Origin of the sequence: Megasphaera sp. MJR8396C, assembly GCF_001546855.1 — a bacterium.
Taxonomy (GTDB): domain Bacteria; phylum Bacillota; class Negativicutes; order Veillonellales; family Megasphaeraceae; genus Megasphaera.
Map to the genome: position 1 here is coordinate 1 of NZ_KQ958161.1, position 49,628 is coordinate 49,628.

The following is a 49,628-nucleotide window of genomic DNA, read 5'->3' on the forward strand; positions in this document are numbered from 1 at the left end:
TATCTTACCAAACTCCGAGGAGCTTGTCAACACAAAACAGAAATTTTAACTGATTTATTTATAAAAAGATGTCCCCTCCAAATAGAAGGGGACATATAATAGTTTATGTATAGAAATGCTGTTGCTGCCCCTATTTGCTTCCTCTAATAGTTAAAATACAAAATTCATTTTTATAGCTCCTTGCAAAACCAACACAATCAATCTCCCGCATCTCATTCAAACGCTAGAAATACATAACGGCTTTTCATCGGCCCTGAACAGTTCAGCAAAGGCTTTTATAAACAACTCCAACAAGGAATATACAATACGCAGACGGAGAGTTAACCACTCACCTTTGCCAATTTTTATCACTCCCAGAAAGAAATATCTCACGATGAGAAAAAAAGTGTTGACAACAGGGTATCACATGACTATAATATAAGAGTACTTGCCACTATAGCTCAGCTGGCAGAGCATCTCATTCGTAATGAGAGGGTCGTAGGTTCGAATCCTATTAGTGGCTCCAAATTTTAATTAGAATCCTGTTATTTCAATAGCGGGATTCTTTTTTTATGCAAAAATCAGAGATAATTATCCCTTATCTGTCCTAAAATAACGTTTGCATGTCTTTCTCCATCGCCTTGCCGCGATTGCTTGTTGCCCCTACCTACCAATCGCGTGAGGTAATAGTGGATCGTCTGCATGTTGCTTCTTTATTATCACGAAAAAAAAGCCCTGAATGGGCTTTTTTACATCAAAATATTCAACACCTTAGTAAGTCCTATGGCTTGCTTTTTATTGACTAGATCTCCATTCCGGGGTAGGTTTCATCGTAGTACATATCCCAGGCATTGTCGTAAGGGCGTATCCTCCGGGCATCTTGCCGGATGTCTTCGAGGTTATATGGTCTTCCTGATTTCCTGGCCTGCTGCCACGAAATCTGATTCACGACCATCTCCTGTAGTGCATCGTCGGGGACATCCTTATAGGTTATAACGACGTTCTGGACCCGGTTCATGCCCTCCGGTGATACCTGGGGAAATAGACAGCCCTTATAGACGACTCGCATGCCCTGGAGGCAGTCTAAGGTCAGTTTTTGAATCTCTTCTTCGGTTCTGGTAGGGAGCGCTGGAAAGACTGGTCCGTTATTCCCGGCAAGGATTTCCGTCTGATACAGAGGGCACCCCATTACCGCCAATTCTTCCCGCTGAGCCAAATATAAGAAAGCATCTCGTCGCTGCGGAACTTCAGCAAGGCTAATATCCGTCTCCTGCAGATACCGACCGATTAAATACCGTTCAATAGCTTTAATGTCATCCATGGTCTTCTCCTTTCAGTGATTCAAGGTAACGCTCTGATTTTCCACAGAGCCAGTTTCTACGCTTTTCCCAGAGACAGCGCAGAGATATGTTGTTCCATCGATGACCGTAAAAAAACAGTGCTGATCTTCTCCAAAATTATATCATTTCTATTATCGTTCAGCAGTATCTTACCATATTCCCATTTAAAACACAAAAAAACTAAAATTTTCCTTTCTACCCGAAAGAAGATGACAAGGAAGGGACTTGCCCGCAGTTCATGAAAGAAAAAGCGCAGCAGTGACCCCTGCTGCGCTTTAAATTTATTTTGTCGATTCGGCTTAATCCAATGGTGTTAAGCCTTAGTCAATTCGTATCTGGCAATTTCACTGCTTTCGCGATTAGCGGCAATAATGATGTCTTTATTGTCATAGACATAGTGGAGAAGGTTAGCAGCACCCCGGCCACGATCTAATTCTTGGGCCTTATATTCCCCATCTTCATAGGTGATCGCCAATAACTGCCGGTCGCCGTTACGATATCCGAGAACCCAGGTATTCTTGCCGCACAATTCTCCGCCCCACAAGGCATGGAGGAAGGGCAGTTTTTCCGGATAGGTATAAACCAGTTCATATTTTCCATTTTCTTTGCGATAGATGCGGACTTCATTTCCATGGAACGGCGTAAATGTACATAATTCTTCGACACCGTCTCCGTCGAGATCCACCATCAAGCCGTCGCTGGCGGCATCCGTAGTCAAGGTTTCGCACTGCCATTCTTTATCGGTATCCGTCGGAGGATAAACATGGAAAACACCATTGTCGCAAGAAACAATGCTGCTCATATTTCCCTGGTCATCGGTATAACGACAATATCCGTGATTTTTCAAAAGGCCTTCTTTGATCGGCGTGAACTGGAGCTGGTTATCATCATTATACGAGGATAAGTCTTCCGGTAATTCTGCCACTAATATCTTGCCGGGGAACCGCCAGTCACCGGTGTGCTGATGATCCGATTTTAAGGTGCAGGCAATGATATATTTTTTTCCATGAGCTTGTAAAATATCAAAGCGGTGAACAAAAGGCATGTCACAAAGGGTGCGAACTTCCCACTGGTTCAACGCCTTCGGAGTCACAATGACCAGAGAGGATTCTTTGGAATTATCCGGAGAATAAAACTTGCGTGTCGCCAGGAATTGTCCATCGGTCCCCGGGACCTGAACCATGGTCATCGCTCCGCCAGGGCCTTCCCAGATCGTTTCTTCAATCGTTTTACCATCAAGCGAGATCAAATAGCACGGAGCCGATTGTTCTGCTGCACATAAAAAGTGATCTTTTCCCTTATAATGCAGCATAGCCAGGGAGTAACAATATTCTAATTCACCAACGACGGTTTTCTTCACATCTAACATACTGAATTCCTTCTTTCCAAATTTTACTTTACATTATTATTCTGTACTGCATCGAGGTACTTCCGTAAGAACGAGTTTGCAAAAGCAAGGTCCTCTTTCCACTGCGTCCCGCCAATATACCAAAATTCGCCTACATAGCGGCGAACGCCAAGTTTCCAAGCCTTATCGACAACGGCAGCAAAATCTACATGACCCGTTCCAAAAGGAATTTCCCGATATTTACCGGGAACGGTTTCCTTCAGATGAACGGCTACGATATGTGCCCGTCCCGTTTCCATATCATCCACGACGCTTTTTCCATATAATAAAGAGGCATTGGTTAAGTTCCCCGAATCGGGATATACCCCTAAATATGGCGACTGGACAATATTTACATACTTCATGGCTTTTTCAACGGTATCCATAAACGGCGTTTCCATCGTTTCAAAACCAAGTTGGACGCCGCTCCGTTCTGCCAAGTGAACTGCGGTGATTAAATTCTTTTCAAAATCAGCCCGCGTTTTATCCGTGCCTTCATCGTAATAGACATCATAACCTGCCAACTGAATCGTTCTAACTCCCAACTCAGCAGCCAAAGCTGCAGCTTTTTCCATGATATCTAAACTGCGACGTTGTTTCTCAGGATTCGGGTCTCCCAAGGGATATTTTCGGTGACCACTTAAGCAAATAGATCCGACGGGAATACCGGTCTTTTTGATTGCCATCCGAATTTCTTCTTTTTCAGACTCACTCATCGTTAAACGGGCCAGTTTTTCATCGGTTTCATCAATACTCATTTCAATATAGTCGAACCCGGCCGCTTTGGCCGCTTCCAACTTTTCCATCCAAGATAACTCTTTGGGCATAGCCTTTTCATAAAGGCCTAAGTTATAGCTATTCATCTATCTACTCCTACCTGTAAATACTTATGAGATTAAGCGAATCTAACGCTCCCATAATCCATATAAATCGCAAAAATAATGCGGCCCATAAAGGACTCTATGATCAGAATCTCTATGAGCCGCCATTTTATATCGACTTACTCCTGGGCGTTTACATCACGTCAACGGCTGCATCATAAAGCTTTCATTGAACTGGAATGCAATAAAAATTTAGCCTTTCTTAGCTTGGCCGTAATAGGCATTGGGACCGTGTTTGCGCAAGAAATGTTTATCCAGCAGCGCCTGCGGCATCGCTTGAACGCCAGGCATCAAAAGTTCCGTATGGAAGGCCATCATTGCCACTTCTTCAAGGACAACGGCATTGTGAACCGCATTCAAAGGATCTTTGCCCCAGCAAAACGGCCCATGATTTTTAACCAGTACAGCTGGAATATGATTAGGGTCAAGGTTTGCCTGTTCAAATCGTTCTACGGCAACGACGCCCGTATTGTACTCATAATCGGATTGGATTTCTTCAACAGTCATATCGCGCGTGCAGGGAATTTCTCCATAGAAGTAGTCTCCCTGCGTCGTTCCATACGCCCGAACTCCCCGCCCAGCTTGGGCAAAAATAGTCGCCCAACGAGAATGGGTATGTACCACACCGCCAATATCCGGGAATTTTTGATAAAAAATCCGATGCGTTTCCGTATCCGATGACGGATTCAGGTCGCCTTCTACTTTATTTCCCTCCAAATCAACGACTACCATGTCGGACGGTTTCATCACCTCATAATCAACACCTGATGGTTTGATAACGAAGAGCCCTTTTTCTCGGTCGATACCGGAAACATTCCCCCAGGTAAAGGTTACCAGATTATGTTTAGGCAGAAGCATATTGGCTTCATACACCTTTTCTTTTAATTCTTCTAACATGTTCTATATCCTCCCAAAGTACTTACCAAGGCATATCCTCTTCGTCAGGAAAATTATCTGACAACAGTTCAATCGGCATCATTAAGTGCTTCATCATAAGATGGTATGCCTCGGTCGTTTCTCTATTCTTTAATAGATTTACATACGATACGTGTTCCTGAACCGTTTCTTCTAATCGACCAGGGATTTCGATCGCCGATTTCGTCGTCAAGTGAATGAGATACATAAGACGCTGAAAAATTTGATCAAACTCATGATTTCGTGCCGATTTTACAATTGCCAAGTGAAATTGGTGGTCGTAATTAATAAACCGCTTCATATCCTTCGCATCAATCGCATCCTGCATGGAGTCCAAGGCGTCGTTGATATCCAAAAAGAAGCGGCGGCGCTTTTCATCGGTTTGAATGCCTAACCGATAGGTACAAAAGCCTTCAATGGCACACCTCGTTTCAATCGTTTCTCGGACATCAAGCCTGGTAAGCTGACGCAGTGTAAAGCCACGGCTCGGTGCAATCGTGATATAGCCATCCTGACTCAAGCAGTGAAGCGCTTGACGAATCGGAGTTCTGGAGATATTAAGTTCTTGAGCAAGCTTTGTTTCAGAGTAGTAGACCCCAACCTCCATATCATCATTCAAGATTTTTCGCTTTATATATTCATATGCTCGCGATTGTAACATGCCCGGCGAATTGCCGAGAGACGAAACTGCCATAATCACCCATCCTATCTATGCCAGATCGAAGACAGACTATCCTCCAACTGACAATATAACTGATATTTCCTATTATAAATCTCTTTCATATTCTCCCGCGGTTCAACTGAAGCGGAGACCGAAACAACTTTCTGCACGGCATCGGTCAAGTCGCTGTAAATGCCAGCTGCAACGCCGGCTGCCATAGCGGCGCCTAAGGCCCCTGATTCTTTTCCCTTGACGGATTCTACCGGTAACTGCAAGGCGTCGGCAAAAAGCTGCGTCCAAACCGCAGAATTGGTAACACCGCCGGAAAGGCGAATCTTTTTAGGCAACGAACGATGCATGAGTAATTTTTCAACATGCCGCCGATGAGAGAAAACCACACCTTCGTATACAGCAGCTACTAAATCTTTCTTAGTCGTCGATTCCGAAAGACCAAAAAAGACACCGCTAGCCCCGCCCTCGGTAGATGAACCATTTAAAAAGGGGAGATACACAACATTATTTACTTGCGGATCCGTGCCGGCGACCCACTCATTAGTAAGATCATAGATACTGGTGCCTTCATTTCTCGCTTTAGCTTTCTCTTCCAGCATTTGCGAGCGAATAAACCATTCCAGGTTCCCAGCAGAAGTCGGGCTGCTCTCTTCGATCAAATAACGCCCGGGTTCGCAGAAGAAAGAGTTCCGCGTCGTAGCTTCGCCGCGAACAGGCGTATCCGAAATATATTCATTGATACTCCAAGTGCCGGCAATGAGGCAAAGGTTATCCGGATCAGAAAGACCGCTGGCAATGCCACAAGAATCGATATCAAACATCCCTGCCGCTACCGGAGTTCCTTCAAGAAGCCCTGTAGCTGCAGCCCCCTTCGCAGTCACCCTTCCGGCTAATTCGGAGCTGTAGAGAAGGGGCGGCAAGCAGCCACTCATTTCGGGAATTCCGAATAAAGCCAGCAGCTCCTCCGTATATCCCTTTTTTTCAAAATCGACAAAGCCACTGCCGGAAGCGACCGTGTACTCGCTATAAGGCTGATCCGTCAAACAAAAGCGAATGTAGTCGTTGACGGAAAAGACGTACCCGATTTGTTGATATAGATCAGGATCATATTCTTTAAGCCAGGCTAATAAGGCGACAGGTTGGCAGGCACTCACGGGCTGATACGTATATTTTCTAGCCTTCTCAGCCACACCGTTTCGTTCCCAATGACTTACAAGGTCTGTCGCCCGGCAGTCGGTAGATAAAATACCTCTGCCTAACGGATTTCCCATTTTATCTACCAGATACAAGCCTTTTCCATGACCGGAAACAGATACGGCTGCAATCTCGCTTGGCGAAATTCCGCTGGCTTCAATAGCACTTTTTACAACAGCCGCATTAGCTTCCCAAAGTTCTGAAAGATCGCGTTCGCGAAATCCCGAATCCGGCGTGAAAAGGGAAACGGAAGCACTCTTCGATGCAATTTGCACCCCATCTTCACGGAAAATAGCTGCTTTGGAAAAAGTGCCTCCATTATCAATTCCCATCAAATAACGCACAAAGATTCCTCCTCTTAGGCATCATAGGAGATCCCGGCTAAGTCGAAGGTCCGCATCAAGAAGGTGCGAATTAACCGTTCCTTAGCCCAAAGATCGTCTGCTAAATGTGACCGTACTTCAAGAGCACAAGTCATGCGGGGCACACCGTCTATGGGATCAAAAGAAGCGGCTTCACGCAGCATCTCTGCACCCACTTCCGGCGTAAGGTATCCCCAAGTCTTAAAGTCCGGAGCTTGGCCGACATCCATATGGAAATCGCCGCGGTAGGGGTGCCCTTCTTCAGTTACACAATTGCAAATGTGGAATTGTGCCAAGAACGGGGCAGAAAGCCGCAAGGATTCGAGCAAATCAGCGCCGCCTAATTTTTCATGGGCGCTGTCCCAATGAATATAGAAATTAGATGCATCTTTTTTCAAAGCAGCAAACCATTCAACGACTTCTTTAATCGGACCTAACAGTTGTTTTTTATGAACAAACCGATCAAGGGGTTCAATTATAAGATACAAATTTTCATACTGACGTGCAAATTCGGAAATCTCAAGGCAAGAGTCCATTAATGCTTTTTTTGCATCAGCTCTGAGCGATGCATCGACATCCGGACCGGACTGAAGGCCGACACGATGGGCTCCAAATTCAGCCGCACCAGCGACCAATTCTTTCGCCATTTCAACCGCTTTTCTTCGTTCACTTACATCTAAGCTCGAAAGGGAAAGTCCAGCATCGGCAATGACCGGAGAGCACCAGGCGGTAACTTGCCAATTACGATTTTCAGCAATGCGGCGAACGGCTTTACGGCAAGCGTTATCGCGGATATAGCCCAATTCAACGGCTTTATAAAAAGGAATTTCCGATGCTTTTTCCAACATCTTTACTGCAAAAGGTTCATTGCCAACGACAGGCATAAAGTTTTCTAAAAAGTGCATGGACGGTACAATTTCTCTCATGACACGTTCCTCCTTATATCTTCAAAAGATGAATTCATAAATTTACTGTATATCAGAAAAGCCACAGTCCCTCTTCTATTTTTCGAAAGGAATGTGGCTTTTCTATACTTTCTACTATTCGTTTAACCGAAGGCTTGCCGCCATCCCATTAATTTTCAAATGTAATCTTGGAAAAGGTCAGCATGGAAGTCCGGCTCTAGTGCGTTGCAGGTGCCGTCTGTTCAGTCTTAACTTCTTCATCGATGCTGGAAGGCAGGCTGATCGTCAAAGCAGCACCAACAACCAACAGGACGACAAGACCGTAAATGCCGACATCATAATTGTACATTTGGATTAACAAGCCGACCAAATAGGGGCCTGCAAAACCACCTAAGTTGCCGATACCATTGATGACGCCACGAGCACCACCGGCAACTTCAGGGCTGAAGAGGCGAGGGGGAATCGTCCAAAATACCCCAGCTGCAGCCTGAAGGAAGAAGCCGCATCCGACGAGGAATGCATAGGATACCCAAATCATGCTCGACAGTTTAACGGAGAGCAAGAGGCAGAGGGCAAAGCCGATCAAGGGAATAACGATAAACGGTTTTCTACGGCCGGTTTTATCAGAAACCTGGGCAACGAAAAGCATGCCGATCGCACAACCGACATAGGGAAGTGCCGAGAGCCATCCGATCTGGTTCATACCGGAATGGGTCAAGTTTTTCAAAAGGCTCGGCAGCCAAAGGCCAAAACCATAGATGCCGCACTGGTAGCAGAAATTCAAAACGATCAATTTGATCATCGTGCCATTACGCAATACTTCTTTTAAAGAAGCGATTTGTTTCGGGCCCTGACTAAGGCTTTCTTTTTCTTCTTCAAGTTTGCCCGTAATATAATCGCGTTCGCGTTTATCGAGCCATTTAGCCGTTTCCGGACGGTCACTGACGAGAAGAAGCCAGGGGATAAGAACCAATAAGGAGACAACGCCTTCTAAAATGAACAGCCATTTCCAGTTGGACATGGAAATGATGTACCCCGAAAGCGGACCGGTGATAATAGCAGCTACCGGAACAAAGAGGATAACGATGGCATTGGCGCGGCCACGTTCTTCATTCGGGAACCACATGCTGACCATGGTCAAAACGACGGGAAGCATGCCGCCTTCAGCAACACCTAATAAGAATCTTAAAATCAATACGTGAGTTACATCCGTTGCAAAGCCAGTCAAAATTGAAATAATTGCCCAAAAAACAATCGTCCAGCTTATAAATTTCTTACCGCTTCGTTTGGCAGCGAACTCCCCGCCAGGAACCTGTAAGAAAAGATAGCCGATAAAGAAAATACCTGCTGCGAGCCCAGCCACACTAGCTGTCATACCCAGTTCATCAGACATGCCGCCAGCCATAGCAAAGCCAATATTAACACGGTCCATATAGGAAATAATGCATACAATCATAATCGGGGGCAGAATTCTCAGCCAACGCCCCATAGGGATTTTTTGTGCAAGTTCACTCATTGTGTATCAACCTCTCTTATCTTCCATCGCCTCTTACAGTAAGGCCAGGCTAACTTTTACAACTACTTTTCGAACGACCATCGATTCACCCGAGATGCAGGCCGGACGATGAACATCTTCAGGGAAGAAAATGCTGAAAGTTCCCGGACGGGCTTCAATAAAGCCTTCATCTTTTACTTCTTTGTAGAAAATTAAATCCCGTTCGTCGATACGTTCGGCGACTTCATAGTTGCCGGTGTCGGGAGTAAAACCAAGGCGTTCTTTACCGGAGGCTAAGAACTGAACATCGATGAATTTTTCATGCACTTCAGGGCGTTGTTTTTCAACGGGCTGCGTTTCTGCGTCAAAGACCTGAGCGTAAATGTCTTTGCCTTCAATTTCATACACGCCCGGTTCCATCGTGGTGAAATCATGGCTCTTTAAATATTCAAGAGCCTTTTCAATAGCACTCGGGAACACAATACTTCTGTTGTTTGCATAAAGAGACGAAACGATCATAATAATACCCCTCCAATTAATTATTAAAATATATTTTTTGATTCATTATATTAATTGCGACCTTCCATCGCATGAACCATTTCTACTAAAAACGTGTGTGTCGGAACAGCAACATTATATTTCTTAGCTGCTCTCACGACGGAACCACTAATCGTATCGACTTCCGTACGACGTCCATTTTTCAAATCAGCATAAATCGATGTTTCCCCTTCAGGATTGGCTTCTGACGTCTTGTGAATTCGTTCAAGCATTTCTTTTTCGTCGAAAGAAAGCCCCATAGCATGAGCGACTTCCATGGCTTCGGAAACCAATTGTTTAGTCATATTCCAAGCATGTTCGTTGCCGGCAATAAAGCCCATTTTTACGCCTAAGATACCGGTTACAGCACTCAAGGAAATATTGGTGAAGAGCTTGTCCCAAATCAACTGCTGAATATTGTCATGAATGAGAGCTTTAAATCCCGCTTCATCCAAAGTAGCTTTCAAACGGTTAAGGAAGCCTTCCGTGTCGTCTGTCAGCATACCGATATTCGTTTTTCCGACGCCGCCGTGGCGGATCTTTCCGGCGCCTAAGATGGCTCCGTTATCTTCAGTTGTGCCAATGACGATATGGGAAAGAGGGCAAAATTCTTTTAAAATATCTTCATGTCCCGATCCGTTTTGTAAGGTCATGACATAGGTATTCGGACCAATCAGTGCTTTATTTTCTTCTAAAGCAGCTTTCGACCAAAGGGCTTTTACAAACAGAATGATCAGATCCATTTCTCCGAGCCCTTCCGACGAAGTACCGGCCTTAGGATGAAATACATGATCTTCTCCATTTTCCACTAAGGTGATGCCGTCCTGATTAATCGTATTCACAACATTTTCAATTTTATCAATCATGAAAACGTCATTCTTTTGAGATAATCTGCCGCCATAAATACTTCCCATGGCACCTGCACCAATAACTGCAATTTTCATAAAAAAGAACCTCCCTGTTCTATTCTTGCTATGCGGTTTACATTTGTGTGTTTCCTTTGACATTAGTATACCGGGATTCCGGTATACTGTCAAACAAAATCATACCAGGTATGCAAAAGTGGAATCTTTATTTTCAGACCTTGCTTAAATCGAATTCATTCTTCAAAGACTTGACAAAGCCTTTTGAATGGGTCCGCCTCCCTACTCGACAAAATATACTGCCCTTGAAAAGCCAGCCACCGTTTCGTAAAGTATCATCGCACCAGAAGCGGCCTTCGTCGTCGGCATGATGAGCATACAAAACAGAGCAGACGCAACCGCCTGCTCTGTTTTGATCGTCGAAAAGATTACGATGCTTACCGCAATCTCTGCAATTATGAAGTTATATCCGGCAAGAATACCAAGAGGTGATATGTGATCTGCTGGCTCACACCCGCCAAATATCGCCGGCTCCGCTAGGGATTAAAATGTTCTAAGATAGTCTCTAATCGCTCAACATTTGCTATTTTTCCGGCAGCCCTGTTTAAATGACAGCAAACCTGCAGATTCTTTTGGATAAATTCCCCCTCCGTCATTTGGGCTTTAAAGTAGGTCTGATACATATAGGAAACGTTGCACACCTTCGGCCTCATATCATAGATAGTGCAGCGATTCGTCCTTTTATCGAGATATCGACAGACGCCATCCGTATCAACCTTGGTAGCTAATTGAGGGACCTCTCCGGCATGACGGCAGCATTCGCCGCACTGAATACAAGGAAAGGTCATCATTATAGCAGCTGCCTTACTTCCGTCAGTCGTTCTTTCGTCCCGTTGATAATCTGCCGCGCGCGTTTGCTAACAGCCCCGTCTTTGGTAATGATAGCCGTGCCAATAATCGGTGCAATGATTTGGAAAATGGCCATACCTGCGGCAACGGTGTGTTTGGCATTTGTCGAGTACGCCCTATAATCCGTTCCGTAATCCCGAATTACTTGTTGCAGCTCTTCCGTCAAAGAAGCTAAGAGGGGTCTCAACTTCCGAAGCGTTTTCGCATACTCCTGGGCAACGTCACGGATATGATAGCAGGTATCTCTCACCGTCGCCAAAGATTCGGCGATTTCTCGGGCCTTGGCCAAATTGCTTCGCGCATTATCTAAGTTAGCCGATGCCTTAGCACTCAAGGTAAAGCCCAAAACCGCTAAGGCCGGTCCCGCCACCAGGCCGCCTAAGACCATGGTACCACCGGCAACGCCAAGTCCGCCTGCCGCCAGGGAGCCCCCGCCTAAGAAGGCCAGTGTCGCATTGGTCGCAGCGGCTCCGCTTAAACTGGCAATGGCCGTACCCGTCGACGCCGCGCCAAAAGTCATGGCACCGCCATAGGCACCAAAGGCAGTTACGGCACCGGCAGCCGATCCTTTAAAGGCCCCTGAGGCCATGGAGAAGGAAAGGGTCTCCAATTCCTTCATTTTCAAATATTCCTCTTTATTCCATTTCAGCTGACCGCCAAAGTCTTTGGAAAAGGAAGCTTCCAGATGATGAATCTGGTTAAAGGAGTTCATAAACTGGGAGATTTCGTTCTGCAGTGTATCTATTCGAAGCTGTCCTAAGTTTTTGACGGCTTCATTTGCCGCTTGACGTGCCTTATTGGCATTCGATTTGGCGTTATCGTAAATATGCTTGGCTTTCTCGTTTACATCCTTTGCCTCGTCGTTTTTTTGTTTGGCACCAACAGCCTTGGCAACACCGGTAACACCGGCAACCACTCCAAGCCCAAGTAAAATAGGGATAGGCATTGTCTTATCCTCCTTTATCAAAACTTAAATTTAAATGGCTCCGGATCGTTCATCCGTCGGTCAAATTCTTCAAATGAATCAAAATTCGTCGTTCCACCCAATTTACGCGTAATGGTATTGGCCCCGGCAATAAAGCCATCGATATCACCGATTCTCATGGCGTTTTTCATATCGGCAAAGGCAGCCTCAAAGGTGTTCCGATATTCGGCAAGGTATCGTTCGGCAATGCGATTGATCTCTTGACGATATTGGCGGATGGCCACAACAGCCGCTTCACATTCACGTTCTACCCGGATTCGCTCTTCTCGGGCAAGCTTAGCATCCTTCAAAGCGGTCATCAATTCACCGTAGCAAGCACTGGCTAAGGAATAGCCGACCATGCCGCCAACAAGTCCGCCTACAACGGGAATGGGAATCAACAGTTGACCTGCCGCTGCATAAGCCGCCGAGGATGAAATGGCAAATCCATTCTTCCCCATCTCTTCAAGGCATTCCGTTCCCGTAACCTTGCCGTTCATCCATTGCCAAATCGTATCAGCTGAGGTGACGGCCGTGGAGACAATCTGAGCCGGTAAATTCGTTCTCGACAAGGTTCTGACAAAGGATTGACTGGCATTTCTCATGACCGCAATAGCCGCTGTACTGCCATAAGCCGTTACATAAGCATTCGCTGCTGCCTTTCCCGTCGTTACAGCCGTATCTCGAAAAGCTTCTGACGGGCTTTTTTTGCCTTGCAGTACACAAATGGCATTTTGCAGTCCACTGATAGTTCCGCCGATACCAGCTCCGTATTTAGCAGCATTGACGCCGGCATCATGGCTTAGACGGTGAATATCTTTGGCCGTAGACAGGCGGGGATTCTTTCTTGCCTCCATGGCATCAGACTGGGAAACACGGGATTTTTTCAAATTCTGCCGAGTCCGTTTCAAGTCATCGATCTGGGCCTGTTTTTGTTTGGCAACTGCCATTTTTCCCTGACGTTTGGCCGCTTCTACTTGTTTATTCAAATCGGCAACGTTTTTGTCAATTTCTTGACAGACTCCATCGTAGAAATCAGACGGAACTTCCATGGTTACATTGGCATCGCGATATTTTTTATATTTTCCGGACATGAGCTTATTCAGACATTCTTTCGGATTCTTTCCGACGAACTTCATCTGCGAGCCCGACCCAGGGATTACATTGCCGTTGGCATCCAGTTCTACATGGTCATACAAGGGGTCGTTTACACGACCGATATCATCGGTCCGCACCTTTCGTGTCCCATCTTTCTTGAGGATTCGATCGGCATTTTCACGAGCCGTCTCCTTTACCTCTGCCGAAAATCCGGCCTGCTGTTTGAGGTTTTGCTCCCTGTATTGGGGATTTACTTTGCTCTTAGAAATATCCTTTAGTCCGCGTTTAAGGGCGATTCCCGTTTCATGGTCAAACCCTTCATAGGCCACCATGTGTTCCTTGCCGGCGGCACCATGGAGGAGTATATCCTCAGCCATTCCCGCATTGGTGATCCCTGAAATGGCCGTATCTATCTTCAATTTTTTAGTTGATTTGTCTTCTTTAGACTTCCTTTTCTTGTTCATCCGTCTACCTCTGTACGGTCAACTAGCGCATAATGACTTCATTTACCTCCTGATAGATATGTGCCAAATCCTGTACCAGGGTCATCATCCGTTCCATATCGACAGGTGACACCGATAAGAAGGCGGCGGCCTGTTCCATCAAGACTCGTTCATCTTCAGCATATTCCGCATCGGCAAAGGCAATGCCCAGCAGCTCAAAGAGGAGCATCTTCTTTTTCAGCAGGTCGAGATTCTGGAATTTCGCAAGTTCTGCTACAAAATCGACGACCTCGGCCTGGGTGATATCCGCCTCTACTTCCGTTTGATACAACTGAAATCGCTCTCTTTCGTCGTCCTTCACTTCATGGTCAGCATACATCAGCGTATACGCTAAATTTAAAAAGCTTGCCTGTTCATCCTTACTGAAATGTCCTAAAAACATGGTCGCTCCTCCTTTTGATAAGTTCGTAAAGAACATAAAATCGCAATGATTTCATTAAAAGAACCAAAAGAAATATCTGACGTCCCAATGACTGCGGACAGGCGATCGAGAAAAGGCCGCATAAAAGGTAAACACTATTTATCTTCATTATATCAGAAATAAAGGTAACCCCCAACATAGGTGCCGAAAATACAAGATGTTTTACGAAAATAATACCCCCCTAAGGTTAAGTTGTCCTGCCCGCAGATTCAACTCCCATATATACTTATTAAAATGCTCGCGCTCAAGCCTGATAAACAAAAAAATCGCCTCTCCATAAACAGAAAAGACGATTTCAAATTTACTTATGTTTAAAGTCAGGAGTTCCAGCTGGTTAAGGCATCTATCCCCATCCGCCATATCGTTTAGCCTTTTACGGCCTCAAAAGGGATAATCGGTGTCGGATTGTCGTTGTGATCTCCAATCATTTTTTCCATCCAAATGACGTCGTACCAGCGGCCGAATTTATAGCCGCTGTGGTGAAACTGGGCGACTTTCTCGTAGCCTAAATGCTGGTGAAAGAAAAAGCTGCCATTGGTCACATAAGGATCATCGGAATCGTTCGTTACGGCAATACAGGTATTGATGTTAAGAATGCCCATATCTTTCAAGGACTGTTCTAAGGCTTCATAAAGAGGGCGGCCGATTCCCGACCGTCTGGCATCTTTATCGACGTATATTGTCGCTTCGACCGACCAGGCGTAGGCGTCCCGACCATAAAATTCATGAGCATAGGCATATCCGACCACCTTCCCGTCTTTCTCCGCCACCAAGTACGGATATTGTTCCAAGATGGTCTTTCTCCTTTTTTCCATTTCTGGTACATCCGGGGCCTGGTATTCAAAAGTAATCGCGGTCTCGTTTACATAATAGGCGTAAATCCGGGCAAGGTCCGCCGCATCTTCATCTCGCGCAACACGAATCATGATTTCCTGACTCATCTTAACCATCAAATCCTTTCCCCTCGTGGTTTACATTACCCTCATCCTAAATTTTCGCTGTCCTATCGTATTTCATGTTATTTATCGATTCTCGAACAGGTTTACACAAAATAAACAGCAGGCAATAGACATCTGTCCAGTACAATAACAACAAAGAAAGTATAGCACAACCGGAGTTGCCCGTCCATAAACAGCCTTACGCCGATCACAGGCACAAAAAAAAGAGCAGCCGACCGTGCAGATTTTCTGCCGGTCAAACTGCCCTGTTCACGTTCTGTCTTTACGCACGACACGTTCTAAGACGAATACACACCCGTACTACGCAAAAAGTTTTTTCCACCAAGGCTGATTTTCTTTTTCTATCAATTGCTGGCGCAGGCTGTCCCGTTCTGATTCAGCGGCAGACAGTTTTTCCTGAAGCTGTTTTTGCTCTTCCTCAATGGCCTGCCCTTCTTTTTTCAGTCGATCAACTTCACCGCGAAGGGCTTCTGCCTGATTCTTGTTTTGTTGACCTTCCAAAGCCTTGACCTTCACTTCAGATAATTCATGCTGCTTGGCAATGAGACTCTGCTGCAGAGTAATGACCTGCTGTTGGGCCGTGTTAAGGTCCTGCTGGGTTTTCAGCAGTAAAATCCGGAGGTTATGCGATTCTTGTTGAGCATTGGACACTTTTTCACTTTCCAGCTCGGTAATCGTCGCTTGGTCGTGAAGGCCACGTAACTGGTCTAACACGCGGACAGCTTCCGTATCAAAAGACCATTCACCTTTCTGTATCGTAGCATGTTCTTCCCCGTCGTGGTTAATTTCGTCTAAATGTTTTTTGACGAACTGAATAATGCCTTGACGGGTCTTGATATTGTAGCGGTCCATTAAATCCTTTGTTGTAATCACGTGTCTTCTCTCCTCGCATTTACTACAGCCATTTTTTGATTTACCAGGCTCATATTCACAAGAAATAAAGGGCTCAACCATGCCAACAAGCACAGAGGAAACGTATCTAAATTCCTTGCTTTTAGTTTACACTATCTAAGAGAATAATGCAACCTTCCCATGAAAGTTCATCAAAATTCAGCCATTTCAAAGAAAGAGGATTACTCAAGGGCAGTCATTACATTAAACGTCATTAAATGGAAAGCTGTACGAAATTCTGTCCAAACCGCAAGTATTCGCCTTGCGGAAGTTTATATGCTTGAGAAATTGCCGCAGCATCGGTCGGCACCGTCGGTGTCGTTTCCCAGCTATAAGCCTTGGCATAGGCAGCTGCCGTATCCGACACACCTAATCCCGACTTATCAAACTTCAAATCACTGCCTTCATAGATTCGGATACCGATGACAATGCCGGCCTGAAGGTAAACGTCCATATGGTGGCTGCTGAAAATAAGGCGGGCCGTCCCCTGGTCATCGGCACTGCTGTCGGCTTGTCCATAGGCAGCTTCCAAATCAGCTTGCGTCATCCCTAAGTAAACGCTGCCAATGGATTCATAGTGATCGCCATGAAGAGACCGCCGCAAAGGCATCGTATTGTCCACGATGAGGTACTGATGCGATTTATGGCCCATGAGGTCCAAGGTCATGGATCGGTTGCCGGCTTGTTCATGAACCGTAAACGTGCCTTTACGCGGATAGCCGTCTGTATAGTTTTCAGCGTCCGTAACGGCTGACCCATTAATCGTCGCTCCCTCGATGGTCATGACCAAATCACCTTTGGTATTGTACCATTCACCGGCAGCCGGTGAGAGCCATTCGCTGACGACCGGATTCGAAGCCGTAGCGTCTGCCGTCGTCGTAACCTGAGGCGCATCGGAAGCTGCTTCCGCGTCTTCAGCCAGACAGACCGTCGATACACTCATCGTCATCAAGGCACACAGTACCATATGTTTCACTAATCTTTTCATACTTAATCGCTCCCTTTGTTTACTTCCTGCAGCTCCCTATTATACGCCCCTTACTAAAGGAAAACAATAGTTCTTATTCCGGTTTATACGAGTTTACCCAATAAGTGTATCCCCCCTTCATGTCTCGTAAACGACAACCTTCATGTTTACTTATCTCCATCATCTGCCGAGATCGTGGAGCTTCCATTTCACCACCCCTTTCCGTTGACATCTGCAGCCGTATCTTTTATAATTAGTAAATTGCAGTCTATCTTGTAGTCAGGAACGAAAGAGGAATACAGAATGAGTATACTGGATTTAATATTATTGGCTGCCGGCTTATCGATGGATGCCTTTGCCGTATCTATCTGCAAAGGCTTATCCCTTCGCAATGTCAAATGGCATCATATGATGATCGTCGGTTTGTGGTTTGGTATTTTTCAGGCCTTAATGCCGTCCATCGGCTATGTTTTAGGCAGCTTGTTTATCGACTTAATCGACGCTTATGACCATTGGATTACTTTCATTCTCTTGAGCGCCATTGGTCTCAATATGATAAAAGAGTCGCGGGAGGCCAGCGGCAGCTGTAGTCCTTCCCTCAAGCCATATACGATGCTGATGCTGGCCATTGCGACCAGTATCGATGCCTTAGCCGTCGGCGTCACCTTCGCCTTCATGAACATACAATTGATCCCTTCCGTTACGATCATTGGGGTCACAACCTTTCTGTTCTCCGCCGTCGGCATAAAGGCCGGAGGTCTGTTTGGGAATCATTATAAGAGTAAGGCCGAGCTCGTCGGCGGGATCGTCCTCATTCTCATCGGGGTGAAGATTCTTCTCCAGGGACTGGGAATCATATAATGAAGGGTAATTTTTCGTATCGCTCCTAAAAAGACGCAGCAAACCTTATCGTTGCTGCGTCTTTTTCTCGTCCTTATTGTTAACCAAATCAATAAATAATAGATTGACAATAATAGTGTAACCTCGTATAATCATAACTATCGTGAACCAAATCACAAAATATTTTGGTTTACAATTATATAAAAAGGAGTGGTTTCATGTCTTCATCTGCCTTGTCTGCCCGCCGCTATACGACGCGGGACTTGGTTCTATTCGCATTGTTTACGGCATTAATCGCCATCGGAGCCTTCATCCGCATCCCGGTCCCCTTCTGTCCCTTTACATTGCAATTATTGTTCACTACCCTGGCCGGATCCATCTTAGGCGGCCGTCGCGGTGCCGCTTCCGTCGGAGTCTATGTCCTCTTAGGATTAGTCGGTTTGCCGGTCTTTACCTCTGGCGGCGGTCCATCCTATATTTTCCAGCCTACCTTCGGCTATCTCCTGGGATTCATCGGCGGCGCCGGCTTAACCGGTTATTTAGCTCACCAAAGTTCCCAACCGACATTAAAAGACCTGCTCATGGCCAATTTCGCCGGCCTGATCGTCATTTACACTGCCGGCATGGCCTACTTGACGATGATCAATAATCTCTATTTAGGCACGCCGATCAGTCTGTGGACCTTATTCATTTACTGTTTCTTATTGCCCATCCCCGGCGACATCTTTTTATGTATTGTCGCGGCCTTTCTGACCCGTCAAATACAGCGGAGCCTGCCGCGTTAGAAAGGAGTTCATTCACATGAGTAAAGGATTATTTATAACCGGGACCGGTACCGACATCGGCAAGACCTACGTAACGGCCCTCTTAGTCAAGACCCTGCGCCAACAAGGTCACGATGTCGGCTACTACAAGGCCGCTATCAGCGGAGCCCCGACTGTCGCCGACAGTGATGCTGGTTTCGTTAACAAGACCGCAGCCATAGGAGAAGATCCGGAACTACTCTTATCGTATCTCTACAGCCATGCCGTATCGCCGCATCTAGCCGCCCGCTGGGAAAAACGACCGATTGAAAAAGAAGTCGTCCTCCGTGACTGGCAAAAGGTAACGGCCCGTTACCCCTACGTCACTGTCGAAGGAAGTGGCGGCATCATCTGCCCCCTTCGCGACGATGAACAGACATTTTTCCAATTGGAAGACGTCATTCACTGGCTCCATCTGCCGTCCCTCATCGTCTGCCCAGCCGGCCTCGGCACGATTAACGGCGCCGTATTGACGGCCTTTTATATGAAAGAAAAGCAGCTCCCCGTTCAGGGCTTTATCGTCAACCACTATACAGGAAGCCTAATGGAAAAGGACAATCTCCGCATGATTGAAAAGTTAAGCCACAAACCGATCTTGGCCGTCGTCGCCGATAATGATGAAATCATTGACGCCGATACCAACCAATTGATTCAGTTATACCAGTGAGGAGGACATTTACATGAATTTACTCGAAGCCGATTTAAAATATATCTGGCACCCGGCTCAACAAATGAAAGATGCCGAAGTCTTCCCGCCAGTCGTCATCGATCACGGCAAGGGTTGTTATCTCTACGATACGAACGGCAAAGAATATATCGATATCATCAGTTCCTGGTGGTGCAATCTCCTAGGCCACTGTAATGAAGAAATAAACGAAGCCATCAAGGATCAACTTGATAAATTGGAGCACGTCATCTTTGCCAACTTTTCCCATCGCCCGGCCATCGAACTGTGTCAAACGCTGCAGCCCTTACTGCCAAAAGGCCTGACCCATTTCAATTTCACCGACAACGGCTCTTCGTCCGTCGAATGCGCCTTGAAAATGGCTTTCCAATACCAGTATCAGAAAGGGCACCCGAAACGGCAGCGCTTCATGTGCCTGTCCGAATCGTATCACGGCGAAACGATCGGCGCCTTGTCCGTCGGCAGCATGGACCTCTATGCTCAGATGTATAAACCGATGATGATGCACAACATCCACTTCGACGGTCTCGACTGCTACCGCTGTCCTTATGGCCGAACCCGTGAAAACTGTGACTGCGAATGCTTCATCGGTGCCGAAAAGGCCTTTGCCGCCTATGGCAAGGAAACGGCCGCCCTCATCGTCGAACCGATTCTCCAGGGTGCTGCCGGTATGCGGATCTATCCGCCGGAATATTTACGGCGCCTGCGTAAACTCTGTGACCAGTACGGCGTCCTCCTCATCGACGATGAAGTCGCCGCCGGCTTCGGCCGGACCGGAAAGATGTTTGCCATCGAGCACGCCGGCATCAGCCCGGACATCCTCTGCACCTCAAAAGGCCTCACCGGAGGTTATCTCCCCATGTCACTGACGATTACGACCGACGCCGTTTACCAGGCTTTTTATGGTGATTTCAACACCCATAAGGCCTTCGTTCACAGTCACACCTATGCCGGCAATCCCTTGGCCTGTCGGGCAGCCCTCGCCGTACTTTACATCATGAAGCGTGATGACATATTAAAAAAAGCTGCCGAGAAAAGCATCTACCTTCATGAAAAGCTAGATGCTGCTCTCGGCAGCCATCACAACGTCGGCGAAATTCGCCACATTGGCTTGATCAACGCGATTGAATTAGTTGAGGACAAAGAAAGTAAACGTCCTTTCAATGCAGAAAAACGAATCGGCTGGCACATTTTCCGTAAAGCCATGGATCTGGGATTGGTACTGCGCCCCATTGGCGACATCCTGTACTTCAATCCCCCTCTGACCATTGAAAAAGAAACCATGGACGAAGCCGTCCGTCGCTGTGCAGAGGCCGTCCACGCCGTACTGGGCGACGATTAAGCCGTCAGTGCTGCGTCTAAAGCGGCCTTTACGTGGGCTTTAATTTCATCGTAAGACTGACCGGGCTGCGCTTCATAGAGTTTTTCCGTGCCGATGAACATGGACGGTACGTAGTAGTAGGAATGGCCTTTTACAGCTTCCGGATTTTCCGTTTCTTCATACCAGTCAACGGTAACCTTACGGTATTCCGGATTTTCCTCAATCAGTTCGGCAAGGGCTTCTTTGGCACCTTTGCAGTACGGGCAGCTATGTAAGTAAAAAGCAGTAATATTTTTCAAGATAATCCGCTCCTTTCAGGGAAACAATCAATGGGCATGAGAATGATGAGATCCGTCATGGTGGTCATGGTGACCGCCTTCGTGGCCGTGGTGGCCGCAGGATGGATTGGGGTCGAATTCCAAGGTTCCTGCCAAAAGAGCCTTTACGGCCTCATCGGCACTTCCGGAGACACCGCCATACAGCTGAATGGAGGCCTTGGCCAAAGCTTGTCTGGCACCGTCTCCGATACCGCCGGCAATGACCGTATGGACGCCGAGAGACGTTAAAAAGGATGCCAAGGCACCGTGTCCCTGTCCCTCTGTATCGACGATATGAGCCTCGACAATACGGCCGTCTTCAACCTCATACAGTTTAAATTGCGATGAATGACCGAAATGCTGGTAAACATCACCATTTTCATAGGTAACAGCTATCCTCATAATATCAGATTCTCCTTAAATGCGCTATAACTTAACAAAGTTTTTATATTTTCATTTTCAACATATGTCATCAATCTTTTTCTAAGTATATGACATATGTCAGTATTTGTCAACAAAAACAAAAGGCTGTGAAGAAGGGATTCTCCCTTTCTTCACAGCCTTTTTACGTCAGCCGCGGGAAATGACGACGGTCGGAGTTTTATTGCCTTTTACAGAATACATATTATAGACGTAGTCCGGTGTTAAACTGCCATTCAAATGGAATAAGGAATAGGCGTCGGCCGCGTTTACATAGACGACGTCACTCTTTACATAACCGGGCGCAATCCCGTAGGGACTGGTCAAAATCCCCTGCTGAGGATTCCAGCGTAAATCCAGGTCGAGGGCGGTCGCAACGGCAACCGACGGTAAATAGATTTGCTCATCTTTACCAAGCGCTCGTTTCGCCAGTTTCGTTCCATTGACGACCAAGTCATAAGCTTTGGCAACGTAGGTCACATTGCCGTCAGAACGATTGATTTTATCTGAAATTTCTTTGAACTCGGCAAAGTCTTCTACGCCATAGCCGGCCAGGGCTTTCTTTACTTGGGCCACGCTGAGTGCCTGCCAACCATAGCCATCGGGATAGACATAGTACGATACGGCATGATCCGGACTGACATCGATGACCAGGCGATCATAATATACCGTGACCGGCGTTCCAATCGATACGTATTGATACAGATCCTCTACATCGGGCTCCTTCATGCGGATGCAGCCATTGGAAACGTAGCCGCCGATAGAACCGGGATTATTCGTCCCGTGGATGCCGTAATTACCATGAAACCCGATCCATCGATAGCCGATGGGGTTGTCCGGACCGGAGGCAATTTGGATACTCGTATCGTCCGGGTCGATCCAGGTCGGGTTCACTTCTTTATTTTGTACCTTATAAAAACCCGTCGGAGTCGGGGTCGACGTCCGGCCTACGCCGACGGGATACATTTTGATTTTGGTATCGCCTTCATAAAGGGTCAGGATGCGGCTGGCTATATTGACGCCGATCTTTTTCTCCGTCGATTTTTTCACAGCCTGTTCGGGCTTCGGTTGGGCTTCGGAAACAGTCTGGGTTGCCGCCTGCGGGGCAGACGTATCGTTGCTCTGCGGTGCAGCTGCCGGTTTTATTTCAACCTTAACCGCAAAAGGAGGCGGTGCCGTCTTAAGTTCCTCTGCATGTACCCAAGCCGCGCCTGTACTCAATGCCATGGCACAGGTCAAGGCCACCATTTTCTTCAGCAAAAAAATCCCTCACTTTCAGGTAAAACTAATTTACTTTCATTTACAGTTGTTTAATTACCATCGATTTCATCGTCCTTGCCGAATCCATTCAGGATCAGGTTGAGCAGGACGGCCGTAATGCTTCCCAAGGTAATCCCGCTGTGGAGAACGATATTGGCCCACGACGGGAAGCTGTGGAAGAAATTCGGCGCCGTCAGGGTAATCATGCTGACGCCGATGCTGACGGCAACGATCATCAGGTTATACGTGCCGTCAAATTCGACCTTACTCAAGGCCCGGATACCGCTAGCGATGACCATGCCAAACATGGCAACGCCGGCGCCGCCTAAGACGGCATTCGGGATGGAAGCTACGACGGCAGCCATCTTCGGGAAGAGTCCCAGCGCAATGAGGATGATACCAGAAGCAGCGACGACGAAGCGGCTCTTGACCCGGGTAACGGCAATCAAACCGACGTTTTGAGCAAAGGCCGTGTAGGGGAAGCTGTTTAAGATACCACCGATAACCGTCGATAAGCCGTCAGCCCGCAGGCAGCGGGACAGGCGGTCGCGTCCGATGGGCGTACCTACGATCGAACCGATAGCGATACAGTCGCCCGTCGTCTCTACCATGGTGACGATCATGACGACCATCATCGATAAGATGGAGCCGATGTCAAAGGTCGGAAGGCCAAAGGAAAAGGGCGTAACCAGGCCGAACCAGGAAGCGTTTCCCACTTCCGAAAAATCGGTCTGCCCTAAAGCCATGGCGATGATCGTGCCGCCAATGAGGCCTAACAAGACCGAGACATTGCTCAAAAAGCCTTTGCCGCCGCGATAAATGGCGATGATAATAACTAAAGTAATGAAAGCGAGGAATAAATTCATCGGCGAAGCAAAATCAGGGGCCTTGGGATTTCCGCCGCCCATCCAGTTTACCGCTACGGGCAGGAGGGTAATCCCGATAATCGTAATAATCGTCCCGGTAACGACCGGCGGGAAAAATCGAATGAAACGACTAAAGAACGGAGCAATCAAGAACGTAAACAAACCGGCTATGATGATCGCGCCATAAATAGCTGTGATGCCGTGTTCAGCCCCGATGAGGATCATCGGAGTTACCGAGGCAAAAGTAACGCCCTGGATCATAGGAATCTTGGCCCCGACTTTCCAAAAGCCCAGGGTCTGGATTAAGGTCGCAATGCCGCAGGAAAAAAGATCGGCATTGATAAGATGGACCAGCTCCATAGGCGATAAATGCAGGGCCTGGGCCACAATGATAGGCACAGCAACGGCCCCGGCGTACATCGCCAGGACATGCTGCAGCCCATAAGCAAATAGCTGCCCCGTCGGCAGCATTTCATCGACGGGATGAATTTGTCCGCTTCGGTTTTCGTTCATTTCTTAAGGGTCACCTCATGTTCAAAAAAAATCAGCACCATCGCGAACCGATCTTCCGTGGTCGTATTGGCAGTATGGTTATGAAAATAATAGCAATGACTTTATTATACCATCGCCGAAAAAAAAACAAAGCACGTCATTATATTTTACCTATTCTTTACACATTCTTTTCAGAATACTGATGTAACCTTTATATAATGTTTTTCATGTCTGTATAGGAGGAATAACTATGTTCAGTATCAGCAACAAACACGAAGAATTCTTCGATTATCTCGTAGCAAACGCCCAAAATTTCCATCGCGGTGCTGTCATTGCCAACGAAGTTATGCAAGACGTTTCCACGATTTCCCTTCATTTAAAAGAAATCGTAAAATTAGAACATGAGTCATCAAAAACCAACCAAGATATCATCTTCAAGTTATCCCGCGTTTTCATTACGCCCATCGACCGCGAAGATTTCTATAAATTAACCTGTCAGCTCGAAAACAGCATCGACTCCCTGCAGGGCGCTTTAATGCGTACCAGCATGTACCACGTTACCTCCGCTCCGGAAGCCGCCGTGGCCATGACCGAACAGCTCGTCCTCATGGGGGAAGAAATGAATAATATTTTTGAGCTCTTAAAGGACATTGACCGCAACCAAGCCAACCTCATGCGGCATGCCGAACGCTTAAACCGCCTGGAATCAGAAATCGACCATCTTTACCGCCAGGAAATTTCCCGCTTATTCAGCGGCGAAGAAAAGGACCTGCTCAATGTCATCCGCTGGAAAGACATCCTGGGGACGCTGGAAGAAGCATCAGACAACGTCGAAACCCTGGCAAATACTGTTAAAGAGGTGACCATGAAGTATGCTTGATACGTCGCTCATCATCATGGTCGTCATCTTGGCCCTCGTATTTGACTTTATCAACGGGTTCCACGATACGGCCAATGCCATTGCTACCTGCGTATCGACACGCGCCATCCGGCCCGGCGTCGCCATCGTCGGCACGGCCATCTTAAACTTCCTCGGCGCCATGATTTCCACCGGTGTCGCTAAGACTATCGGCGGCGACATCGTCGTTTCACCGACCTTGATCAATGAAATGATCATCATTGCCGGCCTCGTAGGCGCCATCGTCTGGAACCTCCTGACCTGGTGGGTCGGCATGCCGTCCAGCTCATCTCACGCTCTCATCGGCGGAATGATCGGTGCCATCCTCGTGTCTGCCGGCGCAGCAGCCCTCAACGGCTGGGGGATCATAAAAATCGTCTTGTCCCTCATCATCTCTCCGATTTCAGCTATCATTACAGGTTTCATCATCATGAAGATCATCTTCATGGTCTGCCATTCTTTTAAACCGGCCAAAGTAAACTTAGTTGCCAACCGGCTGCAAGTCGTATCCGCAGCCCTGATGGCCTTTTCTCACGGTTCCAATGACGCCCAGAAATCGATGGGTATCATCACCCTGGCCCTGGTTTCCGGCGGTTTCATCACCAGCCTGGAAGTACCGGACTTGGTAAAATTCCTCTGCGCCCTGGCCATGGCTTTGGGAACGAGTGTCGGCGGTTGGAAAATCATCCGCACCGTCGGCGGCAAAATCTTTAAAATGCACCCCGTTCACGGCTTTGCAGCTGATTTAAACTCGGCCGTCGTCATCTTTTCGGCAACCTTGCTGCACCTACCCGTATCGACGACACACGTCGTTTCCGGCTCCATCATGGGTGTCGGTTCGGCCCAGCGCGTCAAAGCCGTTCACTGGAGCGTTGCCCGTCAGATGGTCACGGCCTGGGTCATGACCATCCCCTGCACGGCTATCATGGGTGCCTTATCATACTTTATCCTGCAGCACCTGTTCTTCTAAACACGCTTATCGTCTTTATTTTATAACTTGAATCCGGTCTTTTACGTCCCGTTCGATTTTTTCCCGATGCGGGGCGGCATAAAGGCCGGGCATCCCACCCGTATGAAGTAAGATGACCTGGCGGCCCAATTTGATTTTCTTTTCTTTAATCATCGACAGGACGCCGGCAAACATCTTCCCCGTATAGCAGGGATCGAGCAAAATGCCTTCATGACGGGCCATGGTGTAAATGGCTTCCCGGATCCTCGGTTCTGGTTCATTGTAGCCTTTACCGATATAGCCGGTTTCGACATGGAAATCACCGTCAAAATTAAATCCGTATTCTTCCTTGGCCTGCGTAAAGTAGGCCTTTAATTTTTCCATATCAAAGGGCATGATGGCAATGCCGATCAGTTTTAAGTCCGATTCGATGGATTTTAAGCCGCAGTATAACCCGAGATAGGTCCCCATACTGCCGACGGGAACATAAACCGTCGCTCCGCTGATCTGCTGCTCCTTGGCCTGGGCATCGAGTTCACGAGCGCAGTCCATATAGCCGAGAAGCCCCGTCGTATCACTGCCGCCCATGGGAATGAAGTAAACTTGTTCACCTTTCTTTACTTCGTCTGCGATAACCTTCTTGGCCGCTTCTTCCAATTGAACATCCTTGTCGCGGCCATCGTCACGCTTCAAGACGACGCGAGCGCCAAAGATACCGTCCAGGAACAAGTTGCCGCTCAATTCAGCCTCCGGTTCTCCGACAGTGACAATGATGCAGTTCAGTCCGAACTTGGCCGCAATGGCCGCCGTCAGTCGTCCGTGATTGGTCTGAGGAGCGCCGACGGTGACGATGGTCGTCGCCTGCGCATTCAGAGCTTCGATCATCAAATATTCTAATTTGCGCAGCTTGTTGCCACCGCCGCCAAAGGGCGTTAAATCATCGCGTTTGATGTATATTTCTCGGAATAACTCCTGCGACAATCCAGATAAATACTGGAGAGGCGTCGGGGCTGTGTCTAATAGGGAAAGTTTTGGTTTTATCGGTTTCATTGGGGAATGTACCTCCTTTTGTTTTCTCCATCCTATCATATTTTAGAGGAGAAGAAAAGAAGACCGATTTACCAGGCGGCCACGGTACCATCGGCCCGAGGCTCCGTTCCGCCCATGAGAATGCCGGCCTCACTGCGCCAAATGATCTGCCCTCGGCCATAGGTCTGGATATCGCCTTTGACGACGACATCATGGCCTCGCAACCGCAGGCCGTACACGATGTCTTGAGGCATTTCCGGCTCGACTTCAATGATCTTACCGCCCATCCACTGCCAGCGCGGCGCATCGAGGGCAGCCTGAGGGTTGAGATGGTAGTCGATGGTATTCAAAAGGACTTGCAGTTGTCCCTGGGGCTGCATGAAGGCCCCCATGACGCCGAACGGTCCGACGGCCTTCCCATCTTTCGTCAAAAAGCCGGGAATGATGGTGTGATACGACTTTTTTCTCGGGCCCAGACAGTTATCGCTGGCCTTATCCATCGAAAAATTATGACCTCTGTCGTTAAGAGCGATGCCCCGTCCCGGAATGACGATGCCCGAGCCGAAACCGTTATAATTACTTTGAATGAAGGACACCATGTTTCCGTCACCGTCAGCCGTGCACAAGTAAACGGTACCGCCGGAGTTTACATCGATGGGTTCTGGCATCCGTGCCTGATCTCGAATGGCCCTTCGACGCCCTTCGGCATAGGATTCGGACAGCCAATCAGAAACAGACGTCTTCATGAATCGCGGATCGGCAATGTACTTTTTCCCGTCGACAAAGGCCAACTTCATGGCTTCAATCTGGCGATGAATCGATTCGACATCGTCCCGTTGTTTATCAAACGTAAAGCCCTTTACAATATTGAGCGCCATGAGGACGACTAAGCCGTGCCCGTTGGGTGGGATCTCCCAGACATCATAGCCGCGGTAAGCGGTGTGTATCGGATCGACCCATTGCGGGCGGTACTCCGATAAGTCCCCAGCACGAAGGAGGCCGCCAGTTTTCACGGACCAGTCAATGATAGCCTCAGCCAGTTCGCCTTCATAGAGAGACTGGCAATGACTGTCGCGCAGGAGCTCCAAAGAATTGGCAAGATCCGGTAAGGTCAGGATATCTCCCGCCATAGGAGCCTGGCCATGGGGAAAGAAAGTATCGAACAAGGGCTGGAAAAGAGGGTTATCCCGATATGCCTGAAAAACGTCGGCACTATAAGCCAACATGGCCGCCAAGTTAGGCATGACGACATAGCCCTCCCGGGCGTAGGAAATAGCCGGCTCAAACAACTCATTAAACGGAAGTTTACCAAAGCGGCGGTGCACTTCAGCCCAGGTGGCTGGAGCTCCGGGCACCATGACCGGATACCAACCGCGCAGCGGCATTTCTTTATACCCTTCGGATACCAACCGTTCCCGCGTCAAAGCAGCCGGAGACCAGCCACTGCCATTGATGCCATGAAGTTTCCCATCCATCCAAATGAGAGCAAAGGCATCACTTCCCAAACCATTACTAGTCGGTTCAAGAACAGTCAGACAAATGGCGGTAGCCAATGCCGCATCGACAGCATTTCCGCCATGTTTCAACATATCGAGACCGGCCTGGGCGGCCAGATGTTGGGACGTACATACCATGCCCCGCCTACTGTAAACGACTTCTCGGCGAGAGGCATAAGGGTAAACACTACCATCAATATTCATAGAACCTTGCTCCTTTTCTGAAAAATACTAAGTCGAAACTCGTCTAAAGAAAGAGTTCGACAAAATTCAGACAAATCCTTGTAGACACCTTCACGAACGGCTTTTTTCTCGTTATAATAGTAATTGCATCATCCATTTTGAGATGAATTTACAAGGTAAGGAGTAGAAGCAAGTTGAAACGGTGTATGTTAATCATCAACCCTACGGCAGGGCGTGAGAGAGCAAAATACCACAAAGAAAATTTAAGACGCCAGTTGGAGAACATGTTCGACGACGTGGAATTACGAGAAACAGAGAAGGCCGGCGACGCCACCCTATGGGCTAAAGAAGCAGCCCTCATCGGATTCGACGCCGTCTTTTCCATGGGCGGCGACGGGACCCTCAACGAAACGATAAATGGACTGGCCCAGGCCAATAAACCCATCGACTTCGGATTCATTCCACTGGGAACCATCAACGACCTGGCCCGGGCTTTAAACATCCCCTTGCACCCGGAAGTAGCCATCGATATGCTGCCCCGCTGCAAGACCGTCAAAGTCGACATTGCCAAGGCCAATGACCGCTACTTCATCAATACCATTGCCACGGGCATCATGCCTGAAGCCGTCGGCCACGTATCCATTGAGCAGAAGACGCGCCTCGGCCCTTTGGCATATTTTTTGACTGGCATCAAGGCCATGCAGGCCCATGAAACGTCTTTATTTAAAATCACGACGCCGGAAGGGTCCTCCATCTACCGGTCGCCCCTCATCGTCGCCATGCTGACCAACTCCGTCGGCAGTTTCCGCAATCTGGCCCCTCAGGCGCGAGTCGACGACGGAAAAATCTGGTTGGGCATCTTTAAAGATTTCAACTACTTAGACTTGCTCAAAGTCATTCCGGAGTTTTTATCCGGCCAACCGTTGACTTCAGAATTGATGACCTTAAAAGCATTGGAGGAAGTCCGCATTGAACTCGTCGGGGATCATCCCCTTTCGACCAATATGGACGGCGATTCGGGCCCTGCTTTCCCCCTCGATATCAAGGTTCTTCCGTCCTTCTTATCGGTCTATGTTCCGGAGTAAACAAGTATAAAAGGAGTTTACATGTTTTTAAAAGGCAATTTTCTTTATACCCCATCGCAAACAGAATTCATCATCCTTGAAAAGCAGTATATTCAAATCGAAGACGGCAAGGTCCTGGGATTTTTCCAAGATCTGCCGGCGAATACAGCCTCTTCTGACGTCGTCGATTACGGAGACGACATCATCATCCCAGCCTTCACCGACCTCCATATCCATGCGCCGCAATACATCAACCGCGGCCTTGGCTTCGATGAAGAGCTCCTGCCCTGGTTAGAAAACTACACCTTCCCGACGGAAGGGCGCTTTTCCGATACGGACTTTGCCACCCGCGTTTACCGGGTCTTCCTGTCGCGTTTAAAAGCCGAAGGCACCCTGTGTTTTTCGGCCTTCGCCACCATTCATAAAGATGCCACTTGGCAGCTCATGAAAATCGCTGAAGACATGGGCTTAAAAGGCTACGTCGGCAAAGTAAACATGGATCGAAACAGCCCGGACTATCTCTTAGAAGATACGGAACGGTCTCTGGCCGATACGGAAGAACTCGTCCTCCGCAGCCGCGAAGAATTGGATCGAATTCGCTTCATCGCGACGCCGCGCTTCGTCCCATCGACGACAGAAAAACTGATGACCGGTCTCGGCCGTCTCTGCGAAACATACGACCTTCCCGTCCAATCCCACTTGTCCGAAAACCGTCATGAAGTCGAATGGGTCCGAGAACTACACCCGAACCTTCCGTCGTATACAGCCGTTTACGATGCCTTTGGCCTCCTGCGGCCTCATAAGACCTTGATGGCCCATGCTATCTATCTGTCTGACGAAGAAAAACGTTTACTCAAAGAAAAAGACGTTTACCTGACCCACTGCGCCCAATCCAATGCCAATCTCACCAGCGGCATCATGCCCCTTCGCGAAAATCTAACCAAGGGCTTAACCTGTACCATCGCCAGTGACGTCGCCGCCGGCCATACGCCGGCCATGAACAAGCAAATCGCCTTGACCATCGAAATATCGAAGCTTTACTCCCTGAATCATCCGACAGAAAAAGCCCTCACCATCGGTGAAGGCTTGTATTTGGCCACCAAAGGCCCCGGACGTTTTTATGGGAACGTCGGCAGTTTCGAAAAGGGCTATGACTTCGACGCCTTAGTCATCCATATGGACGACTCCATTGAAGGGCTGGAACGGACGCCCTCTGAAAAGCTGCAGCAGTTCATATACGACGGCGACGACCGCAACATCATCGCCCGTTATGTAAACGGCAATAAAATTTAAGCGTAAAAAAAAGACTGTCGCTCAGCGACAGTCTTTTATATTATTCAGCCGTGTACGGCAAGAGTGCGATAGCACGTGCGCGTTTGATAGCAACAGTCAGTTTACGCTGATGTTTAGCGCAAACGCCGGAAATACGGCGCGGCAAGATTTTACCGCGTTCTGTTGTGAAACGGCGAAGCTTTGCAGTATCTTTGTAATCGATCAGTTCAGCATGATCAACGCAGAAGCTGCATACTTTTCTTCTCGGTTTTCTCGAGCGATCTCTTCTCATGTATAGTTTCCTCCTTCAAGAATTAGAAGGGGCGTGTCTGACCTTTTAGAATGGGATTTCTTCATCCGTGCTGGAGCCCATGCTGTCGAAGCCGGCGCCGGCAGCAGCCGGTTTCGGCTGCGATACATTGGCAGGCTGTGCCGGAGCAGCAGCTTGCTGATGATCGGATCCCATTGTCTGGGCAACAAAGTCGCAGACAACTTCCGTGCGATACCGTTTCTGACCATCCTGTCCGTCATAAGAACGAACAGAGATCCGGCCCTGAACGAATACACGGCTGCCTTTGGTCAAGTTATTGCCACAGTTTTCCGCCAAATTACCCCAAGCAACACAAGGAATAAAATCAGTTAATTCCCGCGGTTCTGAACTGCCGGTCGGAACATACGACCGCGTGCAGGCAACGGTAAACATAGCGACAGCCCGTCCGGTTTTCGTGAAACGGATTTCCGGGTCTCGAGCCAGATTCCCTAATAATTGTACTGAGTTCATACCTTTGCGCCTCCGGTTATTCGTCGATCTTGACGATCAAGTGTTTCAGAATAGTATCGTGGATCTTGATGACACGGTCGATTTCTTTGATGACTTCAGGTTCGCCTTCAAAGTTAATCAGAACGTAGTAGCCATCAGCCTGTTTCTTAACAGGGTATGCCAGATGGCGTTTCCCCCAACGATCTACCTTTTCGATACTGCAGCCGTTCTTGGTAAGAAGGTTCGATACCAATTCAACGATGGGATCTACTTCTGCTTCTTCGACCGGTCGTGCAATAAACATGACTTCGTACTTGTTCACGAAATCACCTCCTCTTTTGGACATATGACCCTTCCCGCAGAAGGGTTAGGAGCTTGACACAAATCAAGCTTTTTAATTATATCATAAGCCTCGTAGGAATGCAAGAAAAAAGACAGTCTTTCTGCCCTGGAATGCAGGAAAGACTGCCTTCATATGCCTTTATTTATTTAAAGTAGTTTACACCGGATGTGAAGATCGGCTGGAGCTTATTCCCATCGATATTCTTAAAGATATCGTCGGCGCTGAAGCGTTCCGTATGGGCCATCTTCCCGAGGACACGGCCATCGGGGCTGGTAATGCCTTCCACGGCCAGGATCGACTGGTTCGGGTTGTATTCGCTTTCATTCGAAGCCTTGCCGGAGAGGTCGACGTACTGCGTTGCAATCTGACCTTTGGCGGCGAGTTCTCGAATCTGTTCCGGCGTCGCAATAAAGCGGCCTTCGCCGTGAGAAATAGCGACGGTGTGGATGTCGCCGGCTTGGCAGCTGCTGAACCAGGGGCTCATGACCGAAACGACTTTGGTGTCGACCATGCGCGACAGATGACGGCCGATGGAGTTGTAAGTCAAGGTCGGGCTGTCAGCCTTCAACGGCTGAATCTTGCCGTAAGGCAGGAGGCCCAGCTTAATCAGAGCCTGGAACCCGTTGCAGATGCCGAGAGCTAAGCCGTCGCGCTGATACAAGAGGCTTTCGAGGGCTTCGGACAAAACGGGGTTGCGGAACAAGGTTGCAATGAATTTCCCGGAACCTTCCGGTTCGTCGCCGGCACTGAAGCCGCCGGGGAACATGATGATCTGCGCCTTAGCCATGCGTTTGGCCATTTCTTCAATCGATTCTGCCAAGTCCTTCGGCGTATTGTTGCGAAGGACCATGACGTCCGTCGTTGCACCGGCCCGTTCAAAGGCAGCAGCCGAGTCGTATTCGCAGTTCGTCCCCGGGCAAACAGGGATGAAGACGCGAGGAGCGCCAAAGCTTTCGCTACGGCGAGGACCATAGGTCGTAAACAAGGGCAGTTCGGCGTCGCCTTCTCCATCCTTATCTTTAATCGGGAAAATCTGATTCAGCGGTTTTTCCCAAGCATCCTGAAGGTCACTCAAAGCGATTTTTACGCCAGCAACGGAGATATTGGCCGCGTCGGCCGTCTTACCGACCAGGCTGACCTGATCGCGTTTAACCCATGCGGCAGCCGTTTCGCTGTCCGTTTCCACCAAGAGGGCGCCGTAACGGAGGTTAAACAGTTCCTGTACGGCAAAGTCTGCATCGATGTCAAAGCCGATACCGTTACCAAAGGCCATCTGAGCAACCGCAGCAGCGATACCGCCTTGGCCGACGGCATGCATGGCTTTGACCTTACCGTCGACGACAGCCTGATGGAGGAAATCGCAGTGTTGCTTAAAGGTATCGAAGTCCGGCATCCCTTCGCCGTCACGAGGCAGGTCGAAGAGGAGGACGGCATCGCCAGCCGTCTTAAATTCCGGCGAAACGATATGATCCGTGTGTTCCGGAGCAATGGCAAAGGAAACGAGGGTCGGCGGAACGGTAAGGTTTTCAAAGGTACCGCTCATGCTGTCTTTCCCGCCGATGGCAGCCACTTCCATGACCTGCTGGGCGACGAAGGCACCGAGGAGGGCACTGACTGGCTGGCCCCAGGCCGTTTCATTCTGGCCCAGGCTCTGGAAGAATTCCTGCATCGTAAGGTACACTTTTTTACGGTCACCGCCGAGGGCCACCAGTTTAGCAATGGACTGGATGACGGCATAGAGGGCACCGTGGAAGGGGCTCCAAATAGCCAGGTCCGGATCGTAGCCGTGAGTGAAAATGCTGGCCGTCGTCGTATTGCCGTGTTCTACGGGAATCTTCGCGACCATCCCTTCGACCGGAGTCTTCTGATATTTGCCACCAAAGGGCATGAGAACCGTGCGGGCCCCGATGGTGCTGTCGAAGCGTTCCGCAAGGCCTTGTTCCGAAGCGATGTTTAAGGTCCCCATCGTATCGAGCCAGGTCTTGGCAACGTCATTTACGGCCGCAGCCTTGAAGAAATCGGTATCTTCCGGTGCCGTGACCAGAGCCTTGCGACGCTGGGTGACGCCGTTCGCATCGAGGAAGGCTCGGGTGATATTGACGACGTTCTGGTCGCGCCAATGCATGACCAGTCGTTTGGTATCCGTAGCCACGGCAACGATCGTCGCTTCCAAATTTTCTTCGGCGGCGTAGTTCATGAATTTATCGACATTTTCCGGGGCAACGACGACAGCCATTCGTTCCTGAGATTCAGAAATGGCCAATTCCGTTCCGTCGAGGCCTTCGTATTTCTTAGGGACTTTGTCGAGGTTGATGTCGAGGCCGTCTGTCAATTCGCCGATAGCGACCGAGACGCCGCCGGCACCAAAGTCGTTGCAGCGCTTGATGAGGGTCGTAACTTCCTGACGGCGGAACATGCGCTGGATTTTTCGTTCCGTCAGGGCATTCCCCTTCTGGACTTCAGCCCCGCAGGTTTCCAGCGATTCAACGGTATGTTTCTTCGAAGAGCCCGTAGCACCGCCGCAGCCGTCGCGGCCGGTCTTGCCGCCGAGGAGGATGATGATATCGCCGGGAAGGGGTTCTTCACGAACGACATTCTGCCGCGGAGCAGCCCCGAGGACGGCACCGATTTCCATTCGCTTGGCGACGAATCCGGGATTATAGTATTCCTTGACTTCACCCGTTGCAAGGCCGATCTGGTTGCCATAGGAGCTGTAGCCTTTGGCTGCACCGGTCGTAAGCTTGCGCTGAGGCAGTTTACCAACGAGCGTATCTTGAACGACCTGACGCGGGTCGCCGGCACCGGTTACGCGCATGGCCTGGTATACATAAGAGCGGCCGCTCAAGGGGTCGCGAATACAACCGCCCAGGCAGGTAGCAGCGCCGCCGAACGGTTCGATTTCAGTCGGGTGGTTATGAGTTTCGTTTTTAAATAAGAGCAGCCATTCTTCTTCTACGCCATCGACATCGACGGGGATGATGATCGTGCAGGCATTGATTTCTTCCGATTCGTCGAGGTTGTCGAGTTTACCGGCAGCTTTCAATTCCTTGACGGCAATGGTTGCCATATCCATGAGGGTTTGAGGTTTCTTGCGGTTCAGGTTTTTCCGCGTCGTCTTATACGATTCATAAGCTCGCTGTATGGGAGCCGTAAAGGTTCCTTTTTCAAAAGAGACATCGGTCAGTTCAGTCATAAAGGTCGTGTGACGGCAGTGGTCCGACCAGTATGTATCGATGACCCGGATTTCGGTAATCGTCGGATTCCGTTTTTCTTCATCGCGGAAGTAAGTCTGAACGAATTTCAAATCATCGAAGCTCATAGCCAGGCCCATTTGCGACGAGAGGTCGGTCAAAGCCGCATCATCCATGGAAATAAAACCTTCTACCGTCGGGACGTCGGCCGGTTTTTCCCAAGCCAGTTCCAACGACGTGGCCGGTTCCAAAGAAGCTTCGCGGGCTTCCACCGGGTTGATGCAGTAATTCTTGATGGCCGTAATATCTGTACCCGACAAGTCACCGGACAGGACGATGACCTGAGCCGTCCGGACCAGGCTGTCATTTTTCATGGTCAGCATCTGCAGGCACTGCACGGCCGAATCGGCACGCTGGTCATATTGACCGGGCAGGTATTCGACGGCCAGCACCGTGTCCCCTTCACGGGTTGGCAATGTATCGTAAACGGCATCGACAGGCGGTTCCGAGAAAATCATATTTTTAGCCGCTTCAAAAGCCGCATCGTCGAGACCGGATACGTCGTAGCGGTGGAAAATGTGAATATCAGTTAACCCTTTTATCAACAGGTTTTCCTGTAAATCAGTGAGTAATCGCTTTGCCTCATCAGCAAAAATACCTTTCTTGGCAACATACAAACGTCGAATAGACTGCATGTCATAACCTCCCTCAAAGATAGATACTTATCAATAGACAACCTTAGTATACCCGTTTTAAAACCATAAGTAAACTTAGAATTTTGTTGACTTGTCTAGGGAATCGTATTAGACTAGTACTATTATAGTAGACAAGGTTGACCATTTCTCATCACCAGGGAGGACTCGGAAGTAATGGAAGAATTGAAACAGCGAATTTTACAAGACGGTCTGGTTATCGATAATCGCATCTTAAAGATCGACAGCTTTTTAAATCAGCAAATCGACACGGCGCTCATCACCCATGTCGGTCAGGAATTTGCCCGCCGTTTCAAGGACGTTCACATCGACCGCATCATCACCATTGAATCGTCAGGAATCGCCGTCGCTTATGCGGCATCCCTGGCCCTGAACAATTGCCCCGTCGTCTTTGCCCGCAAAAAAAAATCACTGCTCACCAAGGGTGAACAGTATACGGCCAAGATTTACTCTTATACGAAAGAAGAAGAGTACACGGCAACGATCTGCAAAGACTATCTCCACGCCGGGGAATCTGTTGTCATCATCGACGACTTTCTGGCCAGCGGTGCCGCCGCTGTCGGCCTTACGCAGATTGCCGCTCAGGCTGGCTGTACCGTTGAAGGCATCGGCATCGTCGTTGAAAAGACATTCCAGACCGGACGGGAAACCCTTGAAAAAGCCGGGTTCCGCGTCGAATCCTTAGCCAGAATTGCCCGTTTTGAAAACAACAAGCCCATCTTTGTCGAATAAGGAGACTTATCATGCGCGCTCAATTTTTTGACGGCTTCGATTTTGCCACGTTTAAACTCAGCATTGTCGCCATCGAAAAGGTCCATGAATTCTTCAATATCGAAGAATTCGGACTCCACCCCATCATGTATAACGAAGCATGCCTGCGCGGATATACAGCCGTTTTCGGATTTAACGATGAAAAAATGCTGACCCTCCATAAGTTATTGACCAACAACAACGGCATGGAACCCCCGGCCATTGACGGCGTCCTGCCGGAATCTTTTCACTCCCCGGCGGGCGACCTCAAATATGACCTCGAACACGTCATCGACTACAGCGGCTCCATTCTCATCGCCAACGGCTTCATCGACAAATACTTCGTCCCCTTCGGTTTCCAGCTTCCTCACGCCTTCCGCAAGATATACGAACTGACCTTTGATAAAGGCTTGTTCGTAAAAGTGCAGGACCGATCCCAGGAAGCGCAGGAACTTCGCATCGAATACGAAGAACCCTTGCCGCCTAAGAAAAAGATGCAGATGAAATGGGGCAAGTTGACTCGTAAGTCGGAAGAATATGGTTTCGACGACGAGACCATTGCCCAGTATATGGATCTCAGCTACGACACCAAGTATTTATTCGGCCGCTCCTAATGACCGCTCATATGGCTTCCGAAGTCGGGCCGTAGCATTTATAAATTTCACAGGCATCGACACAGCGGTTGCAGCGAAGGCACTTGGTCATATCGACACGAGGCCGTTCAATGCCGTCGGCACAGGTTTCCATGGCTAAGGCATCGTAAGGACAGATACTGATACAGCAGCCGCAGCCTTCACACTCTTTCCGATTGAAATAATCGGGCGATACCAATTCATCAATATGGGTCTTATTCATGGTCCATCCCCCTTCCATATATTCAGTCCTATTATACCAAATTATATTCCATAAAACCGTTGCAAAAACAACAATCCCCCAAAGGCACTCCGCATGACGGACTGTTTCTGGGGGATTTTTCATGCCTTGCTAACCGAACGGAATCGCCGCTGGCCGATAGAGTCACACCATCAACTAAACGAGGAGTAAACAACATTTACGCTAGATCATCTGGGTGCATTTTTCCGGCGTAAATACCATGACCCGGTTGGCAAAATCGCATTTATCGTGCATTTCTTCAAAGAGCGGACCCGAGGCCTGGAATTCAGCCGTGCCGATGAGGAGAAAGCCGGCTCCCATGCCTTTATAGCCCATAACGTCCGAGCTGCCCAGGGTAATTTCGACATAGGGATTTTCAGCGATATTGCGTTCCGTCTTGCGGAAACCGTAGCAGGGGATGAGCAGCTTTTCATCATCCGTTACGATGACGTATTTATTCCACGTATTTACGACATGAGCCTTGGCATCTTTCGAAGCCGTAGCAACGGCGACAATTCCATCGTGTTTCAAGCAATCATAAAATTTTTCTACGAACATAGCGGTAATCTCCTTTTTATTCAAACCAGTCTTGCAAGCTCTCTTGCATGTCTGTATACTAACAGAAAAAAGGATCCTCAAAAAGATTCAATTCACGTGTATTTTATGGATCCAATTTTTTTCTAAGGAGGTCATGATGTTACTGATCGATAAAGAGAGTTCCAAAAACCTTTATACGCAGCTGTATGAAGGCTTGAAGCAGCAAATCCTGTCCGGTGAACTCCCGACTGGCTTCATCCTGCCGGCGACGCGAAAAATGGCCCAGGAATACGAATTGTCCCGCAACACGGTCATCACGGCCTACCGACAACTAGAAGTCGAAGGCTACATCTACAGTACCCAAGGTTCCGGCTTCTACGTCGAATCCCTGCCGCCTCAGCCCTGCGAGCAGCAAGAGAACGAAAAAATAGAGCCGGCAAAAAAAGAAAGGGCCCCGCACTATGACTTCCGCTATGGCGGCATTGACCGCAATATCTATCGCAACCGGGCCTTTCGTCATTCCTTAAACAATGCCTTGGCTGACCGGGAAAACTGCAGCAGCCTGCTCTATGAAGCCCCTGAAGGATTACTCATCTTACGGCAGCAGCTCTGCCAATATCTGAAGCGGTTCCGCGGCGTTCGCTGCCACCCGGAACAAGTCATCATCACCAGCGGCCACCATCACTCCCTGAGTTTGATTGCCCAGTTCCTGCCGCCCCAAGAATACGAATTTGCTATGGAAAACCCCGGGTACCGCGGCACGCGTGATGTCTTTTCCCATCAGGGATACGCCATGCACTACATTCCCATTGGCCCCCAGGGAATCGAACTTTCTCCCTTAAGAAGGCTGCCGCCGTCCCTCATCAGCATTACGCCGTCCCACCAATTCCCCATGGGATCGGTCTTGCCCATTAAAAAGCGCCTGCAATTATTAGAGCTGGCAGCCATGGGCGGTCACTATATCCTCGAAGACGATTATGACAGTGAACTTCGCTATGAAGAACAGCCCATCCCGTCACTCCAATCCATCGATACCGCCGGCCGTACCTTTTATCTGGGCACCTTTTCTAAAACGACGGCTCCCGATATCCGCCTGGCATATATCGTCGTACCGCCAAATCTTTCTTTCCATTTCTCGGAAACCTATCCCTTCTACACCTCCCCCGTGTCATCACTGCTGCAGCTTACCCTGGCCGATTTTATGGAACGGGGCGAGTACGAAAAACAAGTAAACGCCCTGCGCAACGATTTCCGCAAAAAGCACGCCTTCATTCGCCAGTATCTGGAAGCTCACTTTCCCCAAACGGTCCGCATCTGCGGCGGAGGCGGCGGCATGCACTTCGTCCTCGAAATCGATACGGCCTGTACGGAAGAGGAAATCATAAACCGCTTCCGCCAAAACGAAGTCGGCGTTTACTCCTTAAAGCCGTACTGGGCCAATCCCGATGACAGCCCGCAGAACCAAGTTCTCATCGGATACGGCGCCATCCCGTTAAATCGCCTGCCTGTCAATGTAGAAGCCTTAGGCGAAACCTTAAACGATCTGGAAAACGCATAAAAACACCCGCCTCACCATTCACGGTAAGGCGGGTGCCTTTATTTTAAGTTTACATCAAATCATTATTTATCGAGCTTGCCTAAGGCTTTGGCTACGATACGAGTCAAGAGAGCCACCGTGTCGAGTTCGACCGATTCGTCGGCGCTGTGGATGTCATGCGTCGTCGGCCCGACGGAAATGATGTCGAGGTCCTGATTCATAGAGAACAGGTACCCCGTTTCAAGACCGCCATGCATGGCTTCGATGCGAGGATCCCGGCCGGCTTCTTCACGATATACGTCGGCAAACAAGGGGACCAGTTTACTCTTGGGATTTTCAGCCCAAGCCGGTTCCGGCGTAGCCAGATCAAGGGTGCAGCCCGTAAGTTCGGCAAAGACCGGCAGCGACAGGACAAATTCACGTAAACGGCCGTCAGACGATGCCCGCGGGAAGTACTGGATAGCGACGGTATCGGCTTCGGTCCGAATGGTACCGATATTGGCCGACAGATCCGGCAGTTTCGGCAAGGTCTGATTCATGGCAAAGACACCGCAGTGAAGGATGTTGAGCAGGTTTACGATAGCTTTGGTATCTTCTGCCGAGAATGTCTTTTCCGGTACGTCGGCGCCTTCGACAATGAACTGAGCCTTCGTTTCCACACTGCCATATACTTCAGCAATCTGAGCCTGTTCTTCCTGGACAGCCTGTTTAATGGCTGCTTCTGCTTTTTCATCAGCCGTTACGATGACAGCCGAGGCCTGAGACGGAATGGCATTGGCCGCAACGCCGCCGTCGATCGATGCCAGGGTATAAGCGACACCGGCCTGTGCAATTCGGCGCAGGGCTAAACTCAAAGCCTTAATGGCGTTGCTCTTACCGCGGTTGATCGTTTCTCCGGAATGGCCGCCGACGAAGTCTTTCGCTTCAATGGTAAACGCCTGTTTACCTGCCGGCTGCTGCCAATGGATGGGGCGATGGAAGTGGGTATGGACGCTGCCGGCCGAACCGACGCCGAGCATACCGATATCTTCGGAGTCGCAGTTGATGATATATTTTACGTCCTGAACGTGTTTCGGATCTAAATTCATCGCACCGGTCATGCCCGTTTCTTCATCGATGGTAAAGATGAGGCGCAGCGGTCCGTGCTGAATATCCTGCTGGATGAGGTACAGCGACAAGGCTACGGCAATGCCGTCATCGGCACCGAGGCTGGTACCGTCAGCGCGGAGGATATTTCCTTCGCGGACTAATTTGATTTCACTCGTCAAGGGGTCGAAGTCGACACCCGGTTTGGCGACGCAGACCATATCCATATGGCCCTGAAGGACCGTCCGCGGCCAAGATTCACAGCCCTTGGTGGCCGGAACATTGGCGACGATATTATAGACATCATCCTGAATGACATCGGTAACGCCCAATTCATGGAGACGGCTTACAATATAATCGCTGACGGCTTTTTCATGGTGAGACGGACGCGGATGCTTGGCCAGGCCTTTAAATTCCGCAATAATCCCTTCAATAATTTCATTATCATGCATAGTATAACGCTCCCTTCAAAGTGGTTTGCTACTTGTATAATCGCTTTTTATTATACCACGGCGGCTCTTTTCAAGCTACAATTCCATCATGTTCATCATCAATTGCAAAAAAGTAATTATGCAAGCTAATTTCCGTTTCCAGTGTACATTTTGATATATGACGAATGCACCAAAAATGAGTATAATATAATTGTTATTGTGATAGTACATTTTTGTACTTATTAATTCTTACTTTGGGAGGTTTTTCTATGAAACCACAATCAAACTTGACTGTGAACTACCCAAGTATGCCGGAATTAACCGCCCGCGGGATGATTCTCGGGGCCTTGATTACCGTTATCTTCACGGCATCCAACGTATACTTGGGCTTAAAAGTCGGTCTGACGTTCTCCTCGTCCATTCCGGCTGCAGTCATCTCCATGGCAATCCTGCGCATGTTCAAAGATTCCAACATCTTGGAAAACAACATGGTACAGACGCAGGCCTCTGCTGCCGGCACCTTATCTGCAATCATCTTCATTCTGCCGGGCTTGCTCATGCTGGGATACTGGCAAGGATTCCCCTTCGGGGAAACGTTACTGCTCTGCGCCTGCGGCGGCTCTCTCGGTGTCTTATTTACGATTCCCCTCCGCCGTGCAATGGTCGTCAACAGCGACCTGCCCTACCCGGAAGGCCGGGCTGCTGCTGAAATCTTAAAGGTCGGCAGTGAAATCCGCCAAGAAGAAGCGGATGGAAAAGCGGGCGCTAAGAAGGAAACGGGCATGAAAGACATCGTCGGCGGTACGGCACTGGCTGGTCTCTTTAGCCTCTGCTCCAACGGCTTCCACGTCCTCTCCTCGGAATTCAGCTACTGGCTCCACTTCGGAAAAGCCATCACCCAGATTCCCCTTGGCTTTTCAACAGCCCTCCTCGGTGCCGGTTACCTCATCGGCATCACCAGCGGTATCGCCATCTTAGTCGGTACCCTCTTGTCCTGGTACGTCTTCGTTCCCTACCTGACCTCGGTCCTGACTCCGGCTGAAGGCCAATCGGCGGCTGCCTTTGCTCAGACCATCTGGGCTCAGAAAGTCCGCTTCATCGGCGCCGGTTGTATCGGTATCGCTGCTGTCTGGACCTTGATCCGCTTGGCTAAACCGGTCGTCGACGGCATTAAAATGTCGATTGACGCCCTTCGCGCCAACGATACGGAAGAAAAGAAAATGCTCCACCATACGGATATCGATATGACGCCGAAATCGGTCGGCCTCGTATTCCTGGCTATCCTGGTCGGACTGTTCATCACCTTCTATTCCTTCGTAAGCAACGCCGGTCTGTCCTTATCGGTCACCCTCATGTTCATCGTCATCGGCATCTTAGTCGCCATCCTCATGGGCTTCTTCGTCGCCGCTGCCTGCGGGTACATGGCCGGTTTGATCGGCACCTCTGCCAGCCCGATCTCCGGGATTGGTATCCTTGGCATCATCATCTCGTCCCTGGTCGTCCTCGGCCTCGGCTCTTCAGCCGGTATCTTTGAAACCCTTCAGGGTACGCAGTTTGCAACGGCACTGGCCATCTTCATTACCAGCGTCATCGTCAGCATCGCTGCTATTTCCAACGATAACCTGCAGGACCTCAAGACCGGTTACATCGTCGGTGCTACGCCGTGGAAACAGCAGGTCGCCCTCATCTTGGGCTCTGTCGTCGGCGCTCTCGCCATCGCTCCGGTCCTGAACCTCTTGTATCAGGCTTACGGCTTTACGGGTGCTCTTCCCCGTGCCGGCATGGATCCGACCCAGGCCCTGGCCGCACCGCAGGCAACGTTGATGACGACCATCGCTCAAGGTATCTTCAGCGCCAGCCTGGACTGGAATTACATCCTATTCGGCGTCGGCGTCGGCATTGTCGCCATCATCATCGATTTGATTTTAACGAAAAACACGAAAGCCCTGGCCTTACCACCTCTGGCTATCGGCATGGGCATTTACTTACCGCCTACCCTTGAAATTCCTTTGGTCATCGGCTCCGTTATGGGCTACTTCGTCAATCGTTCCCTGAAAGCTCGCGCAGCTCGCCGCAGCCCGGGCCATGAAGAAGAAGACGTCGAAGCCTGCAACCACCGCGGTGTCCTCTTCGCCTCTGGCCTCATCGTCGGCGAAAGCCTCATGGGCGTCATCATCGCCCTGCTCATCGTCGTATCGGTCACCTCCGGCGGCAGCGAAAATCCTCTGGCTCTGGTTGGCAAGGACTTCCAGTCCACCGCCGATATTCTCGGCCTCATCGCCTTCATCGCCATGATCGTCATCTTTATCCGCCACATCTTCATTACCAAGTTCACGCCGGAAAGCGATTCGAACAAGTAAGTCAAAGATTTGGTGTATTAAATTTCTGTTAGAAATTAAAAAAGTTTTTCTAAAGAAAGTCCTCGCTCCGATTTTCGTCTTCGCAGCGAGGACTTTTTTGTATATTTTTAAATAATCACGTATAATAAAAGCAAGCATCAGAAATCCTATTGATTCACCCAAAGGAGGTCTTTTCCTTGCAATTCCCCAAGCTTGATAAACAATCCCTGACAGAAGGCATCGTCATCCCGAAAATGGTAAAAGTCCGGCAAAGCTTTCCCTCTCATAATCTGACCGATCCCATCGGCCGGTTAAAGGAACAGCTTCAATCCCTCGATAAAAATACCATCGAAAACTTGGCGGGAAAACGCATCGGCATCACAGCCGGCAGCCGCGGCCTGCCCCACTATAAGGAGCTCATGAAAGTCCTTTGTGACCAGCTTAAAGCATGGAAGGCCCAGCCCTTCGTCTTCCCCGCCATGGGCAGTCATGCCGGAGCGACGGCAGAAGGCCAAAAGGCCCATTTAGCCCAATTCGGGATCAACGAAGACTACCTCGGCGTGCCCGTTTTATCGACCATGGATGTCGTCACCGTCGGCACCCTGGACGACGGTTTTCCCATTTACTGCGACAAGAACGCCTATGAAGCCGACGGCATCATCTTGTTTAACAAGATTAAACCGCACACGCACTTCAAATATAGCCACGAATCAGGGCTCTTGAAGATGATCTGCATCGGCTGCGGGAAGCACAAAGGGGCCTCGGCCTTTCATGGACGAGGCTATGATTCCTTTGGCCCCAACCTGGAACGGGTCGCCAAGGCCTTCTTAAACAAAGTAAACGTCGTCTTTTCTGTCGCCATGGTCCAGAGTCCCAGCGACGACATCGCCGCCTTAGAAGTCATCCCGACCGAAAAATTCTTTGAACGCGACGCCGCTCTCCAGACCTTGGCCAAAGAAGAGATGCCGCGCTTGAAACTCCCCCATATCGACGTCCTGATCGTCGATGAAATCGGTAAAGAAATCAGCGGTACCGGGATGGACCCCAATATCACCGGCCGGACAGAACGCTTCAGTCAGGAAGAAGCCTTCCGCTCACTGGCACCGGAAATCGAACGCATCGTCATCCTCGACATTACCGAAGCCTCCCACGGGAACGGTTCCGGCTGCGGTATGGCCGATATCGTCAGCTACCGTTTCGTAAACAAGATGGACTTCGCCTCCGTTTACACCAATTGCATTACGGCCAAATCATTCCGCATGGCCTTACTGCCCCTTTACGGCAACAGTGATAAAGACGCCATCGAAATGGCCATGGCCCATTCCTTCCTGACCGAACCCAATAAAGCCAAGGTCGTCCGCATCAAGAACACCTTGAAACTGGAAGAAATCGAATGCTCCACGTCCTGCCTGGAAGATATTGAAGGCCGTTCCGATATGGCCGTCGTATCCGATCCGTTTACTTGGTCGTTTAATGACGAAGACAATCTATGGTAGCAAAAAAGCATTGCCGCAGTCTCGCGTTGTGGCAATGCTTTTTTGTCAGTACCGTATTATAAGCCTTTATGACCGATCGCATCCATCCAGGCAAAGAGTTCCGTTAAGTCGTAGTCACCGCCGTGGCCCTGTCCCCAAGGAGAGGCAAAGTCCACAGTATATCCGGCCTGCTGCAGCCGCAGGGCCAGGAGAGCCGGTACGGCAAGGGTCGTATCCCGGTCGACTTCACCGTGGCGAATACGCCAATATTTAGCCGTTTGAACCTTTGATGTCCCGATATAATTCAAGGGATTGAGCATCTTTACGATGTCCTTGTCGGCCGTCGTTGCCGTCGATAAGGAATGGGCCTGACCATAGGCCGTAAAGTGCTGTTTATCGATCGAAGCCGTACCAAATTCCTGGTTTTCTCCGGAACTCAAGTCTAAGGCATCGAAGGCCGGCGCCGCCTTTAACCGATTGACATCACGGGCATAACCGGCTAAATCCATATCCACGACCTTTCCATCCTGTATCGTCAGCCACGATTTTGAAGATAAATCGATACCGCTGTCCAGTGCCTTTTGCGCAGACGCCATGTAAATCGATTTAATGTATGTTTCAAAAGTACCGTGTCCATTTTCATCAAGGGTCAGGGCTGTGCCATTCGTATCGACGAGATGAAGGCCATTGATATACGCAGGATAGGCGGCTTTCAGATCCCGCGAGACCTGCTGCTGGGCTTCCGTCATCACCGTCCCGGTCGCAGCCTCCATAGGCGCATTATCCGGCCGGTTGCCAACCGTCGGTGGTGCGCCGCCCGGCATGCCAGTCCCTTCGTTGGCACCGCTTTCCATCATCGCTGGAGGCATCATGCCGCCCTTTCCCTGATGATAGGTGTTTACACCGTTAAACATCCATTCATAAGCCATATCGGCATGGTCAAGGTCGGTAATGGGGCAGTACACGCTGGATGCGTAAATATCGTCTCTTTCATCGGCAGCGCCGAGGGCCTTTAAATAGTTTTCATAATCAGCGCTGTTTCCCGTCGCCCCGATAAGGGAGGACAAGGCACCGCCGGCACTCGTCCCGTTGGAGATAATCTTTTCCGTGTCGCCCGGTACACGACCGGAATTATGGCGCAGATAGCGGACGGCAGCCTTCATGTCGACGATCAGGGCGGGAGCCTTACCCGTATAGGACCCGTCAGTCCCTTGATTCGTCCGGCCGCGAGCGCCCGGTGCGGCCACGACATAGCCCTTAGACAGAGCGACGAGAATCGCGTTCGCTCCGCCCGTCATCCGATCTTGCTCCGACGGTTGTCCCGGTTCCCCTGGCATATATCCGCCAACGGTATTGGGCAGAAAAATAGGCGCCGTCTTGGCCGTATATCCGTTGATGGACTTCCCTTTGAAATAACCCTCCGGAACGTAGATATTCATCGCTTGATAGGTCGTATCGACAGGGTGGGCTACGTAAACTCGATTTTCATAGGCCCGAAAGGCGACTTTCTTGCCATCGACAGTCATCATCTTTTTTTCATATTTCGTCGTATCCAGGTCGAGACTGTAAACGGCCTTGACGGCAGACGCCGCCTTAGCCTTTGTCGCCCCGGCCACCGCCTGTACCTGCCCCAGCGTCTGCGAGTTCAGTGTCTCATTGGCGGCCAAAGCCGTCCCGCCAGTCATCAAAAGGCAGAGCACCGCGGCCATTACCTTGCTATTCTTCATCCTCTAAACCACCTTTCTTGAATCGTTTTGAATTTAACTATCGCTATTTCTCAGTATAGCATAAAAATATCCCTCTATGATGGCAATTTGTTTTCCACTGTTGATCAAAATTGATATTACAAAAAAAGACTGTGCCTCAGGATATCCTGAAATGCACAGTCTTAATTTATCGTCTCCACAAGATACGCAGCAAATACGTCAGTATATGCCAGCCATACAGCAGGCGATCCGCCAATTGTGAACAAAGTTTACTTTTGTAAACAGCATAACTGGAAGCGGCGCCTAAGAAGAATCCGCCGATGACATCGCTGACGTAATGAAGGCGACAGAGGACGCGTGACGCGCCGAGAATGACCGACAATATCAAGGCAGGCAGTCCCCATATACTTCGCCGCAGGAGCAGCATGACGGCAACGGCCATGCTGTTCATGGCATGATTACTGGGAAACGAAGCATTGGCTTTATGTTTCACCAAAGCAGGATCGGCGGCCAGGGTAAAGGGACGAGGCCGATACCAAAGTTTACCGATAACCCACGAAACAGTTGAGGCGAAGATGACGGAAAACAAGCAATAAAGCAAGTTTTTTCGCTCTTTACGCTGTTCGCTCCCGGGTTTAGGCCGGAACCATTCAACCAGGCCGTAGAGAATAAACAAGCCGTGTCCAAAGCGGGTAAAGCCGGACAAAAGGCGAAGCCACAGGTTCTGTCGGGCTATGAGATATTGGATAAGTCGAACCATATGCCCTCCCGTTACCAAATCAACTCTGTTTACGTATAGCTTGTTCCATCGTACCGGCCATATCGGCCAGAGATATGCGGCGCATCTGATTTTCCATGGCCTCCTGCACCTGACTCAATTTATCGTCCAGGCTGATATGAATCGTCTTACCGACCGGACATTTCGGACAGGGGTGTTCGTGAAAATGGAACAGGGAATCGCTGGGGATACAGTCAACGGCATAGTAAACGTCGTATAAACTGATATCCTGCAAGTCCTTTTTCAGTGCCGCACCGCCGGTGCCTCGCTTGACGTCAATAAAATCGGCCGCCTTTAATTGGGTAAGCAGATTACGAATGATGACCGGATTGGTACCGACACTGGAAGCAATGAAACTGCTGGTCACTTTTTCCGTTTTTTCAAAATATGCAATGCACAGCAAGGTATGGACAGCCATCGTAAGACGACTGGAAATCTGCATCTTTAAATAGCCCCCACTTCACGGAGAATGGCTAAAGCCGGCGTGCAGGCCGGGCAGTCACAGAACTTGGCCCCATTGGCTTTAAGCTCTTTGGCATGTTCCAAGAGTTGAGCCGCGGCATCTGCCCCCAAAATCTTAGCCGCCGTATCCGATCCGGCAAAGCCGAGGAGTTCATCAATCGTCGATACACCTTGTTTCAAGGCTTCAACATAAGCCGGCGTAGCTGCCTCTTTATCAGCAGCAGCAAGCCATGCCTGAGCTTCTTTTTTCAAGGTAGGGTTGCAGCTCGGTGCTGCTACTAATTCCTGCGTTTTCGAAGTCATGAAGTCGATAAGCTTTTTATCCATTATAATTCCTCCCAACAAAAGAACCATTCACTATGTTATAACCATTAACATTACATCTTAATCATAGTTGATTTAAAAAGTAATGTCAATGGTTACAATGCGCTAAAAGTACATTTTCAAAATAAACAAAATTAAATTTATTTACCCTAGTTTATAGTTTATTATCGGCTTAAATAAGCCGTTCTTATTTTTAAATCCACGAAGATTAAACAAAATATTCTCAATGTAAACGTCGAAAAATTTCCCGTATTATATCGAAATAAAGCGGTCCCTCGCTCCCAAAATAAAGTAAAAAAAGAGGTCCCCAAAAAAAGCTTGATGCAATACGATATGAGGAAGAGTCGAAGATATGGGCGGTACGGCAAAGATGGAAAAGAAGAAGGACTTAGTAAAATCGGTAATTGCTGCAGCCCAAAAAGAGAACCAAGACGGGCAGAGACGCTGCAACAGCATCCATTCGCCAGACTTGTCGCCGTTGACGATACCCCTTCGACCAGATCAGAAGTCGTGAAAATGGCTGCAGATGATGTCAAGCGCAGTAGTCCTTCATCGATGTAATAGATGTTGACGCACCCGTCGGTGCATCAAAACACCTGCATAAAAGGGCGCAGAACGGTTTTAACGGCCGCAGGTAATCCCCTTTTATCCGGAGAAATGTTTAACGCCGCCAGGGCCGTTACGACGTCTTTTAGGGTCGTCGTCCCCGGCATGACGGCTACACGGTAGCGGTTGCTCAGTTTGATCGTTGCTATATCGAGGCAGGCAATACAAGGTCTTCTGGTCAGGGATTTCAGCAGGTCTTTCCCTCTCTTTAGGGGCAAAAGATAACCATCTGTAAAACCTTGTCTCAAAGAGCAAAAAAAGCCTCGAAGACGAATCTCCGAGGCTTTTTGTATTTCAACAGGAATATAGTCTTAAGCACGTACAGCTTTAACAGCCGCGATGAACTTCTTGGCCGTTTCCGTGATTTCAGCTGCCGTTTTTCCGCCGCCCGTCAAGGCTCCACCGGCACCAACAGCGACGCAGCCGGCTTTGATCCATTCACCGGCGTTGTCTACATTTACGCCGCCAGTCGGCATGAGCGGTGCCTGCGGCAAGGGCCCATGAATGGCTTTAATGGCCTTCATGCCTACAACTTCACCCGGGAAGATTTTAACGACGTCTGCGCCGCATTCAAGGGCC

The 49,628-nt window shown here is 49.1% G+C and carries 48 protein-coding genes, 1 tRNA gene and 1 pseudogene; 15 read left to right on the plus strand and 35 right to left on the minus strand.

Annotation, left to right across the window (positions count from 1 at the left end):
• The first annotated feature begins 429 nt into the window (after positions 1–429).
• A tRNA-Thr gene (locus tag HMPREF3201_RS03225) sits at positions 430–505 on the plus strand.
• Positions 506–781: 276 nt separating this feature from the next.
• On the opposite strand, the gene HMPREF3201_RS03230 is transcribed toward HMPREF3201_RS03225, so the two are convergent.
• The 16 genes from HMPREF3201_RS03230 to HMPREF3201_RS03315 all read right to left on the minus strand — a co-directional run bounded on the left by HMPREF3201_RS03230 (position 782) and on the right by HMPREF3201_RS03315 (position 17,264).
• A complete protein-coding gene (locus HMPREF3201_RS03230) occupies positions 782–1,300 on the minus strand; it encodes a Panacea domain-containing protein (RefSeq protein WP_062411716.1) in 519 nt (172 codons plus the stop codon).
• 332 nt (positions 1,301–1,632) lie between these two features.
• Positions 1,633–2,688, minus strand: coding sequence for a hypothetical protein (locus HMPREF3201_RS03235; RefSeq protein ID WP_062411717.1), 1,056 nt, complete (start codon positions 2,686–2,688; stop codon positions 1,633–1,635).
• Between the two features lie 23 nt (positions 2,689–2,711).
• Positions 2,712–3,569, minus strand: a complete 858-nt coding sequence (locus HMPREF3201_RS03240) for an L-ribulose-5-phosphate 3-epimerase (RefSeq protein ID WP_062411718.1) — start codon at positions 3,567–3,569, stop codon at positions 2,712–2,714.
• Between the two features lie 210 nt (positions 3,570–3,779).
• Positions 3,780–4,484: an L-ribulose-5-phosphate 4-epimerase gene (locus HMPREF3201_RS03245; protein WP_062411719.1), complete on the minus strand. Its 705-nt coding sequence runs from the start codon at positions 4,482–4,484 to the stop codon at positions 3,780–3,782.
• A gap of 22 nt (positions 4,485–4,506) precedes the next feature.
• Complete coding sequence (locus tag HMPREF3201_RS03250) at positions 4,507–5,196, minus strand: GntR family transcriptional regulator (protein WP_082709382.1); 690 nt, start codon at positions 5,194–5,196, stop codon at positions 4,507–4,509.
• An 11-nt stretch (positions 5,197–5,207) separates the two neighbouring features.
• Entirely contained in the window at positions 5,208–6,713 is a 1,506-nt protein-coding gene (locus HMPREF3201_RS03255; protein WP_062411720.1) for an FGGY-family carbohydrate kinase, read from the minus strand.
• Between the two features lie 14 nt (positions 6,714–6,727).
• Positions 6,728–7,657, minus strand: coding sequence for a sugar phosphate isomerase/epimerase family protein (locus HMPREF3201_RS03260; protein ID WP_062411721.1), 930 nt, complete (start codon positions 7,655–7,657; stop codon positions 6,728–6,730).
• Positions 7,658–7,853: 196 nt separating this feature from the next.
• Complete coding sequence (locus tag HMPREF3201_RS03265; protein WP_062411722.1) at positions 7,854–9,152, minus strand: MFS transporter; 1,299 nt, start codon at positions 9,150–9,152, stop codon at positions 7,854–7,856.
• A 33-nt stretch (positions 9,153–9,185) separates the two neighbouring features.
• Positions 9,186–9,650: a NanQ anomerase/TabA/YiaL family protein gene (locus tag HMPREF3201_RS03270; protein WP_062411723.1), complete on the minus strand. Its 465-nt coding sequence runs from the start codon at positions 9,648–9,650 to the stop codon at positions 9,186–9,188.
• Between the two features lie 50 nt (positions 9,651–9,700).
• The gene (locus HMPREF3201_RS03275) at positions 9,701–10,612 is read right to left on the minus strand and encodes a ketopantoate reductase family protein (protein ID WP_062411724.1); all 912 of its coding nucleotides are present in this window, start codon (positions 10,610–10,612) and stop codon (positions 9,701–9,703) included.
• Positions 10,613–11,381: 769 nt separating this feature from the next.
• Complete coding sequence (locus tag HMPREF3201_RS03285; protein ID WP_062411726.1) at positions 11,382–12,386, minus strand: ATP synthase subunit B family protein; 1,005 nt, start codon at positions 12,384–12,386, stop codon at positions 11,382–11,384.
• A 17-nt stretch (positions 12,387–12,403) separates the two neighbouring features.
• Positions 12,404–13,966: a hypothetical protein gene (locus tag HMPREF3201_RS03290; RefSeq protein WP_062411727.1), complete on the minus strand. Its 1,563-nt coding sequence runs from the start codon at positions 13,964–13,966 to the stop codon at positions 12,404–12,406.
• A 22-nt stretch (positions 13,967–13,988) separates the two neighbouring features.
• Positions 13,989–14,387, minus strand: a complete 399-nt coding sequence (locus HMPREF3201_RS03295; protein WP_062411728.1) for a TerB family tellurite resistance protein — start codon at positions 14,385–14,387, stop codon at positions 13,989–13,991.
• A gap of 404 nt (positions 14,388–14,791) precedes the next feature.
• Positions 14,792–15,376, minus strand: coding sequence for a GNAT family N-acetyltransferase (locus HMPREF3201_RS03305; protein ID WP_227166857.1), 585 nt, complete (start codon positions 15,374–15,376; stop codon positions 14,792–14,794).
• 309 nt (positions 15,377–15,685) lie between these two features.
• The gene (locus tag HMPREF3201_RS03310; protein ID WP_227163119.1) at positions 15,686–16,258 is read right to left on the minus strand and encodes a kinesin; all 573 of its coding nucleotides are present in this window, start codon (positions 16,256–16,258) and stop codon (positions 15,686–15,688) included.
• A 232-nt stretch (positions 16,259–16,490) separates the two neighbouring features.
• On the minus strand, positions 16,491–17,264 hold the full coding sequence (locus tag HMPREF3201_RS03315) for a hypothetical protein (RefSeq protein WP_062411731.1): 774 nt from the start codon (positions 17,262–17,264) through the stop codon (positions 16,491–16,493).
• 282 nt (positions 17,265–17,546) lie between these two features.
• Between HMPREF3201_RS03315 and HMPREF3201_RS03320 the strand changes: the two genes are divergently transcribed.
• The 4 genes from HMPREF3201_RS03320 (at position 17,547) to bioA (ending at position 20,913) form a co-directional block, all read left to right on the plus strand.
• The gene (locus HMPREF3201_RS03320) at positions 17,547–18,104 is read left to right on the plus strand and encodes a manganese efflux pump MntP (RefSeq protein ID WP_062411732.1); all 558 of its coding nucleotides are present in this window, start codon (positions 17,547–17,549) and stop codon (positions 18,102–18,104) included.
• A 197-nt stretch (positions 18,105–18,301) separates the two neighbouring features.
• Positions 18,302–18,868 carry a biotin transporter BioY gene (locus HMPREF3201_RS03325; RefSeq protein ID WP_062411733.1) on the plus strand — a complete coding sequence of 189 codons (567 nt, stop codon included), beginning with the start codon at positions 18,302–18,304 and terminating at the stop codon, positions 18,866–18,868.
• Between the two features lie 16 nt (positions 18,869–18,884).
• Complete coding sequence (gene bioD, locus HMPREF3201_RS03330) at positions 18,885–19,553, plus strand: dethiobiotin synthase (protein WP_062411734.1); 669 nt, start codon at positions 18,885–18,887, stop codon at positions 19,551–19,553.
• 13 nt (positions 19,554–19,566) lie between these two features.
• Positions 19,567–20,913: an adenosylmethionine--8-amino-7-oxononanoate transaminase gene (gene bioA, locus HMPREF3201_RS03335; protein WP_062411735.1), complete on the plus strand. Its 1,347-nt coding sequence runs from the start codon at positions 19,567–19,569 to the stop codon at positions 20,911–20,913.
• Here bioA and HMPREF3201_RS03340 read toward each other — a convergent pair.
• From HMPREF3201_RS03340 to HMPREF3201_RS03355, 4 genes are all read right to left on the minus strand, one after another.
• The gene (locus HMPREF3201_RS03340) at positions 20,910–21,191 is read right to left on the minus strand and encodes a glutaredoxin family protein (RefSeq protein WP_044503346.1); all 282 of its coding nucleotides are present in this window, start codon (positions 21,189–21,191) and stop codon (positions 20,910–20,912) included. The genes bioA and HMPREF3201_RS03340 overlap by 4 nt on opposite strands.
• A gap of 27 nt (positions 21,192–21,218) precedes the next feature.
• Positions 21,219–21,611 carry a NifB/NifX family molybdenum-iron cluster-binding protein gene (locus HMPREF3201_RS03345; RefSeq protein ID WP_062411736.1) on the minus strand — a complete coding sequence of 131 codons (393 nt, stop codon included), beginning with the start codon at positions 21,609–21,611 and terminating at the stop codon, positions 21,219–21,221.
• A 168-nt stretch (positions 21,612–21,779) separates the two neighbouring features.
• Complete coding sequence (locus HMPREF3201_RS03350) at positions 21,780–22,889, minus strand: L,D-transpeptidase (protein ID WP_227163114.1); 1,110 nt, start codon at positions 22,887–22,889, stop codon at positions 21,780–21,782.
• Between the two features lie 50 nt (positions 22,890–22,939).
• Positions 22,940–24,268, minus strand: a complete 1,329-nt coding sequence (locus HMPREF3201_RS03355) for a nucleobase:cation symporter-2 family protein (RefSeq protein WP_062411737.1) — start codon at positions 24,266–24,268, stop codon at positions 22,940–22,942.
• A 229-nt stretch (positions 24,269–24,497) separates the two neighbouring features.
• Here HMPREF3201_RS03355 and HMPREF3201_RS03360 point away from each other — a divergent pair, with 229 nt between their 5' ends.
• The gene (locus tag HMPREF3201_RS03360) at positions 24,498–25,127 is read left to right on the plus strand and encodes a DUF47 domain-containing protein (RefSeq protein WP_062411738.1); all 630 of its coding nucleotides are present in this window, start codon (positions 24,498–24,500) and stop codon (positions 25,125–25,127) included.
• Positions 25,120–26,115, plus strand: a complete 996-nt coding sequence (locus HMPREF3201_RS03365; RefSeq protein WP_062411739.1) for an inorganic phosphate transporter — start codon at positions 25,120–25,122, stop codon at positions 26,113–26,115. The genes HMPREF3201_RS03360 and HMPREF3201_RS03365 overlap by 8 nt, the downstream gene beginning before the upstream one ends.
• Positions 26,116–26,130: 15 nt before the next feature.
• Here the strand turns inward: HMPREF3201_RS03365 and HMPREF3201_RS03370 are convergent, their stop codons facing one another.
• Positions 26,131–27,144 (minus strand): 1-aminocyclopropane-1-carboxylate deaminase/D-cysteine desulfhydrase, encoded by a 1,014-nt coding sequence (locus HMPREF3201_RS03370; RefSeq protein WP_154254043.1) that lies wholly within the window; start codon positions 27,142–27,144, stop codon positions 26,131–26,133.
• 68 nt (positions 27,145–27,212) lie between these two features.
• Complete coding sequence (locus HMPREF3201_RS03375) at positions 27,213–28,823, minus strand: gamma-glutamyltransferase family protein (protein ID WP_062411740.1); 1,611 nt, start codon at positions 28,821–28,823, stop codon at positions 27,213–27,215.
• 185 nt (positions 28,824–29,008) lie between these two features.
• On the opposite strand from HMPREF3201_RS03375, the gene HMPREF3201_RS03380 reads away from it, so the two are divergent.
• Together HMPREF3201_RS03380 and HMPREF3201_RS03385 are read left to right on the plus strand one after the other, a co-directional pair.
• Positions 29,009–29,887: a diacylglycerol/lipid kinase family protein gene (locus tag HMPREF3201_RS03380; RefSeq protein ID WP_082709384.1), complete on the plus strand. Its 879-nt coding sequence runs from the start codon at positions 29,009–29,011 to the stop codon at positions 29,885–29,887.
• Between the two features lie 21 nt (positions 29,888–29,908).
• A complete protein-coding gene (locus tag HMPREF3201_RS03385; RefSeq protein WP_062411742.1) occupies positions 29,909–31,159 on the plus strand; it encodes an amidohydrolase family protein in 1,251 nt (416 codons plus the stop codon).
• A 40-nt stretch (positions 31,160–31,199) separates the two neighbouring features.
• Here the strand turns inward: HMPREF3201_RS03385 and rpsR are convergent, their stop codons facing one another.
• From rpsR to HMPREF3201_RS03405, 4 genes are all read right to left on the minus strand, one after another.
• Entirely contained in the window at positions 31,200–31,430 is a 231-nt protein-coding gene (gene rpsR / locus HMPREF3201_RS03390; protein ID WP_044503354.1) for a 30S ribosomal protein S18, read from the minus strand.
• 45 nt (positions 31,431–31,475) lie between these two features.
• On the minus strand, positions 31,476–31,919 hold the full coding sequence (locus tag HMPREF3201_RS03395; protein WP_062411743.1) for a single-stranded DNA-binding protein: 444 nt from the start codon (positions 31,917–31,919) through the stop codon (positions 31,476–31,478).
• Positions 31,920–31,935: 16 nt separating this feature from the next.
• Positions 31,936–32,220, minus strand: a complete 285-nt coding sequence (gene rpsF / locus HMPREF3201_RS03400; protein ID WP_044503356.1) for a 30S ribosomal protein S6 — start codon at positions 32,218–32,220, stop codon at positions 31,936–31,938.
• A 163-nt stretch (positions 32,221–32,383) separates the two neighbouring features.
• Entirely contained in the window at positions 32,384–36,127 is a 3,744-nt protein-coding gene (locus tag HMPREF3201_RS03405; protein WP_062411744.1) for a phosphoribosylformylglycinamidine synthase, read from the minus strand.
• 174 nt (positions 36,128–36,301) lie between these two features.
• On the opposite strand from HMPREF3201_RS03405, the gene HMPREF3201_RS03410 reads away from it, so the two are divergent.
• Both HMPREF3201_RS03410 and HMPREF3201_RS03415 read left to right on the plus strand, forming a co-directional pair.
• On the plus strand, positions 36,302–36,877 hold the full coding sequence (locus HMPREF3201_RS03410) for a xanthine phosphoribosyltransferase (protein ID WP_062411745.1): 576 nt from the start codon (positions 36,302–36,304) through the stop codon (positions 36,875–36,877).
• Between the two features lie 11 nt (positions 36,878–36,888).
• Positions 36,889–37,509, plus strand: a complete 621-nt coding sequence (locus tag HMPREF3201_RS03415) for a hypothetical protein (protein ID WP_062411746.1) — start codon at positions 36,889–36,891, stop codon at positions 37,507–37,509.
• 7 nt (positions 37,510–37,516) lie between these two features.
• Here the strand turns inward: HMPREF3201_RS03415 and HMPREF3201_RS03420 are convergent, their stop codons facing one another.
• Together HMPREF3201_RS03420 and HMPREF3201_RS03425 are read right to left on the minus strand one after the other, a co-directional pair.
• Positions 37,517–37,750, minus strand: a complete 234-nt coding sequence (locus HMPREF3201_RS03420; RefSeq protein ID WP_062411747.1) for a 4Fe-4S binding protein — start codon at positions 37,748–37,750, stop codon at positions 37,517–37,519.
• 201 nt (positions 37,751–37,951) lie between these two features.
• A complete protein-coding gene (locus HMPREF3201_RS03425; RefSeq protein ID WP_062411748.1) occupies positions 37,952–38,326 on the minus strand; it encodes a pyridoxamine 5'-phosphate oxidase family protein in 375 nt (124 codons plus the stop codon).
• 133 nt (positions 38,327–38,459) lie between these two features.
• Here HMPREF3201_RS03425 and HMPREF3201_RS03430 point away from each other — a divergent pair, with 133 nt between their 5' ends.
• Positions 38,460–39,863 carry a MocR-like pyridoxine biosynthesis transcription factor PdxR gene (locus HMPREF3201_RS03430; protein WP_082709385.1) on the plus strand — a complete coding sequence of 468 codons (1,404 nt, stop codon included), beginning with the start codon at positions 38,460–38,462 and terminating at the stop codon, positions 39,861–39,863.
• A 62-nt stretch (positions 39,864–39,925) separates the two neighbouring features.
• Here HMPREF3201_RS03430 and pepD read toward each other — a convergent pair whose 3' ends face one another.
• Positions 39,926–41,380, minus strand: a complete 1,455-nt coding sequence (gene pepD / locus HMPREF3201_RS03435; protein WP_062411750.1) for a beta-Ala-His dipeptidase — start codon at positions 41,378–41,380, stop codon at positions 39,926–39,928.
• Between the two features lie 248 nt (positions 41,381–41,628).
• Here pepD and HMPREF3201_RS03440 point away from each other — a divergent pair, with 248 nt between their 5' ends.
• Together HMPREF3201_RS03440 and HMPREF3201_RS03445 are read left to right on the plus strand one after the other, a co-directional pair.
• Positions 41,629–43,719: an OPT family oligopeptide transporter gene (locus HMPREF3201_RS03440; RefSeq protein ID WP_062411751.1), complete on the plus strand. Its 2,091-nt coding sequence runs from the start codon at positions 41,629–41,631 to the stop codon at positions 43,717–43,719.
• A gap of 176 nt (positions 43,720–43,895) precedes the next feature.
• Positions 43,896–45,194 (plus strand): nickel pincer cofactor-dependent isomerase, group 22, encoded by a 1,299-nt coding sequence (locus tag HMPREF3201_RS03445; RefSeq protein WP_062411752.1) that lies wholly within the window; start codon positions 43,896–43,898, stop codon positions 45,192–45,194.
• 56 nt (positions 45,195–45,250) lie between these two features.
• Here the strand turns inward: HMPREF3201_RS03445 and HMPREF3201_RS03450 are convergent, their stop codons facing one another.
• The 4 genes from HMPREF3201_RS03450 to HMPREF3201_RS03465 all read right to left on the minus strand — a co-directional run bounded on the left by HMPREF3201_RS03450 (position 45,251) and on the right by HMPREF3201_RS03465 (position 48,446).
• Positions 45,251–46,900 (minus strand): subtype B tannase, encoded by a 1,650-nt coding sequence (locus tag HMPREF3201_RS03450; protein WP_062411753.1) that lies wholly within the window; start codon positions 46,898–46,900, stop codon positions 45,251–45,253.
• 166 nt (positions 46,901–47,066) lie between these two features.
• Positions 47,067–47,639 carry a phosphatase PAP2 family protein gene (locus HMPREF3201_RS03455; RefSeq protein ID WP_082709386.1) on the minus strand — a complete coding sequence of 191 codons (573 nt, stop codon included), beginning with the start codon at positions 47,637–47,639 and terminating at the stop codon, positions 47,067–47,069.
• Between the two features lie 19 nt (positions 47,640–47,658).
• Positions 47,659–48,099, minus strand: coding sequence for an Rrf2 family transcriptional regulator (locus tag HMPREF3201_RS03460; RefSeq protein WP_062411754.1), 441 nt, complete (start codon positions 48,097–48,099; stop codon positions 47,659–47,661).
• Positions 48,100–48,101: 2 nt separating this feature from the next.
• Entirely contained in the window at positions 48,102–48,446 is a 345-nt protein-coding gene (locus HMPREF3201_RS03465) for a hypothetical protein (RefSeq protein WP_062411755.1), read from the minus strand.
• Positions 48,447–48,795: 349 nt separating this feature from the next.
• Here HMPREF3201_RS03465 and HMPREF3201_RS11720 point away from each other — a divergent pair, with 349 nt between their 5' ends.
• Positions 48,796–48,957: a hypothetical protein gene (locus HMPREF3201_RS11720; RefSeq protein ID WP_154254028.1), complete on the plus strand. Its 162-nt coding sequence runs from the start codon at positions 48,796–48,798 to the stop codon at positions 48,955–48,957.
• Positions 48,958–49,030: 73 nt separating this feature from the next.
• Here the strand turns inward: HMPREF3201_RS11720 and HMPREF3201_RS11860 are convergent, their stop codons facing one another.
• Positions 49,031–49,267, minus strand: coding sequence for a beta/alpha barrel domain-containing protein (locus HMPREF3201_RS11860; protein WP_072272005.1), 237 nt, complete (start codon positions 49,265–49,267; stop codon positions 49,031–49,033).
• A 93-nt stretch (positions 49,268–49,360) separates the two neighbouring features.
• Positions 49,361–49,628: pseudogene (locus HMPREF3201_RS03470) on the minus strand (bifunctional 2-keto-4-hydroxyglutarate aldolase/2-keto-3-deoxy-6-phosphogluconate aldolase); the annotation flags it as partial.

Bases quoted from the DNA above. Each gene is read 5' to 3' on its own strand.
- HMPREF3201_RS03230 (WP_062411716.1), bottom strand. From the start codon at position 1,300: ATGGATGACATTAAAGCTATTGAACGGTATTTAATCGGTCGGTATCTG.
- HMPREF3201_RS03235 (WP_062411717.1), bottom strand. From the start codon at position 2,688: ATGTTAGATGTGAAGAAAACCGTCGTTGGTGAATTAGAATATTGTTAC.
- HMPREF3201_RS03240 (WP_062411718.1), bottom strand. From the start codon at position 3,569: ATGAATAGCTATAACTTAGGCCTTTATGAAAAGGCTATGCCCAAAGAG.
- HMPREF3201_RS03245 (WP_062411719.1), bottom strand. From the start codon at position 4,484: ATGTTAGAAGAATTAAAAGAAAAGGTGTATGAAGCCAATATGCTTCTG.
- HMPREF3201_RS03250 (WP_082709382.1), bottom strand. From the start codon at position 5,196: ATGGCAGTTTCGTCTCTCGGCAATTCGCCGGGCATGTTACAATCGCGA.
- HMPREF3201_RS03260 (WP_062411721.1), bottom strand. From the start codon at position 7,657: ATGAGAGAAATTGTACCGTCCATGCACTTTTTAGAAAACTTTATGCCT.
- HMPREF3201_RS03265 (WP_062411722.1), bottom strand. From the start codon at position 9,152: ATGAGTGAACTTGCACAAAAAATCCCTATGGGGCGTTGGCTGAGAATT.
- HMPREF3201_RS03270 (WP_062411723.1), bottom strand. From the start codon at position 9,650: ATGATCGTTTCGTCTCTTTATGCAAACAACAGAAGTATTGTGTTCCCG.
- HMPREF3201_RS03275 (WP_062411724.1), bottom strand. From the start codon at position 10,612: ATGAAAATTGCAGTTATTGGTGCAGGTGCCATGGGAAGTATTTATGGC.
- HMPREF3201_RS03285 (WP_062411726.1), bottom strand. From the start codon at position 12,386: ATGCCTATCCCTATTTTACTTGGGCTTGGAGTGGTTGCCGGTGTTACC.
- HMPREF3201_RS03290 (WP_062411727.1), bottom strand. From the start codon at position 13,966: ATGAACAAGAAAAGGAAGTCTAAAGAAGACAAATCAACTAAAAAATTG.
- HMPREF3201_RS03295 (WP_062411728.1), bottom strand. From the start codon at position 14,387: ATGTTTTTAGGACATTTCAGTAAGGATGAACAGGCAAGCTTTTTAAAT.
- HMPREF3201_RS03305 (WP_227166857.1), bottom strand. From the start codon at position 15,376: ATGGTTAAGATGAGTCAGGAAATCATGATTCGTGTTGCGCGAGATGAA.
- HMPREF3201_RS03315 (WP_062411731.1), bottom strand. From the start codon at position 17,264: ATGAAAAGATTAGTGAAACATATGGTACTGTGTGCCTTGATGACGATG.
- HMPREF3201_RS03320 (WP_062411732.1), top strand. From the start codon at position 17,547: ATGAGTATACTGGATTTAATATTATTGGCTGCCGGCTTATCGATGGAT.
- HMPREF3201_RS03325 (WP_062411733.1), top strand. From the start codon at position 18,302: ATGTCTTCATCTGCCTTGTCTGCCCGCCGCTATACGACGCGGGACTTG.
- bioD (WP_062411734.1), top strand. From the start codon at position 18,885: ATGAGTAAAGGATTATTTATAACCGGGACCGGTACCGACATCGGCAAG.
- bioA (WP_062411735.1), top strand. From the start codon at position 19,567: ATGAATTTACTCGAAGCCGATTTAAAATATATCTGGCACCCGGCTCAA.
- HMPREF3201_RS03345 (WP_062411736.1), bottom strand. From the start codon at position 21,611: ATGAGGATAGCTGTTACCTATGAAAATGGTGATGTTTACCAGCATTTC.
- HMPREF3201_RS03355 (WP_062411737.1), bottom strand. From the start codon at position 24,268: ATGAACGAAAACCGAAGCGGACAAATTCATCCCGTCGATGAAATGCTG.
- HMPREF3201_RS03360 (WP_062411738.1), top strand. From the start codon at position 24,498: ATGTTCAGTATCAGCAACAAACACGAAGAATTCTTCGATTATCTCGTA.
- HMPREF3201_RS03365 (WP_062411739.1), top strand. From the start codon at position 25,120: ATGCTTGATACGTCGCTCATCATCATGGTCGTCATCTTGGCCCTCGTA.
- HMPREF3201_RS03370 (WP_154254043.1), bottom strand. From the start codon at position 27,144: ATGAAACCGATAAAACCAAAACTTTCCCTATTAGACACAGCCCCGACG.
- HMPREF3201_RS03375 (WP_062411740.1), bottom strand. From the start codon at position 28,823: ATGAATATTGATGGTAGTGTTTACCCTTATGCCTCTCGCCGAGAAGTC.
- HMPREF3201_RS03380 (WP_082709384.1), top strand. From the start codon at position 29,009: ATGTTAATCATCAACCCTACGGCAGGGCGTGAGAGAGCAAAATACCAC.
- HMPREF3201_RS03385 (WP_062411742.1), top strand. From the start codon at position 29,909: ATGTTTTTAAAAGGCAATTTTCTTTATACCCCATCGCAAACAGAATTC.
- rpsR (WP_044503354.1), bottom strand. From the start codon at position 31,430: ATGAGAAGAGATCGCTCGAGAAAACCGAGAAGAAAAGTATGCAGCTTC.
- HMPREF3201_RS03395 (WP_062411743.1), bottom strand. From the start codon at position 31,919: ATGAACTCAGTACAATTATTAGGGAATCTGGCTCGAGACCCGGAAATC.
- HMPREF3201_RS03405 (WP_062411744.1), bottom strand. From the start codon at position 36,127: ATGCAGTCTATTCGACGTTTGTATGTTGCCAAGAAAGGTATTTTTGCT.
- HMPREF3201_RS03410 (WP_062411745.1), top strand. From the start codon at position 36,302: ATGGAAGAATTGAAACAGCGAATTTTACAAGACGGTCTGGTTATCGAT.
- HMPREF3201_RS03415 (WP_062411746.1), top strand. From the start codon at position 36,889: ATGCGCGCTCAATTTTTTGACGGCTTCGATTTTGCCACGTTTAAACTC.
- HMPREF3201_RS03420 (WP_062411747.1), bottom strand. From the start codon at position 37,750: ATGAATAAGACCCATATTGATGAATTGGTATCGCCCGATTATTTCAAT.
- HMPREF3201_RS03425 (WP_062411748.1), bottom strand. From the start codon at position 38,326: ATGTTCGTAGAAAAATTTTATGATTGCTTGAAACACGATGGAATTGTC.
- HMPREF3201_RS03430 (WP_082709385.1), top strand. From the start codon at position 38,460: ATGATGTTACTGATCGATAAAGAGAGTTCCAAAAACCTTTATACGCAG.
- pepD (WP_062411750.1), bottom strand. From the start codon at position 41,380: ATGCATGATAATGAAATTATTGAAGGGATTATTGCGGAATTTAAAGGC.
- HMPREF3201_RS03440 (WP_062411751.1), top strand. From the start codon at position 41,629: ATGAAACCACAATCAAACTTGACTGTGAACTACCCAAGTATGCCGGAA.
- HMPREF3201_RS03450 (WP_062411753.1), bottom strand. From the start codon at position 46,900: ATGAAGAATAGCAAGGTAATGGCCGCGGTGCTCTGCCTTTTGATGACT.
- HMPREF3201_RS03455 (WP_082709386.1), bottom strand. From the start codon at position 47,639: ATGGTTCGACTTATCCAATATCTCATAGCCCGACAGAACCTGTGGCTT.
- HMPREF3201_RS03460 (WP_062411754.1), bottom strand. From the start codon at position 48,099: ATGCAGATTTCCAGTCGTCTTACGATGGCTGTCCATACCTTGCTGTGC.
- HMPREF3201_RS03465 (WP_062411755.1), bottom strand. From the start codon at position 48,446: ATGGATAAAAAGCTTATCGACTTCATGACTTCGAAAACGCAGGAATTA.
- HMPREF3201_RS11720 (WP_154254028.1), top strand. From the start codon at position 48,796: ATGGGCGGTACGGCAAAGATGGAAAAGAAGAAGGACTTAGTAAAATCG.